The following is a 44,379-nucleotide window of genomic DNA, read 5'->3' as shown; positions in this document are numbered from 1 at the left end:
TATTATTGGAAAGTTGTTGTAAAAGACAATAAAGGAGGCCAAACTATTGGACAAGTTTGGAATTTTGTAACGGATTAGTAACAATCACCAATGCATAAAAGACAAAAAAGCTTCCAAATTGGAAGCTTTTTTGTTTTAGTGGGCAATGAGGGATTCGAACCCCCGACCCCCTCGGTGTAAACGAGGTGCTCTGAACCAACTGAGCTAATTGCCCTAAGCGGATGCAAATATACAATCTCTTTTTAATATAGCAAATTTTTTGAACACATATAAATAAAAAAAGTCTTCACATTTAGTGAAGACTTTTTTGTGGGCAATGAGGGATTCGAACCCCCGACCCCCTCGGTGTAAACGAGGTGCTCTGAACCAACTGAGCTAATTGCCCTAAGCGGATGCAAATATATAATTACATTTCCTAATTATCAAAGATTTTCACAACTTATTTTACAAAATAAGTGCTTTTTTACAACAAAAATATAACCTTCACAATAACCAACTTAAATTCAGTATTTTATACACCTCTATTTTTACAGCCAACAAAAACTTATTGCATATAATTTACTTGAATGAAGAAAATATATTGATTTCAAATTAAAATTGTATTTCAAAAAAAAAGAGTCACTTTTAAGTAACTCTTTTTTCAAATGCTTTAAAATAATATTTTTAATACTCCAATTGTCTTAAATAATCCAACTTTGCTTTCCAAATTTCCAATTTATCTTTATATTCATTTATATTATTTCTAACATTTATTACTAAAGGATTATCCTCTTTAATATTTGATATAAAACCTAAATTGTTTTCTAATTGTTGAATTTCTTTTACAGACTCATCTACTTTTTTTCTAACAAAAAGTTGTTCTGAATCTAATTTTCTGTAATTTTTTTGTTCCAAATAACCATTCACAAGAATTTTGAATTTTATCATTTCAACTTCCTCCTTGTCTATATCATCATTTGTTTCAACTACTTTATCAATAAGTTTATTAAATTTCACTTCAATATGCCTCATTTCAAAAGGAACTCTTCCTAAGTTGCGCCAATCATTCACATATTCCTTAATATCATCTAAAGTTAAATCTTTACCATCATCTTCTACATCTTCTTTTAAATTCTTTAAAATATCTTTCTTTTCATTAAAAACTTCAAGTTGCTCTTTGTTTCCAGCATCTTGTCTTTTATGTAGTCTATCGAAAAAATGATTACAAGCATCCTTAAATTCTTTCCAAAGCTTATCGGAATATTTTCTAGGAACATGCCCAATTTTTTTCCAATCAGCCTGAATTTTTTTCATTATTTCAGTAGTCGAATCCCAATCTTCACTATCTTTTAATGCAATCGCTTTTTCAATAAGCTCTTTTTTAGCATTCAAATTATCTAAATGATCCTTTTTAACTTCTTTAAAAAACTTATTTTTTGATACATTAAATTTTTTGGTTGCTGCCTTAAATTTTGTCCAAATTTTATCGCTTACATTTCTTGGTGTTTGCCCAATACTAAAAAACTTATTCCTTAATAAATCAATTTCATCTATACTTTTTTGCCAATCTGCTCTGGAATTATTCTTTGAAGTATCTATAGCTTCTATTAAAGCTATAATTTCATTCTTAGCTTCAACATTTTCATCATATTTTGATCTAACATCTTTAAAAAACTCATGCCTTTTATCATGTATTTTTTTTGTTGCCTCACTAAATCTATTCCAAACCTCTTCCCTATCATTTCTTGCTACAGGTCCAACTTCTTCTTTCCAAAGTTTATGAACTACTTGTAATTCTTTAAAAGCTTCATTTACATCTTCTATTTCTGCCAGCTCTTCCGCTTTTTGAACTAACTTTAATTTTTCTTCTAAATTATGTTTAAAATCAAGATCTCTTAAATCATTGTTTAAATGTAATAAATCATAAAAACGTTCAACATGGTGATGGTACGTTCTCCAAGCATCATTATACTTTGCTCTTGGAATTGGACCAATTTCACGCCATTTTGTTTGAATATCTTTAAATATTTTATACATAGTAGATCCATCGGCATTATCTATTAAATGCTTTAAATCTTCTATTAATGCTAGTTTAGCTTCTAAATTTTTCTTTAACATATTCTCCTGACCAGCGTAAAATTCATTTCTTTTTACCTTATAGTCATATAAAATGCTGTTGTACGAAGTTTTAATTGGGTCGCTATATTGAAAATCTACAATATTGCCGCCTTCCTCTAAAAATTTAGCTTTTTCTTTTTTTAATATCTCCCCAAATTTAATATTAAAGGCATTTTTAATATTATTTACATTATTTTGAATGCTTTGAACAGGACTTTCTTTTACCAAAATAGTAAGTTCCGCAACTAATTCTTCTAATGATAGGTTTGAATAATCTTTATCCTCTAAGTTTTCGTGTTCAATTTTTTCTGAACTTGCAGCAATCTCATCATCAATTTCATCAATAGCTTTATTTGGAGTTTTCACAGGTTCTGAAGATTGTTTTTCAATAATGACTTCTTCTTTAATTGGTTCTTGAACTGGTTCTTCTTTCACTATTTTTTGTTCAACTGATTCTTCAGGAGCTACTTCCTCTTGAATTGTTTTTTCTTGTTGAACTGTTTCTAGTGTGTTTTCCTCAGAATTTTGAGGCGTTGAAGGATTGTTTTCTTCTGGTACTTTGGTATTCTCGTCTAACATATAAAAATGTTTAAGGTTCAATTTTAAGTTTATAACAGTATCATTTACTGTTTCATTATAAGATGTATTTTTATTTTAAAAGTTGCGTAAAAAATTATATTATTTTTTTTACGAATTCCAAATTTCCCAAGACTTTTCGGCTTGTAATTCTAACATATCATTTCCATTTTTTATGGTTGCTCCTCTACTTTTACCTTCTTTTAAAAACTTTGTTTCCGAAGGGTTGTAAATTAAATCGAATAACAAATGATTTTCATTTATAAATTGATAGGGAATATTTGGAGCCTCATCAACTTTTGGATGTGTTCCAACAGGAGAACAATTTACAATAATTGTATATTCTTCCAAAATTTCTTTGGTTAATAATGAATATAATAACGCATTATCCGATACATTTCTGGAAACAAATTTAACTTCAATTCCCATTTTTTTGAAAGCAAAATTAACAGCTTTAGATGCACCTCCAGTTCCTAAAATTAGTGCTTTTTTATGATGTTTTTTAATAACAGGTTCAATAGATTTTTGAAAACCATAAACATCAGTATTATAACCTATTAATTTATTATCGTCCGTAATTTTTATAGTATTTACAGCTCCAATTTCTTTTGCTTCTTGATCAATTTCATTTAAATACCTTAAAATACTTTCTTTATAAGGAATTGTAACATTTAATCCTTTAAATTCATGTTCTCTATGGTATAAAATAAATGGAAATTCCTCAATTTCAGGAATATCAAAATTAAAATATTTGTGGTTTTCTAAACCTAATTTTTTAAATTTTTCCGCAAAATATGTAGGTGAAAACGAGTAAGAAATATCCTTACCAATTAAACCAAATTTAAATCTATTATCCATCTATTAACTCTTTTCTATTAGAACTAAACTTATCTAAAACAAGAATAATCCCCATTCCTATTATTACAAATACAATTGCGATCCACGTTTGGGAAGATGAAAAATCAGGAAAATATCTTTCAAAATTCTGAATTATTTTATCACCTTTTGAATCTAACAATATTTTATTATCAACAATTTTATAAATTTCCTTTTTCCAAGGCCAAACAATTCCAAGTGAACCAGCAATAAAACCTATTATTACAGCAGTTACAATTTGATGCCAGCGTTTTAAAACCCAACCCAATATATGAGATGTAGTTACTAAACCAAATGCCGAACCTAACGTAAAAGTACCAATAATTTTAAGATATTGGATTCTTTCTTCACTTTTCAAAAAACTAAAATCACCAGTAAAAACTTCTGTTAATGTTTTAAATAGCATTGCAACTGAATCTACTAACAACAGCACATAATTACCCATTAAAATTAAAATAAAAGAACCTGATAAGCCTGGTAAGGTCATCCCTGAAACTCCAATTATTCCACAGAAAAACACAAACCATAAATTATCGTTCTCCTTTGCCGGACTCATAAAACTAATAGCAATTCCAACAGCAGCTCCTGCCAACATTGAAATAATATTTTTTGTATTCCAGTCATTAAAATCTTTTGAAATATAATAAATAGAGCCAATTATCATTCCAAAAAAAGTGCTCCATACATATAACTCATATGTGTCAATTAAAAAATCTAACACCAAAGAAACACTAAAATAGCTGAACATACTTCCACTAAAAACCAACACTAAAAACGGTGCATTTGTGTAGTAATAAAAGCTTTTAAATCGTCCATTAAACAACAATTTAAACGCTTTAAAGTTTATTTTTTTGAAGGAATAAATCATTTCTTCATAAAAACCTAATACAAAAGAAACCATTCCTCCAGAAACACCAGGAACTTTATTTGCAGCGCCCATAGACAATCCCTTTAAAAAAAGGAAAAATTTATCAGCAAAACTGCGTTCCCGTGCCATAATTTATTTTTTAGTTGAAATATTAGCTAATTTCTCTAATAATAAAATTAATGCAAATCCTGATAAAGCCAATAAAATTGCTGTAAGTATTTGAGCATCTCCATTAAAATTAAAAGGAGATACACTTTGTTCATTAAAAGGAACTTTAATACCATGCGAATTAACACGCCAAGTTAAGGTTTCTTTCCATGGCCAAATTTTGTTTAAAGACCCTAAAATAAACCCAGTTAAAACCGCAAGAGTAAAATTTTTGTAATGTTTAAATAGCCAATTTAATATTTTTGAAAAAGATAATAATCCAACCACCGCTCCAGCAGCTAATGTTGCTAATAACTTAAAGTCCTTATCATGAATTGCATCTAAAACTGGTTTATAAGCTCCTAAAAGAACCAAAATAAATGCCCCTGATATACCAGGCAAAATCATTGCGCAAATTGCTAAAGCTCCTGCTAAAAATATAAATAAAGGTGAAGAATTTTCACTTACCATAGGTTGCAATGTGGTAATATAAAAGGCTCCAACAGCTCCAATAATAAGTAAAACAACTGTTATAAAATTCCATTGTGTAATTTGCTTAGCAACATACAAAATACTCGCCAATACCAATCCAAAAAAGAACGACCACACTAAAATTGGCTGGTTTTCTAGCAAATACGATATTATTTTTGAAAGCGATAATACACTGATGAAAATTCCTGATAAAAGTGCCAATAAAAAATTTCCATTTACTTTTTTCCACGCAGCATTTATTCCTTCATTTTTTAACACTTTTAAAGTATCAAAATTTACTGAGCTAATTGCTGCTAAAAGTTCTTCATAAATTCCTGAAATAAATGCAATTGTTCCACCAGAAACTCCAGGAACTACATCCGCAGCACCCATTGCTATACCTTTTAGTGTAATTATTAAATATTGAAAAAAGTTTCTTTGCTCCATTTGTCTTTTTATGTTTTCTGACAAATGTAACATTTTTATATGAAGTTTATTTGAAATTATAAATCACTTCTTTTACATTTTTCATTTCATAAACTTCTGGAAATAATTCTTTAATAATGGAGTGATATTCAAAATCCGTTTTTAAGGCTTTATTTAAATGCAATTCGCCTTTTTTGTGATTTTTAAATTTATAATATAAACAAGCTAACCTATAATCTATTTCTGCAAAACCTTTAAAATATGTTTTAGCTTTTTGTAAATACACCAACGCATCTTCAAATTCACCTAAAAAGCATAAAACATCGCTGATTCCTATCCAAATTACTAAATCATAATCTTGTAAAATAATACAATTTTCAAAACCTTCAACTGCCTCTTCAAAAAGATTTAATTTTAAATTAATTTCAGCAAATTTACGCCAGTACAAAGCATTTTGATCATCTATTTCAATAGCTTTATTAATATTATACAAAGCTTTATTGTAATTTTTTCGTTTTAAATAAAGTTCAGTAATTGCTATCCAACCTTTTTCTAATAAAGGATCTTCATGCACCGCTTTTTTATAAAATTCTATGGCCTGTGTAGATTTTTTTAAACGCTCGTAACATTCTCCAATTCTTAAGAATGCAAATGATGTTGGATCATCTAATTTAACCGTAATTTTATAATTTTCAATGGCAGATTCCCATAAATTGAGTTGCTCTAGCGTTTTAGCTTTTTCTAAATAAGCACCTACAAAAAGTTCATCAATTAAAACTGCATAATCAAAAGCTTTTAATGCCTCATCAAATTGTTCTAAAATATAATATTGTCTTCCTAATTGATGCCAAGCCACTTCACTATATGGATCTTTATCAATATAGCTATTAATATAAACTACTGCTTCTTGGTGCTGATTTTGCATATCAAAACAATAAATTACATTATATAATGAGGAATAATCTTCAAAATCTACTTCTAAACACTTGGCAAAATTTAGGCGTGCTTCATCAAAATTATCTAAATACAAATATTCCATACCTATCATTGATCGTACATCAACTTCGTCATCTGTATAACTCAGTGCAATTTTCAATGCGTTTATAGCTCCGGCGTGATCATCATTTTTTGAAAGAATACTTGCTTGTTGAATATAAACCTCTTCATTTGTTGGTTCAATTGCTTGAATTTCCTTTAACAACTTGCTAGCTTCGTCAATTTCATCATTAAAAATAAGTAATTCTGCTTTTAATAATTTTAACATTACAGAATTTGGATGCTGTTTTAAACCTAAAGTTATTGCTTTGTTGGCCAATGAATTTTTTCCAGAATCTAGATAATAATGTATAATCTCCTCAAATTCAATCGAATCAAAAAAATAAACGCTATTAGTTTTAAGCATTGATTCAAATTTTGACAACGAAACATTATTTTCTCTTGGAGTTAAAGGCATAGTGTAAATAAATAATTACTTCTGCAATAAAAGTACATGAACTATGTAAAAAATTAAAAATAACTTCTAAATGTTTTTAACAAATTAATTAACAAAATGCTTTATATTTGTATTCCAAACAATGTTTGGTACTACAATGAGTAAAAAAACACTTCTTAATTCTAAAGAAATTAACATCATTTTGCATCGATTGGCTTGTCAGCTAATTGAAAATCATAATAACTTTGAAAACACTGTTTTAATTGGAATTCAACCAAGAGGAACATTTTTAGCTGAGCGATTAGTTGAAATTTTAAAGGATGATTACAAAATTCCTTCTATTGAGTTTGGGCAATTAGACATTACTTTTTATAGAGATGATTTTAGGCGGAGAGACGCACCTCTAGAAGCCAATAAAACAAATATTAATTTTATTGTAGAAGATAAAAAAGTTGTTTTTATTGACGATGTATTGTTTTCTGGAAGAAGCATTAGAGCTGCATTAACAGCCATACAATCTTTTGGAAGACCTTCAGATATTGAATTATTGGTATTAATTGATAGAAGATTTAGTCGTCATTTACCAATTCAACCAGATTATAGAGGAAGACAAGTTGACGTTATTAATGAAGAAAAAGTAACAGTCCACTGGAAAGGAAGAGATGGAAAAGATGCCGTTTATATATTAAATAAATAAGTTCATGAACCAGCTAAGTGTACAACACCTTTTAGGAATTAAACATATTAATAAAGCCGATATTGATTTAATTTTTAAAACTGCCGACCATTTTAAAGAAGTAATTAACAGACCCATAAAAAAAGTTCCTTCTTTAAGAGACATTACAATTGCCAATTTATTTTTTGAAAACAGTACGCGTACGAAATTATCTTTTGAATTGGCTGAAAAAAGACTTTCTGCAGATGTTATCAACTTTTCTGCAAGTCAATCTTCAGTAAAAAAAGGAGAAACGTTAATTGATACAGCCAACAATATTTTATCAATGAAAGTTGATTTAATTGTAATGCGTCACCCACACGTTGGGGCGTGTGATTTTTTATCGAAACATGTAAATGCCCGAATTGTGAATGCAGGAGATGGAACGCATGAACATCCAACCCAAGCATTATTAGACTCCTACTCTATTAGAGAAAAATTAGGATCCGTAACGGGTAAAAAAATAGTAATAGTTGGCGATGTGTTACATTCTCGTGTGGCACTCTCAAATATTTACGCATTAAAATTACAAGGTGCAGAAGTTAAAGTTTGTGGGCCAAAAACATTAATTCCAAAATATATTGAAAATTTAGGAGTTGGCGTAGAACCAAATATTAGAAAAGCACTGGAGTGGTGTGATGTTGCCAATGTTTTGAGAGTTCAAAATGAACGAATGGATATTAATTATTTTCCATCCACCAGAGAATACACACAATTATTTGGAATAAATAAAAAATTATTAGACTCAATTGGCAAGAAAATTGTTATAATGCATCCAGGACCAATTAACAGAGGTGTAGAATTAACCAGTGATGTTGCAGATGCAGAGCAATCAATTATTTTAAACCAAGTTGAAAATGGTGTTGCAATTAGAATGGCTGTAATATATTTATTAGCCGAACAAATTAAAAGAAATTAATATGGATATTAAGAAAACCGATGCTTATACTCTTATTAAATCAACGGAAGATTCGGTAAAAGAATTTGTAGATTGTTTTAAACAAAATTACCTACAATTATCTGAAAAACATATCATTATTGATTTTTCAGAAAAAATTAACACAGAAATTAAAGATTTATTGTTATTTTTGAAAATAAGTTCAAAACACCGTACAAACGGCTATAGTTTTGTAATAATTTGCAATGGAATTGAAATTGATGATATTCCAGATGAAATAAATGTAGTACCAACTTTTACAGAAGCATTAGATATTTTGGAGATGGATGCTATTGAACGAGATTTAGGATTTTAAAATTAGTTGCTTATTGATGAAAAAATTACTTTTAATAACAATTTTATTATTTACTACTATTAGTTTTGGTCAACAAAATTATAATAATAGTGCTGCTATAAATAAAAATCAAAGTATTGAAACTATCTTTTCTTTATCTGCTTACCCAAATCCTTTAACAATTAAAACAAGAATAAATTTCATTTCAAGTAAAAATCAAAATATTGAATTTACTGTAAAAAATTTACTAGGTAAAACAGTTTACTTTGAAAAAATTGATGCTTCATCAGGAAATAACTCTATTATATTTAACAGAAATAATTTAACCCCTGGAATGTACATTTATTCACTACAAACAGAAACAGAAATAATTTCAAAAAGATTAGTTATTAAATGAGTTTAACACTCACTATTTTAGGATGCCATTCTGCAACACCAAGAGTTAATGCGCACCCAACTTCACAATTTTTAGAAATAAAAAATCATCATTTTTTAATTGATTGCGGCGAAGGAACTCAAGTTCAACTTCGCAAATTTGGTATTAAATTTTCTAAAATTAAACATATTTTTATTTCACATTTACACGGTGATCACTTTTTTGGATTGGTTGGTTTAATTTCTACTTTCCGATTACTAAATAGAGAAACGGAATTGCATGTATATGGTCCGAAAGGAATTAAAGAAGTGATAACACTACAACTTAAACTATCAAATTCTTGGACACAATACCCTTTATTATTTCATGAATTGACCAGTACTACAAGTGAATTAATTTTTGAAGATGATAAAGTTGAAGTTCATACTATTCCACTAAACCATAGAGTGTATACCAACGGCTTTTTATTTAAAGAAAAGGAAGGTGAACGTAAATTAGATATGAACGCTATTTTAAATTTCAGTGAAATTGAAGTTTGTGATTATCAAAATTTAAAGAATGGTAGAGATTTCACTTTGCAAAATGGAACTGTTTTAAAAAACGAAACACTTACACTAAATCCTTCAAAACCTAAAAGTTACGCATTTTGTAGCGATACTTCATATTATCCGGAGATTGTTCCAATTATTAAAAACGCAACGTGTTTATACCACGAAACTACTTTTTTAAAAGATAAAGAAAATTTAGCCTTAACAACCTTACATTCAACTTCTGAACAGGCTGCCAAAATTGCAAAACAAGCAAACGTCCAACAATTAATTTTAGGACATTATAGTGGTCGTTATAAAAATATTGAAGATTTTAAAACAGAAGCGCAAGAAATTTTCGAAAACTCAACATTAGCAGAAACAGGAAAGGTTTTCATCATAAATTAGCTTGCTTTTCTAGTACGCTTTCTTAATTTAAAAATTCTATCAGTATAATACTCTTTTAGCTCACTAATAAAAGATAAAGGATTCTCATATTCAGTTAAAACTTTATACGTGTGTTTTGCTTTTGCTATTTCTAGTTTTTTTATTAGATTTTCTAATTCTATTTGTAAATAATTGTCTTCTATTAAGTCTATTTTTTGCACAGATTGGCTAGCAAAATCTTCCAAGGCATTTCCACTAAATATATGTGAATGGAATGTCTTTAAATCATTTAAACTTCCTGTTTGATAAATTTCAATAAGTTTGGTGGTAATTTCAGTTGCTAAATCTATTTTTTCATGATTCATAGAAAACTTATCCGGATGTACGTGTAACATAGCTTCTCTGTACAACTTCTTTTTTTCATTTTTATCAACTTCATTAGTATTTTCAACAATGGTTTTAGCTGTTAATTTTAAAGTCTTGGTGTCTTTAAAATTTTTTCCTCGTTGCTTTTGAGCTAATCGTTTTTCCTTTTTTTGTTGTTGCAGTTTTTTGTAAAGTACAGTTAACTCCTGTTCTTCAATAAGTTCATTTATTAAATGCGATCTTAAAATAACTTCAAAAGCAGTTGTTTTTTGTTCAATTGTGTGTAACTCTTGTTGTAAGCTTTTAATTTTAACTTTTATCAAAAGCTGTTCTTGCTCATTATCAATTTTTATTGGAAATTTTTCCGCTTTCATATACACACATTTAATGAGCACAAAGTTGCTAAAAAAACCTGAAATACTTTCAATTTATAAACAATTGTCAAATACTATTAAAAACAAAAAATTCTTTGTAACTTTAATTAGGTTTTAGAGAGGTGTTATTATTTAATTTCCTTTTAAAATCTTCAACTTCACCCAAAAAAACATTAAAATTGATTTAATAACCGCTTTAAACAATTTTTGTTATGGCATTTATAGATTACTATAAAATTTTAGGCATTGATAAAAATGCAACAGAAAAAGATATTAAAAAAGCTTACAGAAAATTAGCTAGAAAATATCATCCTGATTTAAATCCAAATAATAAGGAAGCCGAAAAAAACTTCAAAGAAATTAATGAAGCTAACGAAGTTTTGAGTAATGCAGAAAACAGAAAAAAGTATGATAAATACGGTAAAGATTGGGAACATGCAGAACACTTTGAAAAAGCCGAACAAGAACAGCAATATAGGAGAAGTTATCAACAAAAATCCTCAAGAGGTTTTAATGAAAGTGATTATTCAGACTTTTTTGAATCTATGTTTGGAGGCAGAACTTCCGGAAGAAGAAGCAGTAATGTTCAATTTAAAGGACAAGATTTTAATGCTGAACTTCAACTTAACTTAACGGATGTTTATACAACACATAAACAAACCTTAACGATAAATGGAAAAAGTATAAGATTAACCATTCCGGCTGGCGTAAAAAATGGTCAGGTTATCAGAATTAAAGGCCACGGCGGAGCAGGAATAAATGGCGGTCCAAATGGCGATTTGCATATTAAATTTTCAATAATAAATAATACAACGTTTAAATTAGACCAAGATAATCTTTATAAAACAATTGATTTAGACTTATACAAAGCCATTTTAGGTGGTGATATTACGGTTGATACTTTTGACGGAAAAGTGAAGTTACAAGTAAAACCAGAAACCACAAATGGCACTAAAATAAAATTAAAAGGAAAAGGATTTCCGGTATATAAAAAAGAAGGACAATTTGGAGATTTATTTATTACCTATCAAATAAAAATACCCAAAAACTTAAGTGTAAAAGAAATAGAATTATTTAATGAACTTTCTAAAATAAGAACATAATGACTTTAGATAACTTTATACCAATCAATACCATATGCAACAAATACAATATTGAAATATCTTTTATTAGTAATTTAAATGAGTACGATTTAATTGAAATTGTAACTATTGAACATGTTGAATATATGCATCAGGATAAAATAAGTGATCTTGAAAAAATTATAAGAATACATTCTGAATTAGGTGTTAATATAGAAGGAATTGATGTAGTTTTTAATATGCTTTCAAAAATTAACGAATTAGAAAATGAATTAAATTCATTAAAAAATAGACTTGGCTTATATGAAAACTGATTAAATTTTTGTCAAAAAATAAACCTATGGAAGAATTTAAACAAAAAAGAATCTTTACCTCTAAAAAAGTTAAATTTACTAAAGAAGGAATGATTTATTACTCTGGAAACTTTATAAATTCCAGAGAAATTTTTATTCCTTTTGATGAAATAATGATAAATAATATTACGCGTGAATTTATTACCAACAAAATTTTGCTGTGGCTTGCCGTTGGTTTCGGACTGTTTTTTAGTTTTTCATGTTTCAATGTATTTAAATTTCCTGAAGAAACTCTAAACATTATTTTAATAATAAGTGGTATTATTTGTTTGGTTTTTTTAACACTTACTATTTTAAGCCGAAAACATATGCTTTACATTGCCACTTTAAGTGGTTATTTAATTGATTTTTTTGACAACAATCCTTCTAAAGAAATAATGTCTAAATTTTTGCAATCAATTAAAAAACAATCTTATAAATACCTAAAGGAAAAATACACAAAAATTGATGAAGACATCCCTTTTGAAAAACAATTAGATAATTTTATTTTTTTAAGAGATAAAAATGTGATTACGCAAAAAGAATATATAGCTTTAAAAATGAAATTAAAAAATTTGGAACCCGATGTAAAAGGTTTTCGAAATTAATATATTAGTATTTACCCAAACTTAATAAAACTAACGTACAAGCTCTTTCAAAAGAGATACCGTTTTTAGTTAATAGTGCTTCAAAATCACTATTTTCAGTACCGGGATTAAACAATACTCTATTTGGTTTTAAACTTAAAATATAGTTATAATATTCAACCTGATTTTTAGCGCTTAAATAAAGCGTAACAGTATCAATATCAACAAATTTTTTTTTTATAATTTCCATTTTAACGCCATCAACCTCACCAGTTTTAATTCCAATTGCAACTACATCAATACCTTTATTTAACAATCTTTTTATAGCAATATTTGAGTATCTATCAGGATTTTCAGATGCTCCTAATACTAATGTCTTTTTCATAATTTATTTTAATTTCATTAAAATGGTTAAAAGAAGTAACATTTTTAAATAAATAGCGTCTTATAGTTATAGTAAAATATAGGTGCAGTTTTATTTAGAAAAAAATTTGTAAAAAACATTAACATTTACTTAACTAATTAATATTAAGCACTATAAAATAAAATTGTTAATTCGCAGTTGTAAAACTAGCATATAAAACATATTTAAAAAGATACGTTAATTGTTTGAATTAGTTAAAAAATAATCTTTTTAAAAAAGCCTCTAAACTTGCATTTTAGAGGCTTTTAAATTTTATTAAACTTATGTAATTACCAACGTATTATAACACTTCCCCAAGTAAATCCACTACCAAAAGCAGCTAAAACAACTAAATCATTGTCTTTAATTTTACCTTTTTCCCAAGCCTCTGTTAATGCAATTACAACAGATGCCGCAGTTGTATTACCGTACTTCATAATATTATTATAAATTTGGTCATCTTCTAATCTAAATTTCTTTTGAATAAATTGAGAGATACGCAAATTAGCTTGATGTGGAATTAACATATTAATATCCGAAACTTGTAAATTATTTTTTTCTAAACCTGCCATTATAGCTTCAGAAAAACGAACAACTGCATGTTTAAATACAAATGTTCCATTCATGTAAGGAAAATAAGATTCATCGTTTTCATCATTAGCTGCTAAAATTTCAGGAACCCAATGCTTAATACTTGGCGCTAACACAGTTAATTCTTCTGCGTGTGCTCCTTCTGAAAAAAGATGTGATGATAAAATTCCTTTTGAATTATCTTCAGTTCTAGACAGAACTACTGCTCCTGCTCCATCTCCAAAAATTACAGAAACACCTCTTCCTCTAGTTGTTTTATCTAAACCTCCTGAATGAAATTCAGAACCTACAACTAAAACGTTTTTATACATTCCTGTTTTAATAAACTGATCAGCAACAGAAATTGCATATATAAATCCCGAACATTGATTTCTAACATCCAATGCTCCAACAGTATTCATATCTAACATATTTTGAATTTGCACACCACAACCAGGGAAATAGTAATCTGGGCTTAAAGTAGCAAAAACAATAAAATCTATATCTTTTGAAGTCAATCCTGCACGCTCAATAGCTATTCTTGAAGCTTTTGCTCCCATAACCGCAGATGTATCTTCGCTTCCTTCTGGAATCCATCTACGTTCTTGTATTCCTGTACGTTCCTGAATCCACTCATCATTTGTATCCATCATTTTGGACAAATCTTCATTTGTAACTACATTATCAGGCACATAGAAACCAAGTCCAGTTATTTTAGAATTATACATATTTTTTTATTTTGGTTTTAATTTAACTCTTCAAACATACTAAAATCTACAATGGAATACAACTATAATTATATCGCCTAACTATCTGAAAAAATTTAAAAAAATGATTATAGCAATATAGCATTAAAACGTTAATATATTTTCATGAATTCATCAATATTTTTTTTCTCAATATTGGGCACATAAGCTTTATCGGATGCAAATCCAACAGGTAATAACAAAAATGCGCGTTCATTCTCAGGTCTATTTAATATTTTTTCTAAAAAACGCATAGGGCTTGGTGTGTGTGTTAAAGTAACTAATCCTGCATTATGAATGGCAGAAATTAGGAAACCACAAGCCAAACCAACAGATTCGTTCACATAATAATTTTGATGCTTAATCCCTTTTTCATCTATTTCATATGGTCTCTTAAAAACAATAATTAAATAAGGTGCAATTTCTAAAAAAGGTTTTTCAGCATCTGTCCCTAAATGTTTTAAATCCTTCAACCATGCTTCACTCATTCTTTCACTATAACTTTTTCGTTCCTCTTCTTCAGCTGCTTCTCTAATTTTCTTTTTAATATCAGCACTTTTTACAACGCAAAAAGTCCAAGGCTGCTTGTTTGCTCCAGAAGGTGCTGCTGAAGCAGTTTTTATTAAATTTTCAATTATTTCAATAGGAAATGATTTATTTGAGAAATCTCTAATTGACCTTCTTTTTAGTATCTTTTCTAAATACTTTTCAGATTTTTCCAGCATTTCTTCTTCAGATAGTTTTTGGTCACCATATTTTAAATGTTTAAAACCATTTATTAAAATAAAATCATCCGTTTGCTTCATTATTAAACTTTTTAAAGTACTTCCTAAACTATTAATTATTATTAGTTGGAATAACACTCATTGCATATTCCGAAATTGCTGTTATAGTTAAAGATGGATTTACGCCTGGATTTGCTGAAATTATGGAGCCATCACAAACCATCATATTTTTATAACCAAATATGCAACAATTTTTATCAATTACTCCTGTTAATTCGTTTTCTCCCATTACTGCGCCTCCCAAAATATGAGCTGTAGTTGGAGTTCCTAAAATGGCATCCGTAATATTTGCAAATGGAATTCCCTTAACTTTTTTCCCAAATTTTTTTCCAAAATCAAGTGCTTCAGGAATAAAAGCTGTGGCTTTTTCTCCCTTTTCTCTTTTGGTTTTCATTTTTGTAATATTTCCCAATTTTAGTTGAAGCGTACTATCTAAGGTTTGCATAAACAATAAAACTGTGGTTCGTTTGGCATAATTTTTAGCAAAAATAGTTTTAAACAGTCTTATAGGTTGTTTTAATGCTAAACCTAAAACTCCAAAAACACGGATTAAAATAAATTTACTATGAATTATTGGCATGGTAAGAATTTTGAAAAAACTAGATCCTTCTCCATATCTAACAGGTTCTAAATGACTATTTTCATCGGTATGTAAAATAGACCCTATTGCCAATCCTTTTGAGTAATCTTTTGGATTTTTTTCGGTTGAAGTTACCACCAATAACGATTCATTATTAGTTCTAATATTACAACCAACCATATCTGATAAATTTGGTAACGATTTTTCTTTAAGCGCTAATAATAAAGGAACAGTTCCTAAAACTCCTCCCGAAAAAATGACTCCTTTTGCTGTAACACTTCCATTTTCCTTTGTCCCTAAACTTGATTTAAATGAAATTTTATAGCCATCAGATCCGTCTTCATTTCCCAAAAATGTTACGTTAACTACTTCTTTTTCAGCCAAAATTTTGGCACCTAACTGTTGCGCTAAATACAAATAATTTTTATCTAACGTGTTTTTGGCGTTAAATCTACAGCCTGTCATACAAGCTCCGCAATGTGTACAGCCGGTTCTGTCAGGTCCTTTTCCATTAAAATAAGGGTCTTCAACTTTTTTTCCCGCTTCACCGAAATAAACCGCCACTTTTGTAGCTTCAAAATGAGCTTCCTTACCTATTTCTTTGGCAATGTCTTGCAAGGTTAAATCGGCGGAAAATAATGTTGGATTTACATTAGCACCTAACATTTTATACCCCGTTTCATAAAATGGGGTCAACAATTCTTCCCAATTATTTAATTTTGACCAACTACCGGAATTAAAAAATTCTTTCTTTGGAACAGGTAACGTATTTGCATAGGTTAATGATCCTCCTCCAACTCCAACACCAGACAAAACTGTTACGTGATTTAAAAAGGTCATTTTAAAAAACCCTTGCAATCTTAATTTAGGTTCCCAAATCCACTTCTTAATATTCCAGTTGTTTTTAGGGAAATCTTCACTTTTAAACCATTTTCCCTTTTCAATAACCAATACTTTATATCCTTTTTCCGATAAGCGCAATGCACTCACAGAACCACCAAAACCACTGCCAATTATAACATAATCATAGTCTAAATTCATTATTAAATACGCTTAAAAATTAAATTAAAAGAGTTCATTTTTCAAAAAACAAGATACTACTTTTTGGCAAAAAAGTGTCAGTTTGTCACAATTTATTGTTTGGTATTCTATTTGACTATAAACAAGCATTCATAATAAATTAAAAAATATACACATATGGCAACTGGAAATATAAATGTAACGGCAGAAAATATTTTTCCTATTATTAAAAAATTCTTGTATTCTGATCACGAAATATTTTTACGTGAATTAATTTCTAACGCAACTGATGCAACTTTAAAATTAAAACACCTATCAACTTTAGGTGAAATAAAAGGTGATATTGGAAAACCAATGATTGAAATTAAAGTTGATAAGGATAAAAAAGAAATTAGAATTATTGACCAAGGAATTGGTATGACTGGTGAAGAAGTTGAAAAATACATAAACCAAGTAGCTTTTTCTGGAGCTGAAGAATTTGTTGAAAAATACAAAGATAAAGTAGAAGATTCAGGAATAATTGGGCATTTTGGGTTAGGATTTTACTCGTCATTTATGGTAGCGAGTAAAGTTGAAATTTATTCAAAATCGTTTGCTGAAGACTCAAAAGCAGTACGTTGGGAATGTGATGGAAGTCCAAAATACACTTTAGAAGAAACAGACAGAACCGAAAGAGGAACTGAAATTGTGTTACATATTGATGATGATTCTTTAGAGTTTTTAGAAGAAAGTAGAATAACACAACTTTTAAATAAATACAACAAGTTTATGCCTATTCCAATTAAATTTGGAACAAAGGAAGAAACTTTACCATTACCAGAAGGTGCTGCTGAAGATGCAAAACCTGAAAAAATTACAGTAGATAATATTGTAAATAATCCAACACCAGCATGGACAAAAAGTCCAACCGATTTAAAAGATGAAGATTATAAAGAGTTTTACAGAGAATTGTATCCTATGCAATTTGAAGAGCCTTTATTTAACATTCACTTAAATGTAGATTATCCGTTTAACCTTACAGGAATTTTATATTTTCCTAAAATTAGCAAAAACGTAGATCCAACAAAAGATAGAATTCAATTATACCAAAATCAAGTATTTGTAACGGATAATGTGGAAGGAATTGTACCAGATTTCTTACAAATGTTGCGTGGTGTTATAGATTCTCCAGATATTCCTTTAAACGTTTCTCGTTCTTATTTACAAGCTGATGGAGCTGTTAAAAAAATATCAAGTTACATTACTCGTAAAGTCGCAGATAAATTAGTGAGTCTGTTTAAAAACGACCGTAAAGCTTTTGAAGAAAAGTGGAATGATATTAAAATTATTATTGAATACGGAATGCTTTCAGAAGAGAAATTCTTTGAAAAATCTGACAAATTTGCATTATTCCCAACAGTAGATAAAGAGTACTTTATTTTAGATGAGTTAATTGAAAAAATTAAACCAGCACAAACTGATAAAGATGACAAAATTGTAATTTTATATGCTTCAGACGAAAAAGCACAACACAGTTATATTGATGCTGCTAAAGAAAAGGGATATGAAGTTTTATTGTTAGATTCTCCTATTGTTTCACATTTAATTCAAAAATTAGAAAGCAGCAAAGAAAACATTCATTTTGCAAGAGTTGATGCAGATCATATTGATAATTTAATCAACAAAAATGAAGATAAAATTAGCAAGCTTTCTGATGAAGAAAAGGAAACTTTAAAACCTATTATTGAAAATGCCATTCCAAAAAAAACATACACTGTTCAATTGGAAGCGTTGGATTCAAATGCAAATCCATTTATAATTACGCAACCTGAATTTATGCGTAGAATGAAAGAAATGCAAGCATCTGGTGGTGGTGGATTTATGGGAATGGGTGATTTTCCAGAAATGTACAATCTTGTTGTAAATACCAACAACGAATTAATTGGTGAAATTTTAAATACCAAAACAGAAAAGAAACAAGAGCGTTTAATTAAACAAGCTTTTGATTTGGCTCGTTTATCACAAAACCTTTTAAAAGGTGAAGAATTAACAAACTTCATAAAACGTAGTTTCCAAATGATAAAATAAATCACAAAATAGTTTAACAAACAATTATAAAAGCTTCAATTTCTATTGAAGCTTTTTTTGTTATTTTTATCACCAAATTGTAAATCTCTAAAATTGGCACTTTTATTGTAGTTATATTTTAAACTAAATTTAAAAATGAAATTTCAATATTTATTATTTTTTCTATTAATTAGCTTTACGTCTATTAATTTATTTTCGCAAAGTGATACTTCAAAAATCAAAAAAATTGATAATGAAGTAGCACTTCCAACAAATAGTGGACAATTAAAAGTAGATTTTTCAAAAGTAAAAGTAAATCCAAATACCAATTTAAATCTTAAAATTGATGAAAAAGTAAATACAGAAGCTATCAATAAAAATTTAAGTAAATATAACACCACAAATAATTCTAATTTTTTACTCGAAACTTTGCCTGAAGACCGAGATATTACAGGAAAAAAATATTGGAATAATAAAGATGTAACTCACGAAAAATTAAAAACAGCTGTAAGTTTAGGAACCTTAAATAGTAAAACAAAAACTGTAAAAATTGAATGTAGAGATTACAGTTATGTTGATGGAGATAGAATACGAATTTACCTTAATGAAAATGTTGTTAGTGATAATATTGGTTTAAAAGGTAATTACTATGTATATTACCTAACGCTAGAAAAAGGCTATAATAAAATTGATTTTCAAGCACTTAATCAAGGTTTATCTGGCCCAAATACTGCTGAATTAAATGTTTATGATGCTAACGGAACTCTTATTTCTTCAAAAGAATGGGGTTTAGCAACCGGAGAAGTTGCAACTTTAGGCGTTTTATATTATTAAAAAAATTATGGTTCTTTCTGCATCTGGCATTATAATTCAAAGAAAAAAAATACTACTGCTACAACGCTCCAATTACACACAATTGTATGCTGGTTATTGGGGTTGCCCAGGTGGAAGAGCTGAAAACGGGGAAACTGCTGAAGAAAACGTAATAAGAGAAGTAAAAGAAGAATGTAATTTAGATTTTACACCTACCGAGATTATTAAAACTGGCGATTGGCAGGGTAGAAAATTTTACCGGTTTTTAGGAAACTGGACTGGTGAAATTAAAATTCAGGAAGAAGAAGTGATTGATTATAATTGGTTTTCATTTGAAGAAACTCAAAAAATAGAATTAGCTTTTGATTATAAAGAAATAGTTGCGCTCATCCGTAAAAAAAATTTAATTTAAAATTTAATTCTCCGTTTTTTAATAGTTGAAATTGTAACTTATTATCTTTACCAATATTAACAAAAGTAAACTACCTAACATTAAAATTCTGCATATACATATTGTTCCTAAAAACATAGAAAATATTCGAATACAGGAATATGCACCTTCAATTTTCAAAGAATTTATTCCTTCAAAAAGTGGAATTAAAAAAGCCATTAAAAAGGAATTATTTTTAGTGAACGGACAAACTGCTCTAACTGGAACTTGGGTAAATTCCGAGCAAATTATTGAACTTATTGATGATCCATCAAACAAACCAAAAGTTTTTGAATACAATTTAGAAGTTGTTTTTGAAGATGAACATATTGCTGTAATAAATAAACCACCCGGAATTACTGTGAGTGGAAATTCATTTAAAACTATTTTTAACGCTCTTCCTTTTAATTTAAAAGAAAGTACAGAAGCCGATAAACTGTTTAAACCTACTCCTGTTCATAGATTAGACAATCAAACGTCTGGTATTTTGCTAGTTGCAAAAACAAAAACTGCTCAAATTGAATTAGGAAACCAGTTTAGAAATAAAACTATTCAAAAAAAATATTGTGCAATTGTTGTTGGAAAAGTAGCAAAAAACAGCACTATTAATACACCTATAGAAAACAAAATAGCCGAAACAAGTTTTGAAATTATTGAAGTTGTAAAATCTTTAAAATACAATGAATTAAGCTTTTTAAAAGTATCACCAAAAACAGGAAGAACACACCAAATTAGAATTCACTTAGCATCTATTTTCCACCCAATTTTAGGTGATAAATTATATGGAAACGCTGAAAAAATTCACAAAGGAAAAGGACTGTTTTTAGCGGCAACTGAAATTACCTTTTTACATCCAAAAACAACTACTACTATAAATTTTAAAATAGCTATTCCAAACAAATTTAATTCACTTTTAATTCGTGAAAAAAGACGCTGGAACAGCTATAATAATTAATTTTTAGCTAAAAATAGTATTTAAAACTTGTGCCAATCTAACTCCCCCAACTTGTAATTGAGATCGCACTAATTCAAAATTGGTATACATATAATTGTATCCTAATTTTTCTCCAACCTCAGCAGAGCCATAAACTTTAATTGCTAATTGTTGCGTCTCATTAGCCCAATCTGCAACAGTACCGTTCTGAAGGTATTTAATTTGCTCTTTTGAAATTTTATCGGTATTTCCTGCCAATTCAGTAAAAGTCATATTATAATGTTCTATCATTTTAGAATCCCAAACAGAATGTAAATTAGTTCCATCATTAAACCACCTTACCTGTATGTCGTTACCTCCTTTATCTTCTGATCTACCCACGTGCATTGGCTGGTGTAAATCACCAATTAAATGCACTAACAGTTTTAAATAAAAAACTTTATCTTCCTTTTTGGAATTTTTATCTAATAAAACTTGCTTACACTTTTCTATACCAGAAACTAAATCTCCGTTCTCATTTTTTTCAGAATCTTCATATTTCACATCAAAAGGCATATTTATATAATGCCATGTATAAAATTCATTATATCTTTTATCAGATTTTATATCATCTCCAAAAGTTGAAACCAAAGCTAAACTCTGGCCGTCAAGTAATTCTTCAATTTTTCGTTTTGCTTTAGACGATAAATAATCTTCTGCAATTTTACCTATTGTTCTATGCCCTGTTACACCCCAAAATGGGTTTGAAGCATTTAATACTGGCAAAACAAATACAAAAGCTACTAAAATAAGAATCGATTTATATGTTTTCATTAAAAATATTTTTATGCAAAGATAAAAATAATGTTAATCAATTATTTGTATTTCATATTTATATTTTTCATATCTTTATGATATCATTTTAATATTACAAAAAATTAATACCATGACACAAGAAAAAATTATTAAATTATCCAACGGCTATTTTATGTTGCTGTTATTATTTCTTTTTATTGCTGGCGCAATAGTTAGTTTAGTTAATTCAATTATTAGCCTATTTCTTACTTTTATAGCACTAACAATTATACTGCTTCCAGGTTTCTTTTTAGTAAACCCAAACACTTCAAAAGTGATATTATTATTCGGAAAATACATTGGAACAGTAAAAGAAAACGGTTTTTATTGGGCAAACCCTTTTTACACAAAAAAAGGTATATCATTACGAGCATGTAATTTTGATAGCGAGCGCGTAAAAGTAAATGACAAACTGGGAAACCCAATAATGATTAGCACCATTGCTGTCTGGAAAGTAAAAGATACTTACAAAGCTGCTTTTGATGTTGATAATTACGAAAATTTTGTTCGTGTACAATCAGATGCTGCAGTAAGAAAATTAGCTAGTCTATATCCATACGATAACTTTGAAGATGATGGAAAAGCTGAAGAAATTACATTAAGAGCTAGTGTTAATGAAGTTAGTCAGGCGCTTGAAGAAGAATTATCTGAACGTTTAGAAATGGCTGGAATTGAAGTTTTAGAAGCAAGAATTGGATATTTAGCCTATGCTCAGGAAATAGCTAGCGCTATGTTAAAAAGGCAACAAGCAACTGCAATTATTGCTGCGCGTCATAAAATTGTTGAAGGAGCCGTAAGTATGGTTGAAATGGCTTTGGATAAACTAAGTAAAAATAACGTTGTAGAATTAGATGAAGAACGAAAAGCAGCTATGGTTAGCAATTTAATGGTAGTACTCTGTTCTGATAAAGATGTAGCACCAATTGTAAATACCGGAACTTTAAACCACTAAAAATGATCACTTTTTTACTTTACATTATTGCCATTATATACGCAACAATTTCAATATTAATTTAACAACTTATGAAAGAATATAAAATTATAAAAAAAGGAATGTGGGGAAAAGATGCAGATTTTGAAGAGAACTTAAATCAATTAGCTAGAGAAGGTTGGATTGTAAACAGCGTTACTCACCATGGTGGAAGTTTTATGAAAGCACTATTAGAAAGAGAAAAAAATAGATAATAATGAAGATTTTTATTGAAGAACAAAAATTCAATCAAAAATTAGTTTTTATTGGATTAACAATGGCATTTATAATAGTTTCCATTGCAACCTACTCCAATTGGAATGTAATTGAAAATGAAAATTTAAGTAGTAAAATTGGCTCTTTAAGTGGCGTAATTATAATTTTATTGGTGATGCTACTTTTTATATATCTAAAATTAAATACCAGAATTGATGAAATAGGAATTCATTACCAATTTTATCCGTTTCATTTAAAATACAAAACAATTCCTTGGAATTTAATTTCAAAATGTTATTTAAGAAAATACGACGCTATTTCAGAATATGGTGGTTGGGGTTTGAAACTTAGCTTTTTTAAAAAACGAGGGAAATGTGTGACCACAAAAGGAGATACGGGAATTCAATTAGAGTTGAAAAGTGGAAAAAAAATACTAATAGGAACGCAATTAAAAGAAGAATTACAAAAAACTTTAAACAACTACCAATATAAAATCTCATGAAATTAAAAACACTAATAGCAGTCCTTATTTTTTTTATGAGCAATTTATATGCCCAAGAAAAAAATTATATCTCACAGGAAGTTAGTATCCCTTCAAAAAACATACATTTAAACGGCACACTTTTAAATCCAACTTCAAAAGGAAAAAAACCTTTGGTAATATTAATTCCTGGTTCTGGACCTACTGATAGAAATGGAAATAATGCAGCAATGACTAATAATTCACTAAAATACTTAGCGGAAGAATTAGCTGAGAGCCATATTGCTTCTTACAGATTTGATAAAAGTGTCCTTTCTTATACAAAAGATGATAAAGCAAAAATTGACTCTATTAGTTTTAACACCTTTATTGATGAAGCTAAAACAGTAATTCAATATTTTAAAAACACAAAAAAGTATTTAAAAATAATAGTAGCAGGCCATAGCCAAGGAAGTTTAGTTGGTATGATTGCTTCAGAAAATAAAGTTGATGCATTTATTTCTTTAGCTGGAGCTGGCAGAAGTATTGATGAAATTTTAATAGAACAAATTGGTAAACAAGCGCCCTTTTTAGTGGCAGATACAGAAAAAGTATTAAACGAGTTAAAAAAAGGAAATACTGTTGAGGAGTTTAATCCTTTGTTAATTTCAATATTTAATAAATCGGTACAACCATTTTTAATATCGTGGATTAAATACAATCCACAAGAAGAAATTAAAAAATTAACCATCCCAATTTTAATTATAAATGGTTCAAAAGATATTCAGGTTTCAAATTTAGATGCTGAATTATTACATAAATCCAATCCTAACTCACGGCTAAAAATTATAGCTGAAATGAACCATATTTTTAAAGAAATAAAAGGTGACACCACAGAAAACATGAGCTCTTATAACAATCCAGATTTACCAATAAAGCAGGAATTGTTAACAATTATCACGACCTTTGTAAACGAATTAAAATAATATGTCAAAGAAAAAAGCATTTGCATTACGCATTAACGAAGATATACTCAAAGCTGTTGAAAAATGGGCGGCTGACGAGTTTCGTTCCACTAACGGACAGTTAGAATGGATGCTCAATCAATGCCTAAAAGACGCAAACAGATTACCAAAAAAAAATAACCAAAAAAATAATGTTTAAGATTACAAACGCCACAAAAAAAAACGCACTTCTAAATGAAGTTATTATTACTAATGAAACTTTAAAATTAAACTGTTCCATTTATCCAAATTTAGGAGCTTCTATCCAAAAATTAAATTCAAACGAAATTGAAATAATTGATGGAATTACTAATAATGAAAAAGGACTTGAATTGTACAAAAATAAATTTAACTCCTCGTTTTTATTTCCTTCACCAAATAGAATTGCAGATGGAAAATACAGTTTTAATAAGGTTGATTATCAACTAGAATGTAATGAAACTAGTTTAAATAATTCCTTACACGGTCATATCTACAATAAATCGTTTAACGTAACTAAAACTGAAACATCAGAAAATTTAGCAATTGTAACTTTTAGTTATAAAAATAATGGAACAATTACAGGTTTTCCATTTTCATATCAATTGGATATTACCTACACATTTTCAGAAAATAATTTACAATTAGATTTTAAAGTCACAAATTTAGATGAACAAGAATTTCCATTTGGACTTGGTTGGCATCCATATTTTAAAGTAAAAAACTTATCATCTAGCACCTTAAATTTTGATGGAAACACAAAATACTTTTTAAATAAGCAAATGATTCCTCAACAAGAAATTGAATTACCATTTAAAACACCACTAACTTTAGGATCTATTTTTTTAGATGATTGTTTTTTGATAAACAAACCACTAACTTTATTTAAATGTGATGATTACAACATTGAAATAGACTTTTCTTCAGAAAACAAAAAAAGTTTTCTTCAAGTGTACACACCAAATACAAGAGATTGCATAGCTATTGAACCTATGACATGTGCTCCAAATAGTTTTAACAACCAAAATGGCTTACTAACATTAAATCCTAATGAAACTTTTGATTGGAAAATAAACTTAAAGTTTTAAAAAACCGCTTAATTGTATATCAAAAAAAACTCCAAATTTTCATTTGGAGTTTTTTTTAAAAAATGTTTTCTATTATTTTTTTGGATGAACCAAAGTCATTTCTTCAATAAGGTTTTTAGCACCTGCATATTTATCAATAATAAATAACACGTAACGAATATCAACCATAATACTGCGTACAATATCTGCATCAAAATACAAATCGCTCATTGTTCCTTCCCAAGTTGTATCAAAAGCTAAACCAATTAAATTACCGTTTCCATCCACAATTGGACTTCCTGAGTTTCCTCCAGTCATATGGTTTGTAGATAAAACATTTACTGGCATTTTACCATTTTCACCGTATTGACCGTAATCTTTTGCATGGTATAAATCTTGTAATTTTTGTGGCACATCAAATTCATAATCTCCAGGAACGTATTTTTCCATTACTCCTTTTAAATATGTTTTAGTTGTATAAGTTACTCCATCTTTTGGACTATAACCTTGTGCCATTCCGTAATTTACACGCAATGTACTATTAGCATCTGGGAAAAAACGTTTGTTTGGAAACACTTCCATTAAAGCTTTCATATATTCTTTTTGAAGTGCTTCAATTTGTAAATTTAATGCTTGGAATTTAGGCTCTAACTGATTGTAAAAAATACTGTGCAATTCTTTTCCAAATTTATAAGCTTTATCAGCGTTAATTTTTTTAATTACATCTGCAGGTTTACCTGATAATAATTCTTTTGCACCATCAAAAGATGTTAATTTTGAAGTTGCATAAATGTCATTTGCTAATTTTGTATAATTAACATTTTTCATATTTGCAGGCACAAATTCAGTAGGCGTTTTTTCAGCATATAAAGCCACTAATTTTTCAAAAACCGGTTTATCAACGGTTGCGCTATAATTTTTATACGTTCCTTCTAAACTACCTAAAATGTTTTGTCTTGCACTTTCAAAAGCTTGATCTCCTCCTTTTAAATAGGCTTGTTCTAATTGGTAAACTCTAAAAGTAACACCTAATAATTCAACATTTCTGTAAGCAATTTCAATCCAATAATCACGTGCTAAAGAAACGCTTTCAATTTCTTTGTATAATTTTTCGAAATCAGATAACAAGGTTGAATAACCAACTAAATCTTTTTCAGCCACTATTTTAGAGAATTCTACTTCTTCCGCTTTTTTAATATCAATGGCTTTTGTTTGATGAATTCCTTGATTTTCACCAATCCATTTTTTCCAATAATTAGCTGTTGAAGCAAATTTTGATGCATACTTTATTTTAATATCTGCATCTTTACGCATGTAAGAATCAATAATTTTTAAAGCATTGTCTCTCACTTCAATTTTAGCAGGATTCAACACGTTTACAATTTGATCTACAGCTATAGCTGGTAAATATTCATTTGTTCTTCCTGGGAAACCAAAAACCATGGTAAAATCTCTTTCTTCAACTCCATCTAAAGAAATTGGTAAGTAATGAGCTGGTTTGTAAGGCACATTGTCTTTTGAATATTTTGCAGGACGGTTATTTGCATCTGCATACACTCTAAACATAGAAAAATCTCCAGTATGTCTTGGCCACATCCAGTTATCAGTATCAGCTCCAAATTTACCAATTGATGTTGGAGGTGCTCCTACTAAACGTACATCTGTATACTCTTCAGTAACAAATAATAAGTATTGATTTCCTTTATAAAATGAACGAACGTAAGAATCTTGCCATTCTTCTTTTTGAACTTCTTTGTTAACCTTTAAAATATTTTGGTTTACAATTTTCATTTTCTCAGCTTCATCCATATCATCAGAAATACCTTCAAAAACTTGGGTAGTTACATCATCAATTCTTTTAATAAATGTAGCACTTAAACTTTCATTTGGTAATTCTTCTTCATAACTCATGGCCCAAAAACCATCTTTTAAATAATCGTGATCTACTGAAGAATGTGATTGAATAACTCCATAACCACAGTGATGATTTGTTAATAATAATCCGTTTGGTGAAATAATTTCTGAAGTACAACCGCCACCAAAATGCGCAATTGCATCTTTTAAGCTAGAATTATTTACATCGTAAATATCTTTGGCTGTCATTTTACTACCAAGAAATTGCATTTCTTGTTCATTCATTCCTTCTAACAAAGAAGGAACCCACATTCCGCCTTGAATTTTACGCGTATCAACCTTTTCGGAAACCTGCGCTATTGAATTTAGCGATATAAAAAGAACCGCTAGTGCTACATAAAATTTAAAATATCTCATTTTCTATTGTTTAATTTATTTTTTTGGATGTACTAAAGTCATCTCGTTTATTAAGTTTTTTGCTCCTGCAAATTTATCTACTATAAATAATACATAACGAACATCTACCATAATATTTCTACAAATATCTGGATCGTAATTCATATCACTCATTGTTCCTTCCCAAACTCTGTCGAAATTTAATCCAATTAAATTTCCGTGAGCATCAATGGCCGGACTTCCAGAATTTCCTCCTGTTGTATGGTTTGTACCTATAAAACACACTGGCATTTTACCATTTTCTCCGTACTGACCATAATCTTTCGCTTCATATAAATCCAATAGTTTTTGAGGAACATTAAATTCATAATCACCTGGAACATATTTTTCAATAACGCCATCTAAATACGTAGTTGTATTGTAATAAACGCCATCTTTTGGCTCGTAACCTCTTACTTGTCCGTAAGTTACGCGTAATGTACTATTTGCATCTGGAAAGAAACGTTTGTTTGGAAAAACTTCCATTAAAGCTTTCATATATTTCTTTTGAACAGCAACAATTTGTACATTCAACTCTTGAAATTTAGGTTCTAAACTAGTGTAAAACATAGTGTGCCATTCTTTACCAAAAGCAAATGCTCTATCAGCGTTTAGCTTTTTAATAACCTCTTCAGCAGAACCCGATAATAATTCTTTGGCACCTTCTAAAGTCGTTAATTTTGAAGTTGTATAAATATCATTTGTTAAGGTTAAAAAATTAACACCTTTCATATTTGCAGGCAAATATTCTTTTGGTGCTTTTTCTGCATATAAACTTACCAATTTTTCAAAAACTGGTTTATCTACAGTAGCATTGTAATTTTTATAAGTTCCCTCTAATCTACTTAAAGTAGCTTCCCTTGCATTTTCAAATGCTTGCTCTCCACCTCTTAAATATGCTTGTTCTAATTGAAAAACTCTAAAAGTGATTCCTAACAATTCAACATTTCTGTATGCAACTTCAATCCAGTAATCACGTGCTAAAGATACTTTTTCAATTTCTTTATATAAATTTTCAAAATCAGCTAACAAAGTTGAATACCCCACTAAATCTTTTTCAGCTACAATTTTAGAAAACTCAGTTTCTAAATCTCTTTTCTTTTGAATAGCATTCGATTTTTGAATTCCTTGATTTTCACCTATCCATTTTTTCCAATAATTTGCTGTTGAAGCATATTTTGAAGCATACTGAATTTTAATTGCTGGATCTTTTCTCATAAATGAATCAACAATTTTTAAAGCATTATCTCTCACTTCAATTTTTGCTGGATTCAACACATTTACAATTTGGTCAACCGCTACGGCTGGTAAATATTCTTCTGTACTTCCAGGAAAACCAAATACTAACGTAAAATCCTTTTCAGCAACACCATCTAATGAAATTGGCAAATAATGTTTTGGTTTGTATGGAACATTATCTTTTGAATATTCAGCCGGAAGATTATTTGCATCAGCATAAATTCTAAACATAGAAAAATCTCCCGTATGTCTTGGCCACATCCAATTATCCGTATCCGCACCAAATTTTCCAATTGAAGAAGGTGGCGCACCAACTAAACGAACATCTTTAAATATTTCGGTAACAAATAATAGGTATTGGTTTCCATCATAAAAAGATTTTACATTAGCATTTTGCCAAGACTCTTTTTGAGCAGCTTTTGTTGCTTTATCAATATTTTGATCAATCAACTTCATTTTAGAAGCTTCATCCATACTTTCTAAAACGCCCGCAAAAACTTGAGCTGTAACATCATCTATTCTTTTAATAAAAGTTACAGTCATACCTGGATTTGCTAATTCCTCTTCATAGCTTTTTGCCCAAAAACCATTTTCTAAATAATCATGTTCAACTGTAGAATGTGATTGAATTGCTCCAAAACCACAGTGATGATTTGTTAATAATAAGCCGTTTGGCGAAATAATTTCTGAAGTACAACCTCCGTTAAAATGCACAATTGCATCTTTTAAGCTAGAATTATTTACATCATAAATATCTTTGGCAGTCATTTTACTACCAAGCTGCATCATTTCAGTTTCATTCATACCTTCTAATAAAGATGGAATCCACATTCCGCCTTGAATTTCTCTGGCATCTACTTCAACAGTGACAGGTTTTTGTACCGTGGTATTGGCCTCTTGAACAGATTTACAAGAAATTGCAATAAATGCAACAAGTACATAAAGTTTTATATATTTCATTTAGTTAATTTTTTAATTTAACAAATATAAGAAACCAAAAACTCATTTTTTGCGAATAAAGTCACAAATAATGTTAAATTAGCCGAAATCGAAAAAAAACATATGGATACTACACCTTTTTTTACACAAGACACAATTGTATTTGGAATTTTAATGCTCACACTTGGTTTTGTTTTTTATACTTCAACAAGCAGTAATAGTAGCTGGAAAAAGTTTTACAAATTTGTTCCAGCCTTATTAATGGCATATATGTTACCTGCTATTTTTACATCTACTGGAATTATTTCTCCAGAATGGGAAACCATAAATGAAACTGGTGAAATAACAAAACACGTTTCTCAATTATATTATATAGCCAGTCGATTTTTATTACCTGCTGCGCTGGTTTTAATGACGTTAAGTATCGATTTAAAAGCAGTTTTTAATTTAGGACCAAAAGCTTTAATTATGTTTTTAACAGGAACTGTTGGAATAATAATTGGCGGACCACTTGCTGTATTATTAATATCATTAATTTCACCTGAAACTGTTGGTGGCGTTGGCCCTGATGCAGTTTGGAGAGGATTGGCAACTTTAGCGGGAAGCTGGATTGGTGGAGGTGCTAACCAAGCTGCTATGTTAGAAATCTATCATTTTAATACAAAAAATTATGCAAGTTTTGTGATTGTTGATATTGTTGTGGCAAATATTTGGATGGCAATTTTATTATTAGGAATTGGAAAAACTGAAAAAATAGACAAATGGTTAAAAGCAGATAGTTCTGCTATTGAAACATTAAAAGAAAAAGTATCTAGCTATTCGGCAAAAACAAACAGAAATCCAACCTTATCAGATTTAATGGTGATTTTATCCATAGCATTTGTTACTGTTGGAGCTTCACATTTTGGAGCTGATGTAATTTCTACCTATTTAACAAACAATTTTGAAATAATAAGCGACTAAACCTCGGCAATGTCATCATTTGGTTCTCAGTTTTTTTGGATGATTAGTATTGCAACCATTTTAGGGATTTTGTTATCATTTACTAAACTAAAAAGTTATGAAGGTGCTGGAGCAAGTAAAATTGGAAGTGTTTTTATTTATATTTTAGTAGCATCAATTGGTATGAAAATGGATTTAACCCAAATTTTTGACAACCCTGGTTTGTTATTTGTTGGCTTAATTTGGATGACAACTCATGTAATTTTACTTATTATTGTAGCTAAATTAATTAAAGCTCCATTTTTCTTTTTAGCTATTGGAAGCCAAGCAAATGTTGGTGGTGCAGCTTCTGCTCCAGTTGTAGCAGCTGCGTTTCATCCTTCACTAGCAACGGTTGGAGTTTTATTAGCTGTTTTTGGCTATGTTGTTGGAACTTACGGCGCTATGTTTACGGCAGAATTAATGCGAATTGTTGCTCCTTAATTTGTTCCTAAATTCAAAAAAATATAAGATATTTGTCCCATAAATTTTATAAAATGAAAAAATTATTAAGTTGCGTTATATTAGTTACTCTTTTATTTTCTTGTACTTCAAACAAAAAAGGAAATATGCTTGTAAATGGTACTATTGATGGATTAAAAAAAGGGACTGTTTATTTGCAAAAAATGAAAGATACTGTGTTAGTTTCTGTAGATTCTGTTGAAATAAACGGTGATGGAAAATTTATATTATCTGATGATGTTGAATCTCCTGAAATATATTTTATTTCTTTAGATAAAATGCAATCAGAAATTATTTCATTTTTTGGAGAACCAAAAGAAATTTCAATTACTTCAAAAGTTGAAAAATTTGCTACTTCGGCGAAAATAACAGGTTCTGAAAATCAACTTAAATTGGATGAACATAATGAAATGGCTAAAAAATTTACTGGAAAGCAATTAGACTTATTTAAAGAAAAATTTGATGCTCAAAAAGCAAATGATACCGCTTTGTTATCTAAATTATTAAAAGAAGAAAAAAACTTAATTAAGCGCAAATATTATTATACAACCAATTTTGCTGTTACTCATTCAGATTTTGAAACTGCTCCTTACTTAGCACTAACAGAATTGTACAACGCAAATGTGAAACTTTTAGATACAATAAATAATAGCTTAACAGCTAAAATTAAAAAATCTAAATACGGACTGCAACTTGATAAATTTATTAAGGAAATTAAGCAAAATGAAAATTAAATAAAAAAGCAACTCAACTGAGTTGCTTTTTTATTTTAAATTAGTTGTAACAAAATGCATTAACTGTATACTTATTAATTGAAAACTAACCCAAATTTGAATAAAGAACTAGAACATAAATTTATTTCTGAATTTCAAGAAAATCAGAATATTGTTCATAAAGTATGTAGAATTTATACTTCCGATCAGGAATCACATAATGATTTATTTCAGGAGATAACAATACAACTATGGAAGGCATATCCGAAATTTAGAGGCGATTCTAAATTAAGTACTTGGATGTATAGAATTGGATTAAATACAGCTATTACGTTATACAGAAAATCTAAAAGAAGTGTACCTACACAAGATTTTGATACTGTTTTACATAGGATAGAATCCACAGATTATGACAATACAGAAGAAGAACAATTAAAATTAATGTACAAAGCAATACATCAGCTTTCAGACATTGATAAAGGTTTAATATTCTTATACTTAGAGGATAAAAATTATAGTGAAATATCTGAAACATTAGGTATTTCTGAAGTGAATGCACGCGTGAAAATGAATAGAATTAAAACTCGCTTAAAAACAATATTAAATCCGTAACATATGGATGAATTAGATATCTTAAAAAGAGATTGGAAGAAGCAAGAAGCAACCCTTCCTAAAATATCATATGATGATATTTATAAAATGATACACAAAAAATCATCTTCAATAGTAAAATGGATTTTGATTATTAGTATACTTGAATTATTATTTTGGTCTGGGTTAAATTTATTAATACCAGATAGTTATTTAGAAATTTATGAGAAATTCAATTTAAAAACGTTTTTATTAGTTACTCAAATTATACATTATGTTGTTGTAGTTATATTTATTTACTTTTTTTATAACAATTACAAAGCTATTTGTGTTAGTGAAAACACAAATTTATTAATGAAAAGGATTATTAAAACCAGAAAAACCGTAAACTATTATGTGTATTATAACATTATTGTTTATGTGCTATTATCTATTATATTAAATGTGGTAATGTTTTCTAATCCTGAAACATTAATTGATGCTTTAAATCCTGAAAATTTAAATATTGATGGCGATAAATTTTTAAATATTATGCTAATTGTTCAAATAGTGACATTAATTATTATGCTTGGTTTACTTTGTTTGTATTACAGAATAATTTATGGAATATTACTTAGAAGGTTGAGTAAAAATTATAAAGAATTAGCAACCATGAATAATTAAAAGTTTTAAACACTAAAAGAAAAGGTTAATTATTTGTATAAATAATTGACCTTTTCTTTTAACCTTATCTATTATCTCCATCTAACAAATCTCCAATTCCACCCAATATACTTCCTTCACCTCTTCGCTTTCCTCCAGTTTGAGGAGCTAACGCTAACACTCTGCCTGCCAACCTGCTAAAAGGTAAAGATTGAACATAAACCGTACCTGGTCCTTTTAATGTGGCGAAAAACAAACCTTCCCCACCAAAAACAGTATTTTTTATACCGCCTACAAATTCAATATCATAATCTACATCTTTTGTAAAACCAACAATACAACCTGTATCCACTTTTAAAATTTCACCCGAAAACAAAACTTTTTTGCTCATTGTACCTCCAGCATGCACAAAAGCCAAACCGTCACCTTCTAACTTTTCCATAATAAAACCTTCACCTCCAAACAAACCTCTTCCTAAACGTTTAGAAAATTCTATACCAACAGAAACTCCTTTGGCTGCACACAAAAATGCATCTTTTTGACAAATAAATTTTCCCCCAATTTCACTTAAATCAATTGGAATAATTTTACCTGGATAAGGTGATGCAAAAGAAATTTGTTTTTTCCCCATTCCAATATTTGAAAAAACTGTCATAAATAAACTTTCACCAGTTAATAATCTTTTACCCGCTGAAAAAAGCTTTCCTAAAACTCCTTCATCTTGATTTGAACCATCTCCAAAAATAGTTTCCATTTTTATACCATCACTCATCATCATAAAACTTCCAGATTCAGCAACAACACTTTCCTGCGGATCCAACTCAATTTCAACAAATTGCATTTCTTCTCCGTGAATTTGATAATCTATTTCATGTGCATTCATATTTTATTTAGATTTTAATTTAACACTCCATTCAAATTGATATTCTGATACTTGGTCTCCATTTTCATCAATCCCAACTGATTTCATGGTAATTTTTTGGCCTTCACCACTTTCAATAGTTCTTTTTAAAGCTTCATCTATTAAAATTCCGTCCTTACAAGTAAATTTAATTAAGCCAACAGCTTTTTTGGTAAAAGAACCTTGATGGTTTGTAACCAACATAGAAATATTTTTATTGCTTTCTTTTATTTTTTTAATAACAATTGCGCCAGTAGATAATTCTGCTGCCATAGATTGAACAGCAAAATACATGGAGTTAAAGGGATTTTGATTAATCCATCGATGCTTTACAGAAACCATCGCTTTTTCACTGTTTAGTTCCTTTAATTTTACACCGCAAATAAATGCAGATGGCAATTTAAACATCAAAAATTGATTCATTCTTTTTACTGTAACCTCCATATAAAATATTTTGAGGTCAATTTATAAAAAAAAAGACAGATACTAAGTGTATTAAATAACTAAATTTAGCAGGCAGGCTCTAAATCAAAAATTATAGTTGTACCTACTTTTGGAGTGCTTTCAACTCTAATTTCGCCGTTATTAAGGCGTATAAATTCTTTGCACAAAATTAAACCTAAACCTGTTCCAGTTTCATTATTTGTTCCTTTAGAGTTGTAATTATGTTCTATTTTAAATAATTTACGAATACTTTCTTCATCTATACCTATTCCGGTATCTTTAATTTCAGTTTCAATTAGTTTTTTATTATTTATTAAAATCTCTTTGGTTGACACCGAAATATGACCTCCTTTTGGTGTGAATTTTATAGCATTTGAAATTAAATTTCTTACCACAGCAGAAACCATTCTTTCATCGGCATGTATTTGAACATCTTTTTCAAAATGCGATTCAAAAAATATACTTTTTGCAAGTGCTTGTGGCGTATGCCCATCTATGTTATTTTTTAATAAATCACTTAAATTAAAATTTTGCTTGATAGATTTTAAACTTCCTCGCTGAATTCTAGACCAATCCAGTAAATCATCTAAAATTTCTAATGAAAAAACAGCTGAATTATTAATATACTCAATAAAATTTAGCAGTTTTTTAGGATCAATTTCATTATAATTTTCTTTAATTAATTCTGAGAAACCAATAATATTTGCCAACGGATTTTTTAAATCATGAGAAATTATGGAGATAAATTTATCTTTTGACGCATTTTGAATGACTAATTCTTCTGCTTGTATTTTTAGTTTAATATGTGTTTCTATTCTTCTTAAAAGCTCTTCTGTATTAAATGGTTTAGTAACATAATCTACTCCACCAACTTTAAAAGCTTTGTTTACGCTTTCAGCATCAGAATTTGCCGTTAAAAAAATAATAGGAATATTCTGGTTTTCTGGAATTTCCTTAATTTTTTCACAGGTTTCAAAACCATCCATTTCTGGCATTTGAATATCTAATAAAATTAATTCAGGTTTTGTTTTTTCTAAAACACTTAAGGCTAATTTTCCAGATTTTGCCATCCTGTAGTTGTAACCTGCAGATTTTAGAACACCTCCTAAAACTTTTAAATTATTAGGATTGTCATCAACTATTAAAATAGTATAATTTTTTACGCCCATAATTTTAAGATTTTAACCATTTAACTAAATTTTCAAATTCCATTTCAAGAATACATTCATCAATATATTTAAATGTTTTTTGAGTTTCTTTTTCTAATATTTTCAATAAATCTTGTAATTGCTCAAAATCACCTTCATCAGCAGCCATTATAAATTTTGCTTTTAACATTAAAGGGATATCAGTTGGGCTTACTTCAATATTTTGAGTATTGCAGTTTTTATTTTCTTCTTTAAAAATAAATTTTAGATTTCCTTTATTTTCTAATTCAAAAATTAAATTATCAAAAATTACTGGTTTTTTAATAAAAACAGTAGCTCCTATATCCATAACTTCCCTTTGTTCTGATTCTAATGCACTTGCACTCACAACAAATACTTTAACATCATGCTTTCCGTTAGCAATTTCTAAAATTCGTCTAGTTGCTTCAACCCCATTCATTACGGGCATTACTACATCCATTAAAACAATATCGGGTTTCCAGTTTTCATACAATTCAACTGCCTCTGAACCATTTTCAGCCATTTTAATTTTAAATCCTAGTGGATGTAATTTTTTATATAAAATATCTCTATTCTCAAATCTATCATCAACAATTGCCACTTTTATTCCTTGCATTTCAGGAACTAACGAAAGTACTTTTCTAGATCTTATTTCTTCTAACGTTTTTATTGATTTTCCTTCTTGGAATTCAAATGTAAATATAAAGGATGAGCCTTTGTTAGGTTCACTTTCAATTGTAATATCTCCTTTCATTAAATTTGAAAACTTTTTACTAATTGCCAAACCTAACCCTGTTCCCCCTATTACCTCTCCTCCTTTTTTAGCTTGCTCAAATGGTTTAAATATTGCTAATTGATCATCAACTGCTATCCCACAACCACTGTCTTTTACCTCAACTTTAAGAAGTTGATTGTTTACAGTTTCAACAATAACTTGTACAAATCCATTGTCGGTAAACTTTATAGCGTTTCCTATTAAATTAATGATAACCTGTTTAATTTTAGATTGATCAGCTAACATAATTTTTGGAACACTTAAACCAACTTTAAAGTCTAACATTAAATTTTTACTAGCTGCTTTGTTTTTAAAAAGTTGCTCAACTTCTTTTAAAAGTTCAATAAAATCAAAATCTGCTAAATTAACATCAAGTCTTCCAGCTTCAATTTTAGACATGTCTAAAATATCATTAATTAATGCTAATAAATGCTCTCCACTTTTGTTAATGGTTTTTAAATTTTCTTGTTGATCTTTTGTTAAATTATCATCTTCTTGCAACAATTGTGAATATCCTAAAATAGCATTCATTGGTGTACGAATTTCGTGACTCATATTTGCTAAAAAGGTTGACTTAGATAAATTGGCATTTATGGCTTCTTCTGTAGCTTTTTTTAATTTTTTCTCGTTTTCTAATCGTTCGGTAATATCTTCGGAAGTTCCTATTATGCCAATTACATTTTTTTCTTCATCAAAAAAAGGTAGTTTACTAGTTCTGGTCCATCTCTCTTCTCCATTTTTAATGTAAGACTGTTGATAATTTAATTTAGGGTTTCCGCTTAAAATAATTGCAACATCATCGTTTCTATATTTTTCTGCATCAATTCTATCATTAAAATCAAAATCTGACTTACCAATAATTTCTTCTTCATTTGTAAATGAATTATCTTTTAAGAAAGCTTCATTACATCCTAAAAATTTTGATTCTTTATTTTTCCAAAAAACCTTTATTGGAATATTATCAAGCACTTTTCTTAAAACTTCTTTTGCAAGAGATATCTCATCAGTTATATTTTTTAACTTATTTTCATTATCTAACTTTTCAGTTATATCTTCAGAAGTACCAATAATTCCAATTATTTTATTGTTTGAATCATAAAAAGGAAGTTTACTTGATATGTATGAACGTTCTTCGCCATTTACAACTTGAGTTTCAATGTAATTTAATTTAGGAACACCACTTTGCATAATTTCCAATTCATCATTACGATATTTTTGCGCCCATTTTTTATCGTAAAAGTCAAAATCTGATTTTCCAATTACATCATTTTCATCCTTAAATTGTTTTTCGTTTATTGAAGCGGCATTCACACCTAAAAATTTTGAATCTAAATCTTTCCAAAAAACTTTTGTAGGAATATTATCCAATACTTTTCGTAAAATCTCTTTTGAAATTGTATTTTCTTGAATATCTTTTTTACGTTGAACTATAATACTTAATTGAGATGAAATAAAATTTAAAAGTTCAATATCATCAACACTATAAGCATTCTCATCATCATAACTTTGAACAACAATTGCACCAATTACTTTATTTTTAACCCTTAATGGAACTCCTAACCAAACTTTTGGAAAACCCCCTAAAAGTTCTATTTCTCCTGTTTCAATTAATTTTTCAAATTCTTGCGATTTTATAAGAACAGGCTCATTTTTTTTAATTAAAAAACCAGTCATAGATTTTTCTGCAGGAAAATCACCTTCAAAATCTTCACCGGTCATAAATGGTATATTTAGTGTTTGTTCTTGCTCATTATAAAAGGCAATATAAAAATTAGTAGTATCTAATAACTTTCCTAATTCAATTCTTATAAATTCATTTAAATCTTTTAGATGTTCTGATTTATAACCTTGTTGAGAAATTTTTAACAGTACTTTTTGAATTTTCTTTGCTTTTACAATTTCAGAAACATTTCTTATTATCCCTTCAAAAAACAGTAAATTTCCATTATCATCATAAACTTTTCTTACATAATCTTCTACCCAAATTGAAGTTCCATCTTTTTTTCTAATGCTATGTACTTTTCTACTATCATTTTCATTTTGTTTTATAACAGCTTCCCTCTCATCTGAATTCAAGTAGATTTGAGATTTAATATTTACTTTTAAAAGTTCCTCTTTTGAATTATATCCTAACATTTTAACTAATGACAAATTAATATCAATAAAATGTCCTTCTAATGAACTTCTATAAAAGCCATCAATAGAATTTTCAAACCAATTTTTATATTTGGCATACTCCTTTTCTAACAAGTTTATATTTTTATTTTGGGTTTTTAAAACCTCTAATAATTCAATTTTTGTTAAATCTTTCTCCAAAACTTCTTGATCTAATTTGTGTGCCATATTTATTGGTTTTAAAATACTAAAAAACAAACAACCGACTTTTTTTACCTATTTTAAACCGTTTGTTAGTATTTTCATACCAAATATACAAATAATAACATTATCGTAACAGATAATTAACATAAAATAGTTAGTATTTTATAGTTATAAACAAAAAATATTTGTTAAAAATATGTTAAAATACAGTACTATGTTTTGCATATTACTATCTTTTATACATATATTTGCATAGTAGAATAGTAAACCAATAATATTATGATCACTCAAAACGATAAAAATTATAGTACAATAACACATTTAAGTGGATTTGCTGGTTGGGTTTTCCCATTTGGAAATATAATAGCGCCATTGGTTTTATGGATTGCTAAAAAAAACGAAAGTTCCTATATTAATTCTCACGGAAAAGCGGCAGTAAATTTTCAGCTAAGTATTTTATTGTATTGCTTTTTACTGGCATTGCTAATTATACCAATCACCATTTTTACTTTAGGAATTGGTTTAGTTGCTATTTTATTAGGAATTATTCCTGCCATACTATTAAAAATAGTATTAATTATTTCTGCAAGTATTAAAGCAACCAACGGGGAATATTATAATTATCCTTATACCATAGAATTTGTTAAATAGCATTTGAAAAATAAAATATCAACTTATGAAGATAGAAAACACAAAAGCACAAATGCGAAAAGGAGTTTTAGAATACTGCATACTTTCCATATTACAACATGGTGATGCTTATACTTCTGAAATTTTATCGCAACTGAAAGATGCAAAATTGTTAGTTGTTGAAGGAACTGTATATCCTTTATTAACACGATTAAAAAATGCAGGTTTATTGGAATATAGATGGGAAGAATCTACCTCTGGACCACCAAGAAAATATTACGATTTAACCGAAACCGGAAGATTATTTTTAAACGAATTAAACTCAACTTGGAGTGAACTTGTAGAAGCTGTAAACTTAGTAACCAACAAAAAATCAACTGAAAAATGAACAAAACAATAAATATAAATTTAGGAGGTATCTTCTTTCATATTGATGAATTAGCTTATCAAAAACTAAAACATTATTTAGATGCCATTAGAAGATCTTTAAGTGATGATCCGCAAGGGAGAGATGAAATTTTAAATGATATTGAATTGCGAATTGGTGAATTACTATCTGATAGGATAAAAAATGAACGTCAGGTTATCAATGAAGCAGATATTGATGAAATTACCAAAATAATGGGAAAACCTGAAGATTATTTAGTAGATGAAGAACTTTTTGAAGACCAACAAATTAACAAACAGAGTTCTTCTTCAAAAAAATTATTTAGAGATAGTGAAGATAAATTTTTAGGAGGTGTATGTGCTGGTTTAGCTCATTACTTTGGTATAGATGCTCTTTGGGTAAGAATTTTATGGCTTGTATTAGTGTTTTCATTTGGAACAGGAATTTTAATTTACGCCATACTTTGGATATTAATTCCGGTAGCGGAAACCACAGCCGAAAAATTACAAATGAAAGGTGAACCCGTAAACATTAGCAATATTGAACGTAAAATTAGAGAAGAATTTCAAGATGTTTCATCTCGCGTAAAAGATGGTGTAAACAGTGCTACTGAAAAAGTAAAAAACCCTGAATTTAAAAGAAATGTTGAAAACAGAGCAAAATCTGGAATTCAAGAAATTATTGAAACTTTAGGAAAAATACTTTCAGCAATATTTAACATATTTGGTAAATTTATAGGAGCCTTATTAATATTTATTGCAGCCATTACTTTAATAGCTCTAATATTTGGAGCATTCTCTTGGGGAAGTATTGAAATGTTAGGTTTTGGTGATGATTATGTACATTATCCACCTTTTTTCTTTGATTCTGTTATTCCATCGTGGTTATTAGTTGCATTTACTTTTTTAGCAGTAGGAATTCCATTTTTTGTGCTTTTTATGCTAGGTTTAAAAATACTATCAAACAATGTAAAATCATTTAGCTCAACAACAAAACTATCACTTTTAGGTGTTTGGATAATTGCTTTGCTTGGTTTAGGCTTTGCTGGTATTAATTTTGCAACACAAAAAGCTTATGATGGTGTTCACAATCAAACAGAAGATATTTTATTAACGCCAATTGATACGCTTCGCATAAAAATGGTAGGTGATGAAAATTTATCAAACAGAAAAGAATTAAGAAGAAATTATGGCTATGAAAGCGTGTATGACGGAGATATTCAAAAATTATATTCAACAAGAGTTTTTGTAGATATTAAAACAACGGACAAAGAAAATGCATTTGTAAAAATTAGAAAAGAATCTGAAGGAAACAACAGATTAACAGCAAATAAAGATGCTGAAGCCATTGAGTATCAATTTAATTTAAACGATAAAAATTTACTTTTAAACGGTTATTTCTTATCAAATTTCCATAATAAATTTAAAGATCAATCTGTTGATATTACAATTTATCTTCCTGTGAACTCAATAATTTATTTAGATAATTCAACCAGAAGCTTTTTAAACGATGTTGATAATATTCAAAATATTCACGACCGAGATATGCCTAAAAATTATTACAAAATGACAGAAAATGGATTGGAGTGTTTAGATTGTAATGAAACTATTTTTGGCGATGATTACAAAGAAAAAAATGGAAGTTTTAATTTAAAATTAGATGAAAACGGATTGAAAATAAAAGTAAATGATAACAATAACAATGCTGAAGTAAATATTGACGAAACAGGTATTACAATAGATTAATAACAATTCGTCATCGTTATAGCTCAATTCGTCAAAAAAAATTGGTAATACCAAAGGTTTCAAAATACTTTTGAATAACTAAAATAAATTAAATTATGAAAACACTTATTAAATTATCAACCGTACTGCTTCTTTTAGTAACAACAACATCTTGTTTTATGGACGGTTTAGCTGGAATTAGAGGAAATGGAGAAGTAGTTTCTGAAGACAGATCAATTAGTTCAAACTTTAGTGAAATTAAGGTGCAACAAGGTATTGAAGTATATTTAACTCAAGGTAATTCAACTGAAATTAAAGTTGAAGCTGATGAAAATATTATTGATATTTTAAGAACCGAAGTGAAAAATAATGAGCTAAAAATATATTTTGATAAAAACGTTTATAAAGCTACAAGCAGAAAAGTTTACGTAACAACAAATAATATCTCAAAAATTAGCACTTCTAGCGGCGCTTTAGTTAAAACTGAAAACACTATTGAAACCAGCACACTTCAATTAGATTCTAGTAGCGGAAGTTCTATTAAAGTTTACGTAAATGCCGATGAAGTTTCAACCTCTTCTTCTAGTGGAGCAGGTATAGATATTTATGGAAAATCAATAGAATTTTCAGCTAGTGCAAGTAGTGGAAGCTCTATTGATGCAGGTAAATTAGAAACTATAAATGCTACAGCCAAAGTAAGCAGCGGCGCAATTATAGATGTGAATGTTACCGGTAAATTAACCGCAAAAGCAAGCAGTGGTGGAGATATTGATTATGAAGGAAACCCTGTAGAAGTAAATAAAGATACCTCTTCTGGAGGTAGTGTATCAGGAAGCTAATTCCAATTTATATATTTAAATTGTTAATCCAGTTCACTTTTAGTGAGCTGGATTTTTTTTACAATGCTAAATTATTTGTTAATAATTGATAACTATCAGCGTTTTTAGCTTTAAGTTAGTTAGATTTGTTGCAATATTTAATTTTAAAAAATATATAGTATGCAAAATAAAAAAAATCCCCATACATTTCATGTGCCAGTAATGGGGTTAGCATTTACTATAGATAGTCCAATTAAAATTGCAAAATATGGTATTTCATCAGTAATTTCAATAGTAGATGATATTCTAATTGAAAAAATGAACGAATATTATTCGAAAAAATTTGAATTACCTTATCAAGCAATTTCAACAAAAGTTGAAGATTATAGAGCAAAAAGAATAACTTCATACTTAAATACCGTAGACACTATAGTAAAACAAAAATTTGAAAACCTTAAAAAAAGTTTTGAAGATAAAACTAGTGAGTTTGAAAAATATATGGACATGCTTCCAGATTTTTCAGAATTAAAGCAAAACTTTATTGACACAATTCAACATAACACTATAAAAGAAGATGTTCAAAATTGGATTCAACAAAATTTAGTTTCTGGAAATATTGATGTAAACATTATGACCAAACTAGATAAAGTGAATTACAATAAAAATGAAGCCTTACCTAGTGAATTTAATGATGCTCATGCAGCCTTAAGAGGTTTTGCCAATAGTAATTTAACTTCATCGGTAGTGCTTTCTGCTGGAATGAATCCTAGATTATACGCTTATTTTGAAAACTTTAACGATTTTTTTCCTAATGAAGAAGGTTATTTAAAAAAGAAAATAATTTTAAAAGTTAGTGATTATCGATCAGCAATCATTCAAGGAAAATTTTTAGCTAAAAAAGGACTATGGGTTTCTGAATATAGAATAGAATCTGGATTAAATTGTGGCGGTCATGCATTTGCTTCTGACGGCTATTTAATGGGGCCTATTTTAGAGGAATTCAAAAATAATAAGGAAAACTTAATTGATGAAGTTCATCACATTTTAATTGATGCTTTAAAAAATAAAGATAAAATTGTACCAACCAAACCTTTAAATTTAGGAATTACCGTTCAAGGTGGTGTTGGAACTCATGAAGAACACGAGTTTTTATTAGAAAATTATAAAATTGATTCTATAGGATGGGGTTCTCCATTTTTATTAGTACCGGAAGCAACAACTGTTGATATTAAAACTAGAGAAACTTTAGCAAAAGCAACAGAAGACGATTTATATTTAAGTAATGTTTCTCCATTAGGTGTGCCTTTTAATAGCTTAAGAGGAAGTACCAATGAAATTTTTAAAAACGAGCGTATTCAAGCAAATAACCCTGGTAGTTCTTGTCCAAAAAAGTTTTTAACTTCAAATACAGAATATACAGATATTGCTATTTGCACAGCTTCCAAAAAATTTCAATCACAAAAAATTGAAGAATTAAAATTAGAAGGTTTAAATGCCAACGATTATTCAAATAGATTGGAAAAAATAACAGACAAAACTTGTTTGTGTGAAGGCTTATCTAATGCTGCATTTTTAAATTATGGCATAAATAAAAAAGGGGCTGATGAAGGAATTGCAATTTGCCCAG

43 protein-coding genes, 2 tRNA genes and 1 pseudogene (1 of these 46 running past the window's edge) are annotated in these 44,379 nt (G+C 28.7%); 27 read left to right on the top strand and 19 right to left on the bottom strand.

The genetic code is table 11. The features are described from left to right. Positions 1-139 precede the first annotated feature (139 nt). The 7 genes from JEY78_RS04895 to JEY78_RS04865 form a co-directional block, all read right to left on the bottom strand. Positions 140-214, bottom strand: a tRNA-Val gene (locus JEY78_RS04895). 96 nt (positions 215-310) lie between these two features. After that, positions 311-385: transfer RNA gene (locus JEY78_RS04890), tRNA-Val, on the bottom strand. Between the two features lie 278 nt (positions 386-663). Further along, the gene (locus JEY78_RS04885; RefSeq protein WP_291847378.1) at positions 664-2,676 is read right to left on the bottom strand and encodes a DUF349 domain-containing protein; all 2,013 of its coding nucleotides are present in this window, start codon (positions 2,674-2,676) and stop codon (positions 664-666) included. Between the two features lie 108 nt (positions 2,677-2,784). Beyond that, on the bottom strand, positions 2,785-3,531 hold the full coding sequence (locus JEY78_RS04880) for a shikimate dehydrogenase (protein WP_291847375.1): 747 nt from the start codon (positions 3,529-3,531) through the stop codon (positions 2,785-2,787). Next, positions 3,524-4,546: a DUF368 domain-containing protein gene (locus JEY78_RS04875; protein WP_291847372.1), complete on the bottom strand. Its 1,023-nt coding sequence runs from the start codon at positions 4,544-4,546 to the stop codon at positions 3,524-3,526. The genes JEY78_RS04880 and JEY78_RS04875 overlap by 8 nt, the downstream gene beginning before the upstream one ends. A 3-nt stretch (positions 4,547-4,549) precedes the next feature. Beyond that, positions 4,550-5,515, bottom strand: coding sequence for a DUF368 domain-containing protein (locus JEY78_RS04870; RefSeq protein WP_291847369.1), 966 nt, complete (start codon positions 5,513-5,515; stop codon positions 4,550-4,552). Between the two features lie 13 nt (positions 5,516-5,528). Further along, positions 5,529-6,863, bottom strand: coding sequence for a tetratricopeptide repeat protein (locus JEY78_RS04865; protein ID WP_291847366.1), 1,335 nt, complete (start codon positions 6,861-6,863; stop codon positions 5,529-5,531). 187 nt (positions 6,864-7,050) lie between these two features. On the opposite strand from JEY78_RS04865, the gene pyrR reads away from it, so the two are divergent. Genes pyrR through JEY78_RS04840 form a run of 5 tightly spaced genes read left to right on the top strand, consistent with a single transcriptional unit; the run spans position 7,051 to position 10,151 of the window. Beyond that, complete coding sequence (gene pyrR, locus JEY78_RS04860; RefSeq protein ID WP_291847394.1) at positions 7,051-7,590, top strand: bifunctional pyr operon transcriptional regulator/uracil phosphoribosyltransferase PyrR; 540 nt, start codon at positions 7,051-7,053, stop codon at positions 7,588-7,590. Positions 7,591-7,594: 4 nt separating this feature from the next. Next, the gene (locus JEY78_RS04855; RefSeq protein ID WP_291847364.1) at positions 7,595-8,527 is read left to right on the top strand and encodes an aspartate carbamoyltransferase catalytic subunit; all 933 of its coding nucleotides are present in this window, start codon (positions 7,595-7,597) and stop codon (positions 8,525-8,527) included. A 1-nt stretch (position 8,528) separates the two neighbouring features. Next, on the top strand, positions 8,529-8,861 hold the full coding sequence (locus tag JEY78_RS04850) for a ribonuclease Z (RefSeq protein ID WP_291847361.1): 333 nt from the start codon (positions 8,529-8,531) through the stop codon (positions 8,859-8,861). A 16-nt stretch (positions 8,862-8,877) separates the two neighbouring features. Next, positions 8,878-9,237, top strand: coding sequence for a T9SS type A sorting domain-containing protein (locus JEY78_RS04845; protein ID WP_291847359.1), 360 nt, complete (start codon positions 8,878-8,880; stop codon positions 9,235-9,237). Continuing rightward, complete coding sequence (locus tag JEY78_RS04840) at positions 9,234-10,151, top strand: ribonuclease Z (RefSeq protein WP_291847356.1); 918 nt, start codon at positions 9,234-9,236, stop codon at positions 10,149-10,151. Before JEY78_RS04845 ends, JEY78_RS04840 begins: the two co-directional genes overlap by 4 nt. On the opposite strand, the gene JEY78_RS04835 is transcribed toward JEY78_RS04840, so the two are convergent. Next, complete coding sequence (locus tag JEY78_RS04835; RefSeq protein ID WP_291847352.1) at positions 10,148-10,870, bottom strand: hypothetical protein; 723 nt, start codon at positions 10,868-10,870, stop codon at positions 10,148-10,150. The genes JEY78_RS04840 and JEY78_RS04835 overlap by 4 nt on opposite strands. 212 nt (positions 10,871-11,082) lie before the next feature. Here JEY78_RS04835 and JEY78_RS04830 point away from each other — a divergent pair, with 212 nt between their 5' ends. The 3 genes from JEY78_RS04830 to JEY78_RS04820 are packed head-to-tail and all read left to right on the top strand — an operon-like array spanning position 11,083 to position 12,892. After that, positions 11,083-11,973, top strand: coding sequence for a J domain-containing protein (locus tag JEY78_RS04830; RefSeq protein WP_291847349.1), 891 nt, complete (start codon positions 11,083-11,085; stop codon positions 11,971-11,973). Next, positions 11,973-12,266 (top strand): chaperone modulator CbpM, encoded by a 294-nt coding sequence (locus JEY78_RS04825; protein ID WP_291847346.1) that lies wholly within the window; start codon positions 11,973-11,975, stop codon positions 12,264-12,266. The genes JEY78_RS04830 and JEY78_RS04825 overlap by 1 nt, the downstream gene beginning before the upstream one ends. A 26-nt stretch (positions 12,267-12,292) precedes the next feature. Then, positions 12,293-12,892 carry a hypothetical protein gene (locus tag JEY78_RS04820; RefSeq protein WP_291847343.1) on the top strand — a complete coding sequence of 200 codons (600 nt, stop codon included), beginning with the start codon at positions 12,293-12,295 and terminating at the stop codon, positions 12,890-12,892. A 4-nt stretch (positions 12,893-12,896) separates the two neighbouring features. Here JEY78_RS04820 and JEY78_RS04815 read toward each other — a convergent pair whose 3' ends face one another. The 4 genes from JEY78_RS04815 to JEY78_RS04800 form a co-directional block, all read right to left on the bottom strand. Beyond that, positions 12,897-13,256, bottom strand: a complete 360-nt coding sequence (locus JEY78_RS04815; protein ID WP_291847341.1) for a CoA-binding protein — start codon at positions 13,254-13,256, stop codon at positions 12,897-12,899. Between the two features lie 308 nt (positions 13,257-13,564). After that, positions 13,565-14,572, bottom strand: a complete 1,008-nt coding sequence (locus JEY78_RS04810) for a 3-oxoacyl-ACP synthase III family protein (protein WP_291847339.1) — start codon at positions 14,570-14,572, stop codon at positions 13,565-13,567. Positions 14,573-14,703: 131 nt separating this feature from the next. Continuing rightward, the gene (locus tag JEY78_RS04805) at positions 14,704-15,396 is read right to left on the bottom strand and encodes a nitroreductase family protein (RefSeq protein WP_291847337.1); all 693 of its coding nucleotides are present in this window, start codon (positions 15,394-15,396) and stop codon (positions 14,704-14,706) included. Positions 15,397-15,427: 31 nt separating this feature from the next. Next, the gene (locus tag JEY78_RS04800; protein WP_291847336.1) at positions 15,428-16,996 is read right to left on the bottom strand and encodes a GMC oxidoreductase; all 1,569 of its coding nucleotides are present in this window, start codon (positions 16,994-16,996) and stop codon (positions 15,428-15,430) included. A 156-nt stretch (positions 16,997-17,152) separates the two neighbouring features. Here JEY78_RS04800 and htpG point away from each other — a divergent pair, with 156 nt between their 5' ends. The 4 genes from htpG to JEY78_RS04780 all read left to right on the top strand — a co-directional run bounded on the left by htpG (position 17,153) and on the right by JEY78_RS04780 (position 21,219). Next, positions 17,153-19,042, top strand: coding sequence for a molecular chaperone HtpG (gene htpG / locus JEY78_RS04795; protein ID WP_291847333.1), 1,890 nt, complete (start codon positions 17,153-17,155; stop codon positions 19,040-19,042). A gap of 135 nt (positions 19,043-19,177) precedes the next feature. After that, positions 19,178-19,855: a hypothetical protein gene (locus tag JEY78_RS04790; protein ID WP_291847331.1), complete on the top strand. Its 678-nt coding sequence runs from the start codon at positions 19,178-19,180 to the stop codon at positions 19,853-19,855. Between the two features lie 7 nt (positions 19,856-19,862). Then, the gene (locus tag JEY78_RS04785; protein ID WP_291847328.1) at positions 19,863-20,246 is read left to right on the top strand and encodes an NUDIX domain-containing protein; all 384 of its coding nucleotides are present in this window, start codon (positions 19,863-19,865) and stop codon (positions 20,244-20,246) included. 40 nt (positions 20,247-20,286) lie between these two features. After that, complete coding sequence (locus JEY78_RS04780) at positions 20,287-21,219, top strand: RluA family pseudouridine synthase (protein WP_367158766.1); 933 nt, start codon at positions 20,287-20,289, stop codon at positions 21,217-21,219. Positions 21,220-21,222: 3 nt separating this feature from the next. Here the strand turns inward: JEY78_RS04780 and JEY78_RS04775 are convergent, their stop codons facing one another. Then, entirely contained in the window at positions 21,223-22,011 is a 789-nt protein-coding gene (locus JEY78_RS04775) for a S1/P1 nuclease (RefSeq protein WP_291847326.1), read from the bottom strand. A gap of 112 nt (positions 22,012-22,123) precedes the next feature. Here JEY78_RS04775 and JEY78_RS04770 point away from each other — a divergent pair, with 112 nt between their 5' ends. The 6 genes from JEY78_RS04770 (at position 22,124) to JEY78_RS04745 (ending at position 25,749) form a co-directional block, all read left to right on the top strand. Further along, the gene (locus JEY78_RS04770) at positions 22,124-22,984 is read left to right on the top strand and encodes an SPFH domain-containing protein (RefSeq protein WP_291847323.1); all 861 of its coding nucleotides are present in this window, start codon (positions 22,124-22,126) and stop codon (positions 22,982-22,984) included. A 71-nt stretch (positions 22,985-23,055) separates the two neighbouring features. Then, positions 23,056-23,217, top strand: coding sequence for a hypothetical protein (locus JEY78_RS04765; protein WP_291847320.1), 162 nt, complete (start codon positions 23,056-23,058; stop codon positions 23,215-23,217). A gap of 2 nt (positions 23,218-23,219) precedes the next feature. Further along, on the top strand, positions 23,220-23,720 hold the full coding sequence (locus tag JEY78_RS04760) for a hypothetical protein (RefSeq protein WP_291847317.1): 501 nt from the start codon (positions 23,220-23,222) through the stop codon (positions 23,718-23,720). After that, the gene (locus JEY78_RS04755) at positions 23,717-24,664 is read left to right on the top strand and encodes an alpha/beta hydrolase (RefSeq protein WP_291847314.1); all 948 of its coding nucleotides are present in this window, start codon (positions 23,717-23,719) and stop codon (positions 24,662-24,664) included. The genes JEY78_RS04760 and JEY78_RS04755 overlap by 4 nt, the downstream gene beginning before the upstream one ends. Position 24,665: 1 nt before the next feature. Further along, complete coding sequence (locus JEY78_RS04750; RefSeq protein WP_291847311.1) at positions 24,666-24,842, top strand: Arc family DNA binding domain-containing protein; 177 nt, start codon at positions 24,666-24,668, stop codon at positions 24,840-24,842. Further along, positions 24,835-25,749: an aldose 1-epimerase gene (locus JEY78_RS04745; RefSeq protein ID WP_291847309.1), complete on the top strand. Its 915-nt coding sequence runs from the start codon at positions 24,835-24,837 to the stop codon at positions 25,747-25,749. Before JEY78_RS04750 ends, JEY78_RS04745 begins: the two co-directional genes overlap by 8 nt. A gap of 72 nt (positions 25,750-25,821) precedes the next feature. Here the strand turns inward: JEY78_RS04745 and JEY78_RS04740 are convergent, their stop codons facing one another. Both JEY78_RS04740 and JEY78_RS04735 read right to left on the bottom strand, forming a co-directional pair. After that, positions 25,822-27,999, bottom strand: coding sequence for a S46 family peptidase (locus tag JEY78_RS04740; protein WP_291847306.1), 2,178 nt, complete (start codon positions 27,997-27,999; stop codon positions 25,822-25,824). A 15-nt stretch (positions 28,000-28,014) separates the two neighbouring features. Next, positions 28,015-30,216 carry a S46 family peptidase gene (locus tag JEY78_RS04735; protein ID WP_291847303.1) on the bottom strand — a complete coding sequence of 734 codons (2,202 nt, stop codon included), beginning with the start codon at positions 30,214-30,216 and terminating at the stop codon, positions 28,015-28,017. Positions 30,217-30,318: 102 nt separating this feature from the next. Here JEY78_RS04735 and JEY78_RS04730 point away from each other — a divergent pair. The 4 genes and pseudogenes from JEY78_RS04730 (at position 30,319) to JEY78_RS04715 (ending at position 33,605) form a co-directional block, all read left to right on the top strand. Further along, positions 30,319-31,620: pseudogene (locus tag JEY78_RS04730) on the top strand (DUF819 domain-containing protein). 53 nt (positions 31,621-31,673) lie between these two features. Next, positions 31,674-32,372, top strand: coding sequence for a DUF4369 domain-containing protein (locus JEY78_RS04725; RefSeq protein ID WP_291847300.1), 699 nt, complete (start codon positions 31,674-31,676; stop codon positions 32,370-32,372). 96 nt (positions 32,373-32,468) lie between these two features. Then, positions 32,469-32,963, top strand: a complete 495-nt coding sequence (locus JEY78_RS04720; protein WP_291847297.1) for a sigma-70 family RNA polymerase sigma factor — start codon at positions 32,469-32,471, stop codon at positions 32,961-32,963. A 3-nt stretch (positions 32,964-32,966) separates the two neighbouring features. Beyond that, the gene (locus JEY78_RS04715) at positions 32,967-33,605 is read left to right on the top strand and encodes a hypothetical protein (RefSeq protein ID WP_291847294.1); all 639 of its coding nucleotides are present in this window, start codon (positions 32,967-32,969) and stop codon (positions 33,603-33,605) included. A 64-nt stretch (positions 33,606-33,669) separates the two neighbouring features. On the opposite strand, the gene JEY78_RS04710 is transcribed toward JEY78_RS04715, so the two are convergent. The 4 genes from JEY78_RS04710 to JEY78_RS04695 form a co-directional block, all read right to left on the bottom strand. After that, the gene (locus JEY78_RS04710; protein ID WP_291847291.1) at positions 33,670-34,467 is read right to left on the bottom strand and encodes a TIGR00266 family protein; all 798 of its coding nucleotides are present in this window, start codon (positions 34,465-34,467) and stop codon (positions 33,670-33,672) included. Between the two features lie 3 nt (positions 34,468-34,470). After that, positions 34,471-34,929, bottom strand: a complete 459-nt coding sequence (locus tag JEY78_RS04705; RefSeq protein ID WP_291847286.1) for a DUF4442 domain-containing protein — start codon at positions 34,927-34,929, stop codon at positions 34,471-34,473. Between the two features lie 65 nt (positions 34,930-34,994). Next, positions 34,995-36,098, bottom strand: coding sequence for a hybrid sensor histidine kinase/response regulator (locus tag JEY78_RS04700; RefSeq protein ID WP_291847283.1), 1,104 nt, complete (start codon positions 36,096-36,098; stop codon positions 34,995-34,997). Between the two features lie 4 nt (positions 36,099-36,102). Beyond that, on the bottom strand, positions 36,103-39,216 hold the full coding sequence (locus JEY78_RS04695; RefSeq protein WP_291847281.1) for a PAS domain S-box protein: 3,114 nt from the start codon (positions 39,214-39,216) through the stop codon (positions 36,103-36,105). 255 nt (positions 39,217-39,471) lie between these two features. Between JEY78_RS04695 and JEY78_RS04690 the strand changes: the two genes are divergently transcribed. The 5 genes from JEY78_RS04690 to JEY78_RS04670 form a co-directional block, all read left to right on the top strand. After that, positions 39,472-39,843, top strand: a complete 372-nt coding sequence (locus JEY78_RS04690; protein WP_291847278.1) for a DUF4870 domain-containing protein — start codon at positions 39,472-39,474, stop codon at positions 39,841-39,843. Positions 39,844-39,868: 25 nt separating this feature from the next. Continuing rightward, on the top strand, positions 39,869-40,210 hold the full coding sequence (locus tag JEY78_RS04685; protein ID WP_291847275.1) for a PadR family transcriptional regulator: 342 nt from the start codon (positions 39,869-39,871) through the stop codon (positions 40,208-40,210). After that, positions 40,207-41,955, top strand: coding sequence for a PspC domain-containing protein (locus JEY78_RS04680; RefSeq protein ID WP_291847272.1), 1,749 nt, complete (start codon positions 40,207-40,209; stop codon positions 41,953-41,955). The genes JEY78_RS04685 and JEY78_RS04680 overlap by 4 nt, the downstream gene beginning before the upstream one ends. 95 nt (positions 41,956-42,050) lie before the next feature. Beyond that, positions 42,051-42,773: a head GIN domain-containing protein gene (locus JEY78_RS04675; protein WP_291847269.1), complete on the top strand. Its 723-nt coding sequence runs from the start codon at positions 42,051-42,053 to the stop codon at positions 42,771-42,773. Positions 42,774-42,932: 159 nt separating this feature from the next. After that, positions 42,933-44,379, top strand: the 5' portion of a protein-coding gene (locus tag JEY78_RS04670; RefSeq protein WP_291847266.1) for a hypothetical protein. Its footprint extends 362 nt past the window's final position; the window shows 1,447 of its 1,809 coding nt (coding positions 1-1,447); its start codon is at positions 42,933-42,935; its stop codon lies beyond the right edge, outside the window.

Source organism: Lutibacter sp. (assembly GCF_016342705.1).
Taxonomy (GTDB): Bacteria; Bacteroidota; Bacteroidia; order Flavobacteriales; family Flavobacteriaceae; genus Lutibacter.
Note: the sequence above shows the minus strand (reverse complement) of the source record. Positions and strands in the feature narration are given on the sequence as shown.

Coding starts and splice junctions, on each gene's coding strand:
- JEY78_RS04845 (WP_291847359.1), top strand. CDS start 8,878: ATGAAAAAATTACTTTTAATAACAATTTTATTATTTACTACTATTAGT.
- JEY78_RS04675 (WP_291847269.1), top strand. CDS start 42,051: ATGAAAACACTTATTAAATTATCAACCGTACTGCTTCTTTTAGTAACA.
- JEY78_RS04745 (WP_291847309.1), top strand. CDS start 24,835: ATGTTTAAGATTACAAACGCCACAAAAAAAAACGCACTTCTAAATGAA.
- JEY78_RS04680 (WP_291847272.1), top strand. CDS start 40,207: ATGAACAAAACAATAAATATAAATTTAGGAGGTATCTTCTTTCATATT.
- JEY78_RS04735 (WP_291847303.1), bottom strand. CDS start 30,216: ATGAAATATATAAAACTTTATGTACTTGTTGCATTTATTGCAATTTCT.
- JEY78_RS04725 (WP_291847300.1), top strand. CDS start 31,674: ATGAAAAAATTATTAAGTTGCGTTATATTAGTTACTCTTTTATTTTCT.
- JEY78_RS04870 (WP_291847369.1), bottom strand. CDS start 5,515: ATGTTACATTTGTCAGAAAACATAAAAAGACAAATGGAGCAAAGAAAC.
- JEY78_RS04740 (WP_291847306.1), bottom strand. CDS start 27,999: ATGAGATATTTTAAATTTTATGTAGCACTAGCGGTTCTTTTTATATCG.
- JEY78_RS04710 (WP_291847291.1), bottom strand. CDS start 34,467: ATGAATGCACATGAAATAGATTATCAAATTCACGGAGAAGAAATGCAA.
- JEY78_RS04885 (WP_291847378.1), bottom strand. CDS start 2,676: ATGTTAGACGAGAATACCAAAGTACCAGAAGAAAACAATCCTTCAACG.
- JEY78_RS04800 (WP_291847336.1), bottom strand. CDS start 16,996: ATGAATTTAGACTATGATTATGTTATAATTGGCAGTGGTTTTGGTGGT.
- JEY78_RS04785 (WP_291847328.1), top strand. CDS start 19,863: ATGGTTCTTTCTGCATCTGGCATTATAATTCAAAGAAAAAAAATACTA.
- JEY78_RS04850 (WP_291847361.1), top strand. CDS start 8,529: ATGGATATTAAGAAAACCGATGCTTATACTCTTATTAAATCAACGGAA.
- JEY78_RS04855 (WP_291847364.1), top strand. CDS start 7,595: ATGAACCAGCTAAGTGTACAACACCTTTTAGGAATTAAACATATTAAT.
- JEY78_RS04765 (WP_291847320.1), top strand. CDS start 23,056: ATGAAAGAATATAAAATTATAAAAAAAGGAATGTGGGGAAAAGATGCA.
- JEY78_RS04880 (WP_291847375.1), bottom strand. CDS start 3,531: ATGGATAATAGATTTAAATTTGGTTTAATTGGTAAGGATATTTCTTAC.
- JEY78_RS04690 (WP_291847278.1), top strand. CDS start 39,472: ATGATCACTCAAAACGATAAAAATTATAGTACAATAACACATTTAAGT.
- JEY78_RS04835 (WP_291847352.1), bottom strand. CDS start 10,870: ATGAAAGCGGAAAAATTTCCAATAAAAATTGATAATGAGCAAGAACAG.
- JEY78_RS04825 (WP_291847346.1), top strand. CDS start 11,973: ATGACTTTAGATAACTTTATACCAATCAATACCATATGCAACAAATAC.
- JEY78_RS04695 (WP_291847281.1), bottom strand. CDS start 39,216: ATGGCACACAAATTAGATCAAGAAGTTTTGGAGAAAGATTTAACAAAA.
- JEY78_RS04865 (WP_291847366.1), bottom strand. CDS start 6,863: ATGCTTAAAACTAATAGCGTTTATTTTTTTGATTCGATTGAATTTGAG.
- JEY78_RS04770 (WP_291847323.1), top strand. CDS start 22,124: ATGACACAAGAAAAAATTATTAAATTATCCAACGGCTATTTTATGTTG.
- JEY78_RS04775 (WP_291847326.1), bottom strand. CDS start 22,011: ATGAAAACATATAAATCGATTCTTATTTTAGTAGCTTTTGTATTTGTT.
- JEY78_RS04700 (WP_291847283.1), bottom strand. CDS start 36,098: ATGGGCGTAAAAAATTATACTATTTTAATAGTTGATGACAATCCTAAT.
- JEY78_RS04820 (WP_291847343.1), top strand. CDS start 12,293: ATGGAAGAATTTAAACAAAAAAGAATCTTTACCTCTAAAAAAGTTAAA.
- JEY78_RS04830 (WP_291847349.1), top strand. CDS start 11,083: ATGGCATTTATAGATTACTATAAAATTTTAGGCATTGATAAAAATGCA.
- pyrR (WP_291847394.1), top strand. CDS start 7,051: ATGAGTAAAAAAACACTTCTTAATTCTAAAGAAATTAACATCATTTTG.
- JEY78_RS04715 (WP_291847294.1), top strand. CDS start 32,967: ATGGATGAATTAGATATCTTAAAAAGAGATTGGAAGAAGCAAGAAGCA.
- JEY78_RS04875 (WP_291847372.1), bottom strand. CDS start 4,546: ATGGCACGGGAACGCAGTTTTGCTGATAAATTTTTCCTTTTTTTAAAG.
- JEY78_RS04790 (WP_291847331.1), top strand. CDS start 19,178: ATGAAATTTCAATATTTATTATTTTTTCTATTAATTAGCTTTACGTCT.
- JEY78_RS04815 (WP_291847341.1), bottom strand. CDS start 13,256: ATGAAAAAGACATTAGTATTAGGAGCATCTGAAAATCCTGATAGATAC.
- JEY78_RS04705 (WP_291847286.1), bottom strand. CDS start 34,929: ATGGAGGTTACAGTAAAAAGAATGAATCAATTTTTGATGTTTAAATTG.
- JEY78_RS04750 (WP_291847311.1), top strand. CDS start 24,666: ATGTCAAAGAAAAAAGCATTTGCATTACGCATTAACGAAGATATACTC.
- JEY78_RS04755 (WP_291847314.1), top strand. CDS start 23,717: ATGAAATTAAAAACACTAATAGCAGTCCTTATTTTTTTTATGAGCAAT.
- JEY78_RS04810 (WP_291847339.1), bottom strand. CDS start 14,572: ATGTATAATTCTAAAATAACTGGACTTGGTTTCTATGTGCCTGATAAT.
- htpG (WP_291847333.1), top strand. CDS start 17,153: ATGGCAACTGGAAATATAAATGTAACGGCAGAAAATATTTTTCCTATT.
- JEY78_RS04840 (WP_291847356.1), top strand. CDS start 9,234: ATGAGTTTAACACTCACTATTTTAGGATGCCATTCTGCAACACCAAGA.
- JEY78_RS04685 (WP_291847275.1), top strand. CDS start 39,869: ATGAAGATAGAAAACACAAAAGCACAAATGCGAAAAGGAGTTTTAGAA.
- JEY78_RS04760 (WP_291847317.1), top strand. CDS start 23,220: ATGAAGATTTTTATTGAAGAACAAAAATTCAATCAAAAATTAGTTTTT.
- JEY78_RS04805 (WP_291847337.1), bottom strand. CDS start 15,396: ATGAAGCAAACGGATGATTTTATTTTAATAAATGGTTTTAAACATTTA.